The sequence below is a fragment of the Streptomyces sp. NPDC025721 genome, assembly GCF_055558595.1.
On the sequence record NZ_JBVHMF010000001.1, the window covers coordinates 172,257 to 213,018 of the forward strand.

30 protein-coding genes and 4 tRNA genes (1 of these 34 running past the window's edge) are annotated in these 40,762 nt (G+C 72.3%); 25 read left to right on the forward strand and 9 right to left on the reverse strand.

Annotation, left to right across the window (positions count from 1 at the left end):
- The 6 genes from ACZ4EF_RS00785 to ACZ4EF_RS00810 all read left to right on the forward strand — a co-directional run.
- Positions 1 to 304, forward strand: the 3' portion of a protein-coding gene (locus ACZ4EF_RS00785; protein ID WP_391130444.1) for a DinB family protein. 224 nt of this gene lie to the left of the window's left edge; 304 of the gene's 528 nt are visible here — the last part of the coding sequence; its start codon lies beyond the left edge, outside the window; its stop codon occupies positions 302 to 304.
- Between the two features lie 646 nt (positions 305 to 950).
- The gene (locus ACZ4EF_RS00790) at positions 951 to 1,412 is read left to right on the forward strand and encodes a hypothetical protein (protein WP_467502031.1); all 462 of its coding nucleotides are present in this window, start codon (positions 951 to 953) and stop codon (positions 1,410 to 1,412) included.
- A gap of 245 nt (positions 1,413 to 1,657) precedes the next feature.
- Complete coding sequence (locus tag ACZ4EF_RS00795) at positions 1,658 to 3,340, forward strand: DUF7779 domain-containing protein (protein WP_467502032.1); 1,683 nt, start codon at positions 1,658 to 1,660, stop codon at positions 3,338 to 3,340.
- A 131-nt stretch (positions 3,341 to 3,471) separates the two neighbouring features.
- Positions 3,472 to 5,928, forward strand: coding sequence for a serine/threonine-protein kinase (locus ACZ4EF_RS00800; RefSeq protein ID WP_467502033.1), 2,457 nt, complete (start codon positions 3,472 to 3,474; stop codon positions 5,926 to 5,928).
- Complete coding sequence (locus ACZ4EF_RS00805) at positions 5,915 to 7,354, forward strand: serine/threonine-protein kinase (protein WP_467502034.1); 1,440 nt, start codon at positions 5,915 to 5,917, stop codon at positions 7,352 to 7,354. The genes ACZ4EF_RS00800 and ACZ4EF_RS00805 overlap by 14 nt, the downstream gene beginning before the upstream one ends.
- A 36-nt stretch (positions 7,355 to 7,390) precedes the next feature.
- Positions 7,391 to 8,185: a hypothetical protein gene (locus ACZ4EF_RS00810; protein WP_467502035.1), complete on the forward strand. Its 795-nt coding sequence runs from the start codon at positions 7,391 to 7,393 to the stop codon at positions 8,183 to 8,185.
- A gap of 98 nt (positions 8,186 to 8,283) precedes the next feature.
- Here ACZ4EF_RS00810 and ACZ4EF_RS00815 read toward each other — a convergent pair whose 3' ends face one another.
- Positions 8,284 to 9,240 carry a TIGR03564 family F420-dependent LLM class oxidoreductase gene (locus tag ACZ4EF_RS00815; protein WP_401314307.1) on the reverse strand — a complete coding sequence of 319 codons (957 nt, stop codon included), beginning with the start codon at positions 9,238 to 9,240 and terminating at the stop codon, positions 8,284 to 8,286.
- Positions 9,241 to 9,493: 253 nt separating this feature from the next.
- Between ACZ4EF_RS00815 and ACZ4EF_RS00820 the strand changes: the two genes are divergently transcribed.
- From ACZ4EF_RS00820 to purM, 5 genes are all read left to right on the forward strand, one after another.
- Entirely contained in the window at positions 9,494 to 9,862 is a 369-nt protein-coding gene (locus tag ACZ4EF_RS00820; RefSeq protein ID WP_391159385.1) for an effector-associated constant component EACC1, read from the forward strand.
- 4 nt (positions 9,863 to 9,866) lie between these two features.
- Positions 9,867 to 12,539 (forward strand): caspase, EACC1-associated type, encoded by a 2,673-nt coding sequence (locus ACZ4EF_RS00825; RefSeq protein ID WP_467502037.1) that lies wholly within the window; start codon positions 9,867 to 9,869, stop codon positions 12,537 to 12,539.
- 36 nt (positions 12,540 to 12,575) lie between these two features.
- A complete protein-coding gene (locus tag ACZ4EF_RS00830) occupies positions 12,576 to 13,382 on the forward strand; it encodes a maleylpyruvate isomerase family mycothiol-dependent enzyme (RefSeq protein WP_402710515.1) in 807 nt (268 codons plus the stop codon).
- 160 nt (positions 13,383 to 13,542) lie between these two features.
- Positions 13,543 to 15,060, forward strand: coding sequence for an amidophosphoribosyltransferase (gene purF, locus ACZ4EF_RS00835; RefSeq protein ID WP_355336160.1), 1,518 nt, complete (start codon positions 13,543 to 13,545; stop codon positions 15,058 to 15,060).
- Positions 15,061 to 15,114: 54 nt separating this feature from the next.
- Positions 15,115 to 16,212 (forward strand): phosphoribosylformylglycinamidine cyclo-ligase, encoded by a 1,098-nt coding sequence (purM, locus tag ACZ4EF_RS00840; RefSeq protein ID WP_467502040.1) that lies wholly within the window; start codon positions 15,115 to 15,117, stop codon positions 16,210 to 16,212.
- 108 nt (positions 16,213 to 16,320) lie between these two features.
- Here purM and ACZ4EF_RS00845 read toward each other — a convergent pair whose 3' ends face one another.
- Both ACZ4EF_RS00845 and ACZ4EF_RS00850 read right to left on the reverse strand, forming a co-directional pair.
- A complete protein-coding gene (locus ACZ4EF_RS00845) occupies positions 16,321 to 16,572 on the reverse strand; it encodes a DUF3073 domain-containing protein (RefSeq protein ID WP_355336163.1) in 252 nt (83 codons plus the stop codon).
- Between the two features lie 244 nt (positions 16,573 to 16,816).
- A complete protein-coding gene (locus ACZ4EF_RS00850) occupies positions 16,817 to 17,986 on the reverse strand; it encodes a Leu/Phe/Val dehydrogenase (protein WP_355336165.1) in 1,170 nt (389 codons plus the stop codon).
- Between the two features lie 234 nt (positions 17,987 to 18,220).
- Between ACZ4EF_RS00850 and ACZ4EF_RS00855 the strand changes: the two genes are divergently transcribed.
- Both ACZ4EF_RS00855 and bldC read left to right on the forward strand, forming a co-directional pair.
- Positions 18,221 to 19,066, forward strand: a complete 846-nt coding sequence (locus tag ACZ4EF_RS00855) for a DUF8083 family protein (protein WP_355336167.1) — start codon at positions 18,221 to 18,223, stop codon at positions 19,064 to 19,066.
- Positions 19,067 to 19,643: 577 nt separating this feature from the next.
- On the forward strand, positions 19,644 to 19,850 hold the full coding sequence (gene bldC, locus ACZ4EF_RS00860; RefSeq protein WP_003949541.1) for a developmental transcriptional regulator BldC: 207 nt from the start codon (positions 19,644 to 19,646) through the stop codon (positions 19,848 to 19,850).
- Positions 19,851 to 20,535: 685 nt separating this feature from the next.
- On the opposite strand, the gene ACZ4EF_RS00865 is transcribed toward bldC, so the two are convergent.
- From ACZ4EF_RS00865 to ACZ4EF_RS00885, 5 genes are all read right to left on the reverse strand, one after another.
- Positions 20,536 to 20,610: transfer RNA gene (locus tag ACZ4EF_RS00865), tRNA-Asp, on the reverse strand.
- 103 nt (positions 20,611 to 20,713) lie between these two features.
- Complete coding sequence (gene hrpA, locus ACZ4EF_RS00870) at positions 20,714 to 24,667, reverse strand: ATP-dependent RNA helicase HrpA (RefSeq protein WP_467502043.1); 3,954 nt, start codon at positions 24,665 to 24,667, stop codon at positions 20,714 to 20,716.
- A 136-nt stretch (positions 24,668 to 24,803) separates the two neighbouring features.
- A tRNA-Phe gene (locus ACZ4EF_RS00875) sits at positions 24,804 to 24,877 on the reverse strand.
- A 4-nt stretch (positions 24,878 to 24,881) separates the two neighbouring features.
- A tRNA-Asp gene (locus ACZ4EF_RS00880) sits at positions 24,882 to 24,956 on the reverse strand.
- A gap of 200 nt (positions 24,957 to 25,156) precedes the next feature.
- Positions 25,157 to 25,789: an ATP-binding protein gene (locus ACZ4EF_RS00885; RefSeq protein WP_467502045.1), complete on the reverse strand. Its 633-nt coding sequence runs from the start codon at positions 25,787 to 25,789 to the stop codon at positions 25,157 to 25,159.
- A gap of 24 nt (positions 25,790 to 25,813) precedes the next feature.
- On the opposite strand from ACZ4EF_RS00885, the gene ACZ4EF_RS00890 reads away from it, so the two are divergent.
- The 9 genes from ACZ4EF_RS00890 to ACZ4EF_RS00930 all read left to right on the forward strand — a co-directional run bounded on the left by ACZ4EF_RS00890 (position 25,814) and on the right by ACZ4EF_RS00930 (position 36,702).
- Positions 25,814 to 26,686: a helix-turn-helix domain-containing protein gene (locus ACZ4EF_RS00890; RefSeq protein WP_355336173.1), complete on the forward strand. Its 873-nt coding sequence runs from the start codon at positions 25,814 to 25,816 to the stop codon at positions 26,684 to 26,686.
- Positions 26,687 to 26,690: 4 nt separating this feature from the next.
- Positions 26,691 to 26,921, forward strand: a complete 231-nt coding sequence (locus tag ACZ4EF_RS00895) for a DUF397 domain-containing protein (RefSeq protein WP_355336175.1) — start codon at positions 26,691 to 26,693, stop codon at positions 26,919 to 26,921.
- Between the two features lie 45 nt (positions 26,922 to 26,966).
- Positions 26,967 to 27,803: an SAM-dependent methyltransferase gene (locus ACZ4EF_RS00900; protein ID WP_355336177.1), complete on the forward strand. Its 837-nt coding sequence runs from the start codon at positions 26,967 to 26,969 to the stop codon at positions 27,801 to 27,803.
- A gap of 368 nt (positions 27,804 to 28,171) precedes the next feature.
- Complete coding sequence (locus ACZ4EF_RS00905) at positions 28,172 to 29,296, forward strand: LacI family DNA-binding transcriptional regulator (protein ID WP_391159396.1); 1,125 nt, start codon at positions 28,172 to 28,174, stop codon at positions 29,294 to 29,296.
- 288 nt (positions 29,297 to 29,584) lie between these two features.
- Entirely contained in the window at positions 29,585 to 31,195 is a 1,611-nt protein-coding gene (locus ACZ4EF_RS00910) for an FAD-dependent oxidoreductase (protein ID WP_355336180.1), read from the forward strand.
- 111 nt (positions 31,196 to 31,306) lie between these two features.
- The gene (locus ACZ4EF_RS00915) at positions 31,307 to 33,553 is read left to right on the forward strand and encodes a hydantoinase/oxoprolinase family protein (protein WP_467502049.1); all 2,247 of its coding nucleotides are present in this window, start codon (positions 31,307 to 31,309) and stop codon (positions 33,551 to 33,553) included.
- On the forward strand, positions 33,550 to 34,281 hold the full coding sequence (locus ACZ4EF_RS00920; RefSeq protein WP_467502051.1) for a hypothetical protein: 732 nt from the start codon (positions 33,550 to 33,552) through the stop codon (positions 34,279 to 34,281). The genes ACZ4EF_RS00915 and ACZ4EF_RS00920 overlap by 4 nt, the downstream gene beginning before the upstream one ends.
- 4 nt (positions 34,282 to 34,285) lie before the next feature.
- Complete coding sequence (locus tag ACZ4EF_RS00925; protein ID WP_467502053.1) at positions 34,286 to 35,578, forward strand: TRAP transporter large permease; 1,293 nt, start codon at positions 34,286 to 34,288, stop codon at positions 35,576 to 35,578.
- 107 nt (positions 35,579 to 35,685) lie between these two features.
- A complete protein-coding gene (locus ACZ4EF_RS00930) occupies positions 35,686 to 36,702 on the forward strand; it encodes a hypothetical protein (protein WP_467502056.1) in 1,017 nt (338 codons plus the stop codon).
- An 87-nt stretch (positions 36,703 to 36,789) separates the two neighbouring features.
- Here ACZ4EF_RS00930 and ACZ4EF_RS00935 read toward each other — a convergent pair.
- A tRNA-Glu gene (locus ACZ4EF_RS00935) sits at positions 36,790 to 36,865 on the reverse strand.
- Positions 36,866 to 36,978: 113 nt separating this feature from the next.
- Between ACZ4EF_RS00935 and ACZ4EF_RS00940 the strand changes: the two genes are divergently transcribed.
- The 3 genes from ACZ4EF_RS00940 (at position 36,979) to ACZ4EF_RS00950 (ending at position 40,630) form a co-directional block, all read left to right on the forward strand.
- On the forward strand, positions 36,979 to 37,329 hold the full coding sequence (locus ACZ4EF_RS00940) for a metallopeptidase family protein (RefSeq protein ID WP_355336196.1): 351 nt from the start codon (positions 36,979 to 36,981) through the stop codon (positions 37,327 to 37,329).
- Between the two features lie 209 nt (positions 37,330 to 37,538).
- The gene (locus tag ACZ4EF_RS00945) at positions 37,539 to 38,093 is read left to right on the forward strand and encodes a hypothetical protein (protein WP_355336197.1); all 555 of its coding nucleotides are present in this window, start codon (positions 37,539 to 37,541) and stop codon (positions 38,091 to 38,093) included.
- A 230-nt stretch (positions 38,094 to 38,323) separates the two neighbouring features.
- The gene (locus ACZ4EF_RS00950; RefSeq protein WP_467502058.1) at positions 38,324 to 40,630 is read left to right on the forward strand and encodes a DEAD/DEAH box helicase; all 2,307 of its coding nucleotides are present in this window, start codon (positions 38,324 to 38,326) and stop codon (positions 40,628 to 40,630) included.
- The last annotated feature ends 132 nt before the right edge of the window (positions 40,631 to 40,762 follow it).

Sequence of the window (40,762 nt, forward strand, 5' to 3'; positions counted from 1 at the left end):
CCGCCGGATCATCGACGGCGAGGACATCCCTCTCGTCTGGTCCGCCACCGGCGACTTCCAGGAGGCGTACGACGCCTCCGGCTCCACCCGCGACGAAGCCTTCTCCGCCTGGCACGCCGAGGTCGCCCACTCCCGCCGCATCGAGGGCGCCGCCCCCACCCTCGACCTCGTCGTCCACAACTCCCGCCACGACGAGGACGTTTCGCTCCGCCTGGTCATGCAGCACGTCATCCTCGAGTACGCCCGTCACAACGGCCACGCCGATCTGCTCCGCGAGGCCATCGACGGCACCGTCGGCGCCTGACGGCGCCGTTCCGCGTGGGCGCGCTCACCCGCGACGCTCCCGCAGGTCACCGCCCGCCCCGGGCGGCGCGGTTCGGTTGTTCCCGGACCACCGGCCGGTGGTGGCTTGTCGCGCAGTTCCTCGCGCCCCTGACGGGGCGGACTGTCTTTTGTCCGGGCGGTGAGCCGATCTTTTGAGGGGCGCGGGGCTGTGTTTGATGTGCGGCTGCCGCCGCGTGGGCGCGCTCAGCCATGACGCTCCCGCAGGTCACCGGCCGCCCCGGGCGGGGCGGTTCGGTTGTTCCCGGACCACCGGCCGGTGGGGGCTCGCCGCGCAGTTCCTCCCCCAGCCTTCGGCCGGGAGGTGCCCCCAGCGCCCGTGACGGGGCGGACTGTCTTTTGTCCGGGCGGTGAGCCGATCTTTTGAGGGGCGCGGGGAACTGCGCGACCAGCCACGGGGTTGGTGCGCCTTTGAGAACCGGCCTCCGTGGGGCAGATGCGGTTGTTTTCGGGCTGGCAGCCCGGCGGGGGTGGGTCGCGGCCCCTGGCGGGGCACGTCGTGGGTGAGGGCGGCGGAGTTCACGGGGCCGCCCGCCGCCCCCCCGGTGGTGCCGCCGCTTTCGGTGCGGCGGCACGGGAGTTGGGGCTACCGTCGAAGAGTGACCGGTGTGGAGATTGCGATCGGGTACGTGTGCGCGTGGCTGGTGGCCAAGGCGCGGCGGGTGGCGGGGCGGGCGGACGCGGAGGTGGACCGGGGTCTGGACGCCGGAATGGACCGGCTGCACACGCTGGTCTCCGGAGCGCTGGGGGAGGACCCGGCGCTGGAACGGGCGGCACGGGAGGCGGACGCCGGGGAGGTGTCCGCCAGGACGCGCCGTCGTCTGACCGACGCGCTGGACGAAGCGGTCGAGCAGGACGGGGAGTTGGCGGAGGCGCTGCGCCGCCTCGTTGACGAGGTACGGGCGTTGACGCCCGCCACGGCCTCGGCGGAAGGCGACGGCGTCGCCATCGGGGGGAACGTCGAGATCCGCGCGGACGGCGGCTCGGCCGCCGCCGTACGGATGGGTGACGTGACGATCGGAAACCCCCCGGCGCCGGACCCTCAGGTGCCGGGTCCGCCACAGGGCTGAGCGCACCCGGCGCTCCACCCGAAGAGCCCACGAGGACGCCAACGGCCGTCACGATAACGGCCGTTGACGGTTCCGTCGCGGCCCACACCGTCCACGGCGGACTCCACCAGCACCACCACCCGCCCCCGCGCCCGCCCGCCGCCTGGCCCGTACAGATCGGCGTCGTCCCGCGCGAGGCGGACTGCTTCCAGGACCGCGCGGCCGTCGGCGCCCTGGACGCGGCGCTCACCGACGCCGGTACGGCCGTGGTCGGCCAGGTCCTCACCGGCATGGGCGGCGTGGGCAAGACCCAACTCGCCGCGCGGCACGCCCGGGACGCGTGGCGGTCCGGCCGCCTCGACCTGCTGGTGTGGGTCACGGCGACCAGCCGCCAGGCGGTGGTGGACGGCCTCGCGGAGGCCGCGCAGACGCTGCTCGGGGCGGACCGCGAGGACCCCGAGCGCGCCGCCCGCGCCTTCCTGGCGTGGCTTGAGCCCAAACCCGCCCCGGAAGCGCCGCGTTGGCTCGTCGTCCTGGACGACGTCACCGACCCCGCCGACCTCACCGGCCTGTGGCCGCCCGACAGCCCCACCGGCCGTACGGTCGTCACCACCCGCAGCCGCGACGCCGCCCTCACCGGCCGGGGCCGTAGACAGGTCACCGTCGGCGTCTTCACCGAAGAGGAGAGCGAGGGCTATCTGACCACCGCCCTCGCCGCCCACGACCGCGAGCCGCTGCGCGAACTCATGGCGCTGGGCGGCGCATTGGGCTGGCTGCCGCTCGCCATGTCCCAGGCCACGGCGTACGTCGTGGACGCCGGAATCACCTGCGCGACCTACCGCGCCCGCCTCGCCGACCGCGCCCAGCGCCTCGCCGACCTGCGCCCCACCGCCCTGCCCGACGACCAGACCACCGGCGTCGCCGCCGCCTGGACCCTGTCGCTCGACCGCGCCGACCACCACGCCCCGGTCGGCCTCGCCCGCCCCATGCTCCAACTCGCCTCGATGCTCGACCCCAACGGCATCCCCGAGGCCGTCCTCACCGGCGCCCCGGCGCTCAACTGGCTCGCCCAAGAAGCCCCTTCCCAGGACACGGTCTCCTCCGACGACGCCGTCCGCACCCTCCGCGTCCTCCACCGCCTCAGCCTCCTCGACCACAGCCCCCGTATCCCGCACCGCGCCGTCCGCGTCCACCGCCTCGTCCAGCGCGCGGTGCGCGACACCTTGACCGAGGCGGAACAGGACGCGCTGGCGCGAGTGGCCGCCGACGGGTTGGTGGAAGCCTGGCCCGAGGTCGAGCGGGACACCGAACTGGCGCAGTCGCTGCGGGCGAACACGGCCGCCGTGATCGGGGTCGCGGAGAAGGCGCTGTACGAGCCCGCGTCGCACGTCGTGCTGCACCGCTACGGCAGGTCCCTGGGAATGGCGGGTCAAGTCTCCGATGCCATCTCCTACTACGCGAACGTCGTACGCGTGTCGCACACGCTTTTGGGCCCCGCCCACCGGCACACCTTGTTCAACCGTGCCGTCCTCGCCAACTGGTACGGGCGGGCGGGGGACGGTACGGCCGCCGCCGCGCTCGGGGAGTGGCTGGAGAGCCCGCATCTGAAGGTGAGCCCCGACGATCCACTCACGTTCGCCGTCCGCAGCGAGCTCGCTCACCAGGAAGGCGGCACAGGCGATCCGTCCTCAGCCGTCGCGACGTACGTCGAACTCCTGGCGGACGCCACGCAGGTGCTCGGCCCCGAGCATCCGCACACCTTCCTCCTCCGTGCCAGGCTTGCCAACTGGCTCGGCGTGGACAGCAGCGCCGCCGCCGCTGTCACCGCTCTCACGTCGGTGCTGGACGACATGGTCAAGGTGCTCGACCCCGAGCATCGCGACCTCCTTCTCGTACGCGAGCGGCTGGCCCACTGGCGAGCGAAGTCCGCCACTGACCGGACGCGTTGAAGCACCCGCTCCCGCCCCCTCTAGAACGTGCTGTGAAGTCCTTGTGAGGACCCCGCGATCCCCGCCCCGCACAAGGCGACAATTGGTGCTCCTGTGACTCCCGCCCCGGCGGCCGAGAAGGAATGAGCGCCGTGGAGCCGCTACAACCGGAGGACCCGGAGCAGATCGGGGGCCATCGGCTGCTGGCGCGACTGGGCGCGGGCGGAATGGGCGTGGTGTACCTGGGGCGTTCGCCGGGCGGGCGCGCGGTGGCGGTCAAGGTCGTCAAGGCCGGGTTCGCGCGGGACGCGCGCTATCGGGCGCGCTTTCGCAGGGAGGTGGCGGCGGCCCGTACGGTGACGGGGGCGTTCACCGCGCCGCTGCTGGACGCCGACGCGGACGCCGCCGTGCCGTGGCTGGTGACCGAGTACCTGCCGGGCCTGTCGCTGCGGGAGGCGGTCGGCGCGTACGGCGGTCTGCCGCCCGCCGCCGTGCGCCTGTTGGCGGCAGCCCTCGCCGAGGCGCTGGTGGACATCCACCGCGCGGGCCTCGCGCACCGGGACCTCAAGCCGGAGAACATCATGCTCACGGCGGGCGGCCCCCGCGTGATCGACTTCGGGATCGCCCGCCCCGACGGCGCCACGTCGATCACCGCCCCCGGCGCGCTGCTCGGCACGCCGGGCTTCATGTCGCCCGAACAGGCGTCCGGCGGGCTCGCGGGCTCCGACAGCGACATCTTCGCGCTCGGCGCGGTGCTGGTGTTCGCGGCGACCGGGCGGGAGCCCTTCGGCGACGGCGACCGGGCGGCCACGCTGGAACGGGTACGGCGCGCGCGGACGGATCTCACCGGGGTGACGGATCGGGGGCTGCGGGCCCTCGTCGCGTCCTGCCTGCGCCGCGAGCCCGGCGAACGCCCCAGCGCCGCCGCCCTGTTGGAACGGCTCGGCGAGCCGGAGGCGTCCGTGCAGGGCACGCGGTGGCTGCCGCCGCCGATGGCCGAGGCGGTGGACCGGCGGATGACGGGAGCGGAGCCGCCGCCGTACGCCCCGACGCCGGGGCAGGTGCGGCCCGAAGGAGCGCCGGGACCGCAGGCCGTGGCGCCGGGCCAGACGACGGCCGACCCGACGGCCGACCCGCCCGCCGGTCCGCCGCCGCTGCCGCCCGGGCCCCCGAAGCCACCCGGCACCCTCCGCGACCCGAGCCGCCGCACACTGCTGCTGACGGTGGCCGCCGTCGCCGCCGTACCCATCACGGCAGGGGTCGTACTGGCCGTACGGGGCACGGGATCGGACAAGGGCCCCGGGCCGACCGGCAAGGGCCGGGCGTCCGGCGGGCCGAAGCCGTCGAGCGGCCCGGCCTCGCCGCCGTCCCCCGCCGCGCCCCCGGAAGCCACCTCGCGGTGGAAGACCAAGGTGCCCGCCAACGGGCAGGGCTACCCCGACATCTACGCCACCGGCGACGTCCTCCTCACGGCGAACGACACGGGCGCTGCCGTGGCCCGCGCCCTCGACGCGCGCACCGGAAGGCAACTCTGGTCGCGACCCATCGACGTCGCCACCCAGGCATCCAAGATCACCGTCGGCGACGGCGCCGTGTTCGTGATCGACGAGCGCAAGAACGACACCTCCACGCTGCGCGCCCTCGACCCGGCGTCGGGAGCCACCCTGTGGACCTACCGGGTGCCGCTCATGAACTTCGTATGGGGCGCGGCGGCCACCGGCTCGATGGTCTGCGTCACGGGCGGCGACGCGGTGACGGCGTTCGACGCCAAGAGCGGCAAGGTCATCTGGCGGACGACCGTGGAAGGGCAGTACGCCACGGCGGGCGCCGGGCTCGTCCTGGTCGAGAGCACCGCGCGGGGCACCAACGCGATCACCGCCCTGTCCGCGACCACAGGCCGCGTCCGCTGGACGCACAAGCTGGCGGACCAGCCGATGGACACCGTCGTCGGCGGCGACGGCTTCGTGTTCACCCACGACGCGTACGGCAACCTGTTCGCTCTCCACTCCGCCACCGGCAAGGCCGCGTGGAACAAGACGGTGGACACGCGGAGTTCGTACCGCCGCACCGGCGGCGGCCTGCTCTTCGCCGACGGCGTCGACGGCCACATCCGCGCGCTGCGGGCCAGTACGGGCGCGGAGGTCTGGTCGCGCCGCATGGGCCAGGACACGGCGAGTCCGTACGGCGAGTCGACGGCGATCGGCCTGTCGGGCGGCACGCTGTGGGTCGGCACGACCGACTCCGTCGTCTACGCCCTCGACGCCGCAGACGGCAGCGTCCTGTGGACCTACGGCGCCGACGCGATGAACGAACCCGGCGCCTCCGCCGATCCGGCGTGGGGCGCGCTGGCAGTCGGCGGGCTCGTCGTCCTGGGCACACGGGACGGCTACCTCGACGCGGTCAGCCCGCCGGACGGAATCCGGAGCGGAACGCAGGACGGAAGCCGGAACGGAACGCCAGGCGGAAGCTGGAACGGAACGCCGGGCGCGACGTCAGGCGGCGTGGCACCGAGCGTCACACCGGGCGGAGCGCCGACCGTCACACCGGGCGGAGCGCCGAGCGTCACACCGGGCGGATCACCGAACGGAGCCCCGAATGCTGCGGCTTGAACCCGGCGACCCCGGTACGGTCGGCCCGTACCGGACCCTGGCGCGCATCGGCACGGGCGGCATGGCCACCGTCTACCTGGCCCGTTCCCGGGGCGGCCGGTCCGTCGCCGTCAAGGTCATGCACGCCGACCTCGCCCGCGAACTCCCGTACCGCGAACGGTTCCGACGTGAGATCGCCGCCAACTCCGCCGTGGGCGGCGTCCACAGCCCCTCCGTCCTCGGCGCGGACCCCGACGCCGCCACGCCCTGGATGGCCACCGAATTCCTGCCGTCGCTCTCCCTGCGCGACACCGTCGAGCGCTTCGGCCCGCTCCCGGCCGCCTCTGTCCGCCGCCTCGCCGCCGGTCTCGCCGAAGCCCTCGCCGACCTCCACCGCAACGGGGTCGCCCACCTCGACGTCAAGCCGGCGAACGTCCTGCTGACGGCCGACGGCCCCCGGCTGATCGACTTCGGCATCGCGACGACGGCCCCGCCCGCGCCGCCCGGGACGCCGCCCGGACCCGGCCACGTATCGGTCAACGCGTCCGGCCACGCGGGCTCTTGGGGCTTCATGTCCCCGGAGCAGGTCGCGGGCGCGGCCGGTCCGCCGAGCGACGTCTACTCGTTGGGCGCGACGCTGGCGTACGCGTACGGGAGCGCCGACGGCGGGGTCGAGGACGGCGGCGGTACGGACGCGCTGCGTGCCCTCGTCGCCGACTGCCGACGGCCCGACGCCGCCGCGCGCCCGACCGCCGCCGCGCTGGTCCAACGGCTCGCCCCGGCGCCGGACGAGAGCGCGGTCCCCGCCGTCCACTGGCTCCCGCCGCAGGTCGTCACGGCCATCGACGCGAACGCGAGCGCCGCCGACAACCCGCCCGGCCTCTCGCCGCCGTCAACCGGGCCGGGGCGGCGCCGCGTCCTGCTGGGCGGCGTGGCGGCGGCCGTCGTGGCCGTGGCCGGGGCCACGGCGGCGGTGCTGGCCACGCACTCGGACGGCTCGTCGTCCGGTGAGGGACCGGGCGGTGACGGGAAGTCGCGTACGACGCCCACGCGTTCGCGCGCGAGCGCCACCCCCACGGCCACGGCGGCCCCCACGGCCCCCACGCCCTCGGCGAAGCCGGTCTCCCTGGTCTTCGAGGTCACGGGGACCGGCACCCTGACGACGGTCTCGTACGCCGTCAACGGCAAGGTGACCAGGAGCAGGAAGCCGCAGAAGCTGCCCTGGCGCAGGACGGTCGAGGTGCCGGGGGTCGCGGGCTCCGTCGGCTGGGAGATCAGGCTCACCCTCGGCTCGGGCACGGCGCACTGCCGCATCCTGCTGGACGGCAGCGCGGTGTTCGACCAACGCGCTCCCACCAAAACGCCGTTCGGTCCGACGTATCCCACCGACATCGCGGGGGGCGGGTCCAGTTCCCTGCCGGGACCCCTCCCGGGGCTCGACGGTTAGCGTGTGCGCCCCCGGCCGAGGAGAAAGGCATTCACCATGGTGAGCAAAGTCAGCTTCCTGCCCAAGGACATCGGCAGCCTCAGCCGGGGAATTCCCGCCGCCGTGCCCGGCACGCTCTTCGTGCTCGGCCCGAGCGGCGGCATGAGCGTCGCCCCGGACGCGGACTTCGCCGTGATGTTCGGCCGCAACGAGCTGGACGTCCACGTCTGCGTCGGCACGGGCGACGCGTGCGTCAGCCGCCGCCAGGGGATCATCACCTACGCGCACTCCCGCTGGACCCTCGGCAACACGGGCAAGCTGCCGATCCGCCTTCCCGGTTCACGTCTCGTACTCGGCGGTGACCAGGCCGAGTTGAGCACCGGCTACACCCCGCTCTTCATCGTCGCCCCGCGCCAGGAGCACCTGCTGGAGGTCCGGATCGCCTCCGCCGGCCCGCATCCCGGCGCCGCCGTCCGGAGCTCGGCCTCCGTCGCCCACGAGCGCGAGACCAGCGACCGCGAGACCCGCGACCTCACCGACGAGGAGAAGCTGGTCCTCACCTGCCTCGCCCAGCGCTACCTCCGCAACGACCCCCAGCCCCAGCCCCTCACCTGGTCCCAGGTCGCCTACGAACTCACCGACCTCCACCCCGCCGACCCCTGGAGCGCCAAACGCGCGGCCCACGTCGTCGCCAAGCTCCGCCGCCGTCTCCACCGCGAGACCGACATCCGCGGCCTCCTCGAACACGAGGTGCCCCCGCCGGTCGGCAACGCGCTCAACCACAACCTCATCACCGACCTTCTGCTCACCACCACGATCACCAAGGCCGACCTGGACCTCCTGGGCGACTGACGACGGCGATTGAGAATGACGGCGATTGAGGATGACGGCGATATAGGACGGGCGACAGACGACGGCGATAACCACGCCCGCCCGGTGAAGTGGCTTGGTCAGCCCGCCAGTTCGCCGAGGAGCCTCCAGGTGCGCAGGCGGTCCGCCTCGCCCGCGATGTCGGTGCCCGAGAACACCACCTCGGTCGCGCCGGCGTCCCGGTAGCGCCGTACCTCGGCCGCGACCGTCTCCTCGTCGCCGATGACCGCGACGTCGGAGGCGCGCCGGCCGCCGGAGAGTTCGATGGCGCGCGCGTAGGAGGGGATCTGCTCGTAGAAGGCCAGTTGCTCGGTGGCCTTCGCCCGGACCGCGTCGACGTCGTCCGTCACCACGCCGGACACCAGGGCCACGATCCGGGGCGCGGGGCGGCCCGCCGCCCGCGCCGCCGCGGTGACGGCCGGGACGATGTGCTCGCTCAGGGCGCGCGGCCCGGCCAGGTAGGGCAGGATGCCGTCGGCGAGTTCCCCGCTGACGCGCAGGGCCTGGGGCCCCATCGCGGCGACCAGCAGCGGAACACCGCCCTCGGCGCCCGGCACGCGCGCGGGGACCGGGGTGGCGGCGGTGAGCAGTTCGCCGTGGAAGTCGGCGGCGCCGGTCTGCGTCAACTGCCGCAGGGCGGTGAGGAATTCGCGCAGGCGGGCCACGGGCCGCTCGAAGGGGATGCCGAATCCGGCCTCGGTCAGCAGCTTGGTGCCGAGCGCGAGCCCGAGGTGGTAGCGGCCGTGCGTGGCCGCCTGGGCGGTCTGGGCCTGGCTGGAGACCAGCAGCGGGTGCCGCCCGAAGACCGGGATCGCGGAGGTGCCGACGTGGAGGCCGGGCACCTCACGTCCGACGATCGCGGCGAGCTGCGGCGAGTCGGCGCCGAAGGTCTGCCCGAACCAGGCCGAGCGCAGGCCGTGGGCCGCGGCCTCACGGGCGAGTTCTACGGTGGCGTCGACCTGGTTCGCCGCCTCGGACGCGTGGAGTGTCACTCCTACAGTCATGGTGGTGAGAACCCCGCGCTCCTGACCAGGTATTCCGCCGAGTGTGACGGCGTCGTGTCAGGTGTGTGAACCGGGGGCGGAAGGACACCGGGCCGGGTCGCGGTCGGCCGGCGTCCGGCCCCGCCGGCCCGCCCGCGGCGCGCGTCCGCACCGGCCGACCGGCTCACTTGTGGCGAACCGGTGCCGGGCGCGCGCCCGGCTGTGACACGATCCGGTGAGACCGTGTTCTGGTGGGCGCGGGAACGGACGCCGGGGGGTGGCGGTAGTGCGGTTGAGTATTGCGGCGGTGGACGAGGACGGGGCCGCTGAGCTGCGGGAGCTGTCCGAGTGGCTGCGCACCGACGAGGACGGTCCCGACGAGGTCCGGCTGGCGACGCGGACCGGCGGTACGGCCGGGGAGATGGGCCCCGTCGAGGTCATCGACCTCGTGCTCACGCACGCCGTGGCCCTCGCCAACCTCGCCGTGGTGTACGCCGGTTGGTGGAAGTCGCGGGCTCCGCGCCCGCCGGGATCGGGCTTCACCTTCACCCGTGAATCCGACGGGCTGACCGTGACCGTGTCGGGGCAGGACGGTTCAGAAGAGGCCGTACGCCGCCTGCTGGCCGTCCTCGCGGAGCCGCAGCAGCCGCCCGCGGGGCCGCCCGAGGTGGAGTAGGGCCGTGGAACTCGCCGACCCGCTCCGCTCGTACGCCGTCCTCATCGGCTCATCGACCTTCGCCGACCCGGGCCTCGACGACCTGCCGGCCGTCGCGAACAACCTCGCCCGCTTAGGGGAGTTGCTCGAAGACCCCACCGTCTGGGGCCTGCCGCCCGACCGCTGCGTACGGGTCCCGGAACCCGCGTCGCCGGGCGAGGTGCTGGACGCGGTCCACGACGCGGCCCGCAGGACCGAGGACACGCTGCTCGTGTACTACGCGGGCCACGGCCTCAGCGACGCCGACGGCCTGCTGCTGACGCTGCCGTCCACCGACCCCCAACGCCCGTACACCTCGGTCGGTTTCGACTCCGTGCGCCGCGAAGTCCTCACCGCCCGACGGGACGCGAACCGCATCGTGATCCTCGACTGCTGCTACAGCGGCGGCGCGCTCGTCGGCGGCATGAGCGGCGGCGGCGCGGCGAACGCGCCGGTCGAGATGGCCGAGCAGACCCGTATCGCCGGGTCGTACCTCCTCACCGCGAGCGCCGCCACCCGCAAGGCGCTCGCCCCGCCCGGCGAGACCTACACCGCCTTCACCGGCGAGCTGATCCGCCTCCTCGACCAGGGCCTGCCCGGCGGCGACTCCCTGATCGAGGTCACCAGCGTCTACGAGCGGCTGCGCGGCGAACTCCTCGCCAAGGGACGGCCGTTGCCGCAGCAGCGGCTGAGCAACACCGGCCGCACGCTGGCCATCGCCCGCAACCGGTACGGGGCGGCGCACGCGGCGCCGCCGCCGTCCGAGACGCTGCCGGGCCCGAAGCCCGCCCCGCCCGCCCTCACGATCCCGGACGACCTGAAGGAGGCGCTGCGAGGAAAGCCCCGCGCCCTCGCGAGGGAGTACGTGCGGTGGGGGCAGACCGAAGGCGGACGCGCGCACGCCCGGGAACTGCTGCGCCTCGCGGGCGCGTTGCGGCCCCCGCAGGAGGTCGCGGCGCTCGTCGCCCTTCTGAACGGGGACAGTTGGGGCATCCCCTTCCAGGAAGTCGCCGCGCGCGGCCCGCAGGCGGTCGTGGAGTGCCTGGAGGCGCTGTACGCGGTGGACGGCGCGGAAGAGGCCCCGCACGGGCTGATCGAGGTGGTGACCACCCAGATCCCCGAAATCGTCGTGGGCACGGTGCGGGCGCTGCGCGCCGCCGGATACCCGGCCGAGGCGGACCGGCTGCTGTCCAGGACGGTCGCGGAGAACGCGTACACCGAGTACGTCCTCGGCCTGCTCGGCGCCCTGTGGTCCGCGGAGCTGGACGCCGACGCCGACCGCGTCCTGGCCGAGGCCACCACCGAGTCGGACGAGGAGGCCGTACGGTTCGCGGACGCGCTGCTGACGATGGGCCGTCGGCAGAAGGCGTTCGAGCTGTACGTGCGGGCCGCGGCGGTCGTCGTCCGAAGGTCGCCGGGCGACCTCATCCGCGTCCTGAAGGCGTTGGACGAGGAGCGGGAGGAGGAGCGGGAGGAGGAGCGAACCGGGGGCCGGCTGCCCGAGACGGCGGACGCGCGGATCGTCCTGCTCCAGGGATTCGCGACCACCCTGCTCGACACCGCCGTCGCGGAGGCCGAAACACCCGCCGGGCTGGCCGAGTTGTGCGAGGCGCTGTGGAGCGCGGGCATGGAGGGCCGCGCGCTGATCGCGCTCGCGGCAGCCGCCGAGTCGTACGACGCCCCTGCCGTCGTGGAGCTGGCCGACGCCCTCCGTGAGAGCGGCCACGCGGACGGCGTACGCCACCTGATGCGCGCCGCCGCTTTCACGCATCCCGTCGAGACGACCCCCTACTTCGTGGAGGCGCTGCGCGACATGGGCTGGCCGGTGGACGCCAACCGGCTGCTCGCCACCGCCCTGACCCGCTCGCCCGAGGAGATCGCGGCGCTGCTCGCGTCGTTCGGGCCGGGCCGGGAGCGGGACCGCGCCCAACTGGTCACTGCCGTCAACAGCCGCCCGGTCGCCGACCGGCTCCGGCTCCTCAGCGGTCTGCTGGCAGCGCCGGGCGACTACGAGGACTTCCTCGCCTCGGTCGCGCTCCTGCCGGACGAGGACTTCCTGGAGGTCCTGGAGGCGCTGCGCGCCGCCGACGACCCGACCGCCCTGGTCACGCTGTTCCGCTTCCAGATCCGCGCCGACCCGATGGGAGCCGCGAGGCGGCTGCTCTTCCTCATCGACAACGCGGAGGCGTTCGGCGTCGAGAGGGCCGTGCTGGCCGCGCTCGCCGCCAAGGAGCGGGACGGCGACAGCGAGCTGTCGGTCGCCGAGGTGAGCCGTCTGGTCGGTCCGACCGCCGCCCTCGAAGCGCGCGTCTACGCCACCGCCGCGCTGTGGGCCGCCGGATACGGCGAGCAGGTCCGCACCGCCCTGTCCCGCCAGCACTACGTGGCGACAGGCACCTACCTGGTGAGGTGGCTCGTCGCCCTGCACGACCACTCCCTGCCGGAGTGCGTCAACGCGGTCATCGCCAGCCGCTCCCTCACCGAGAGCAGCCCGCCCATCCTGGCCGACCTCGTCGCCGGTCTCGCCGAGGCGGACATGAAGGACGCCGCCACCTTCGCCCTCAAGCGGTACGCCTTCGCTCTCGGCCCCCAACAGGTCAGCGCCCTCGCCCGCCGTCTCGCCCTCATGCCCGCCCTCCCGGCCCCGTCCCGCCGATGACCGTCGCTGTCAGTGGGCCCGTATAACCTCGGGCGCATGCCCGTTGAACGGCGCCGACGCGCGCGGACGTATGAGCCCGACCGGACGTGGGGGGCGCTCACCGCGCAGGCGGGGCATCTCCGGTCGGCCGTGAGCGCCCTGACGGGGGAGCGGCTCCAGCGGGAGAGCGGGCTGCCCGGCTGGGACGTACGGACGCTCGTCGCGCATGTCGTACGGCAGACCGTGGTGCTGCCGCGTTACGTGGCCGAAGCCGTGCCCGCCGGGAAAGGGCAGCTGACCGACCTGGACACCTGGGCCGTCTCGACGGCCGGGATCGCCGACCGGCTGGACGCCACGACCAAGGAGGCCGCCGCGGCCATGGGGGACCCGGCCGAGGCGATGGCGGCGGCGGCCGAGGAACTGGCCGGGTGCAGGGAGCGGGCGCTGCGGACGGATCTGGTGGTGCCGGACGTGTTCGGCGGGATGCGGGCGCTGGACTTCACCGTGACGCGGCTCGTGGAGCTGGTGGTGCACAGCGACGACCTGGCGCGGGCGACCGGCGTGGACGTGCCGCTGGACCGGCACGCCGTCGCGGCCGTCGTCCGGCTGCTCGCGGACGCGCTCGCCGCCAAGGCGCCGGGCAATTCCGTGGAGGTCCGCGTCCCGCCGTACGCGGCGGTGCAGTGCGTCGAGGGCCCGCGGCACACCCGGGGCACGCCGCCGAATGTCGTGGAGACCGATCCGCTGACCTGGCTCCGGCTGGCGACCGGCCGTACGACCTGGGCGCGGGAAGTGGACGCCGCGACCGTGAGCGCCAGCGGCGAGCGTGCCGACCTGGACGCGTACCTCCCCGTCCTGGGCTGACCTCCCCACCGGACGACGACCCGGCCCCCGGACCGGTGGCACCCGAACGGCGGGGCCCACGTCACATGCCCTTGCCCCGCAAGGCACTACGCGCATAGAACCTGGAGATGCAAGGGTCGCCCGTTCGGACGATGGGCAATCCTGCCCTAGACTCGTGAACGTGCCTCGTGGTGATGGACGACTCAGCCACGACCTGCTCCCCGGTGAGAAGGGCCCCCAGGACGCCTGCGGCGTTTTCGGTGTCTGGGCCCCCGGTGAAGAGGTCGCCAAACTCACCTATTTCGGGCTGTATGCCCTGCAGCACCGCGGTCAGGAGTCCGCGGGCATCGCAGTGAGCAACGGCTCCCAGATTCTGGTCTTCAAGGACATGGGCCTGGTCTCCCAGGTCTTCGACGAGACCTCCCTCGGCTCGCTGACCGGCCACATCGCCGTCGGCCACGCCCGCTACTCGACCACCGGCGCCTCCGTGTGGGAGAACGCGCAGCCCACCTTCCGCGCCACCGCCCAGGGCTCCATCGCCCTCGGGCACAACGGCAATCTGGTCAACACGGCCGAGCTGGCCGAACTGGTCGCCTCCCTCCCGCAGGGCCCGGGGCGGGCCACCAAGGTCGCCGCCACCAACGACACCGACCTGGTCACCGCGCTGCTCGCGGGCCAGGTCGACGACGAGGGCAACCCGCTCTCCGTCGAGCAGGCCGCCACGAAGGTGCTGCCGCAGGTCAAGGGCGCCTTCAGCCTCGTCTTCATGGACGAGCACACCCTGTACGCGGCCCGCGACCTCCAGGGCATCCGCCCGCTGGTCCTCGGCCGCCTGGAGCGCGGCTGGGTCGTCGCCTCCGAGACCGCCGCCCTCGACATCTGCGGCGCCAGCTTCGTCCGGGAGATCGAGCCCGGCGAGCTGATCGCCATCGACGAGAACGGCCTGCGCACCTCCCGCTTCGCCGAGGCCGCCCCCAAGGGCTGCGTCTTCGAGTACGTCTACCTCGCCCGCCCCGACACCGACATCGCCGGGCGCAACGTCTACCTCTCCCGCGTCGAGATGGGCCGCCGTCTCGCCAAGGAGGCCCCGGTCGACGCCGACCTGGTGATACCGACTCCGGAGTCCGGCACCCCGGCCGCCGTCGGGTACGCCGAGGCCAGCGGTATCCCGTACGGCTCCGGGCTGGTCAAGAACAGCTACGTCGGCCGTACGTTCATCCAGCCGTCGCAGACCATCAGGCAGCTCGGCATCCGGCTCAAGCTCAATCCGCTCAAGGAAGTCATCCGCGGCAAGCGCCTGGTGGTCGTGGACGACTCGATTGTCCGCGGCAACACCCAGCGCGCCCTGGTCCGGATGCTCCGCGAGGCGGGCGCCGCCGAGGTGCACGTACGGATCTCGTCGCCGCCCGTGAAGTGGCCCTGCTTCTTCGGCATCGACTTCGCCACCCGCGCGGAACTGATCGCCAACGGCATGACCGTGGACGAGATCGGCACCTCGCTGGGCGCGGACTCGCTCGCGTACATCTCCATCGACGCCATGGTCGAGGCGACCACCATCCCCAAGGACAACCTCTGCCGCGCCTGCTTCGACGGCGTGTACCCGATGGACCTGCCCGACCCGGAACTGCTGGGCAAGCAGTTGCTGGAGACCGAACTGGCCGGTGGCGCGGACGCCGCGGACGCGCTCCGCCGCCCGTAGGCTCCGCGGCAGCCACGCAGCCCTCCGCACGAACGACACGAAGGTTCCCCAGCTATGTCTGAGTCAACCGGCGCCGCCTCCACCGGCGCTGACTTCTCCGGTGCCAGCTACGCCTCCGCGGGCGTCGACATCAAGGCCGGCGACCGTGCCGTCCACCTGATGAAGGAGTGGGTCCGCAAGGCCACCCGCCCCGAGGTGGTCGGCGGGCTCGGCGGCTTCGCCGGACTCTTCGACGCCTCCGCGCTCAAGCGGTACGAGCGCCCGCTGCTCGCCTCCGCGACCGACGGCGTCGGCACCAAGGTGGACATCGCCCGCCGTATGGGCGTCTACGACACGATCGGCCACGACCTGGTCGGCATGGTCGTGGACGACCTCGTGGTGTGCGGCGCGGAACCGCTGTTCATGACCGACTACATCTGCGTCGGCAAGGTCTACCCCGAGCGGGTCGCGGCCATCGTCAAGGGCATCGCCGAGGGCTGTGTGCTCGCGGGCTGCGCGCTGGTCGGCGGCGAGACCGCCGAGCACCCGGGGCTGCTGGCCGCGGACGACTTCGACGTGGCGGGCGCGGGCACCGGAGTGGTCGAGGCCGACCAGGTGCTGGGCGCGGACCTGATCCGGCCCGGTGACGCGGTCGTCGCCATCGAGTCGTCGGGGCTGCACTCCAACGGCTACAGCCTGGTCCGGCACGTGCTGTTCGACCGGGCGGGCTGGTCGCTGGACCGGCAGGTGCCGGAGTTCGGCCGCACGCTCGGCGAGGAGCTGCTGGAGCCGACGAAGATCTACTCGCTGGACTGCCTGGCGCTGACCCGTACCACCGAGGTGCACGCCTTCTCGCACATCACCGGCGGCGGGCTCGCCAACAACCTGGCGCGGGTCGTCCCCGACCACCTGCGGGCCACCGTCGACCGCTCCACCTGGGAACCCGCGCCGGTCTTCGGACTGGTCGGGGAGCTGGGCGGGGTCGAGCGCCTGGAGCTGGAGAAGACGCTGAACATGGGTGTCGGCATGATCGCCGTCCTGCCGCAGGAGTCCGTGGACGTCGCGCTCGCGACCCTCGCCGACCGGGGTGTCGGGGCCTGGGTGAGCGGCGAGATCACGGCACGCGAAAGCGGCACGGCGGCCGTCGAACTGACCGGCGACTACGCGCGGTAGAGCGGTGGGGTCCTCAGCGCCGACGAGCCGACGACGAAACCCGGTCCGGGGCGGGACCCCGGACCGGGCCGACGTGACATGCGGTGATGTGCGTCTACGTGACAGGTGTCAAGCGTGACGGCGCTGGGGGGATGACTCGGACTCGTCGTCCTCGTCCCCGTCGTTGTTGTAGCGATCCGCGTACTGTGCGTACGGGTCGTCATCCTCGTCGTCATCGTCCTCGACAGGCTCCGGATTGACCGGAAGCGGTGACGATGCGCCCAGCTCGTCGGCCAGACGTGAGAGATCCGTGCCGCCGCTGTTGTACTTCAGCTGGCGGGCGACCTTCGTCTGCTTGGCCTTGGCCCGGCCGCGCCCCATGGCTCGACCCCCTTAACGGCGGGGCTCAGCGGCCCCGAGTCTTGACACGCGTTCATGATTCGGAGCGGCCTCCCCGGAGAGAGACCGGTCCGTAGGCCCACAACGGTACCTGCTTCCGACGCCGCACGGTACGTCGCCCGCACGACACGCGTCGGAACAGGGGTCGTTCACGGCCCTGTTCTGCCTGGTCAGGGCCGATTTTACCTTCTTCTAGCGCGAACTTGCTATCGGGCCGTGCTGTCGGTCACGCGGACCCCTCCGGACGCAGCCATTCCGAAGCCGGTGTACGGTCCGCGATCCGCTGTTCCGCGAGCCTGTCCGCGGCCACGGCCGGGGGGACGCCGTCGGTCCTGGCCCGGTCGAAAATGGCCAGAGTCGTGTCGTAGATCTTCGTGGCCTTGGTCTTCGCGCGGTCAAAATCAAAACCGTGCAGCTCGTCCGCGACCTGGATCACGCCACCGGCGTTCACCACGTAGTCCGGCGCGTAGAGGATGCCGCGGTCGGCGAGGTCCTTCTCGACTCCGGGGTGGGCGAGCTGGTTGTTGGCCGCGCCGCAGACCACCGTGGCGGTCAGCGCGGCGACCGTCGCGTCGTCCAGGGCGCCGCCGAGCGCGCAGGGCGCGTACACGTCGAGCGGGGTGCGCACCAGCACCTGCGCGTCGCTCACCGAGGTGACCCGCGGGTGACGGGCGACGATCCGGTCGACGGCGTCCGCGCGGACGTCGGTGATCACGACCTCGGCGCCGTCCTCCAGCAGGTGCTCCACCAGGTGGTGGCCGACCTTGCCGACGCCGGCCACGCCGACCCGGCGGCCGCGCAGGGTCGGCTCGCCCCACTGGGTCTTCGCGGCGGCGCGCATGCCCTGGAAGACACCGAAGGCGGTGAGCACGGAGGAGTCGCCGGCGCCGCCGTTCTCCGGCGAGCGGCCGGTCGTCCAGCGGTTCTCGCGGGCCACGACGTCCATGTCCGCGACATAGGTGCCGACGTCGCACGCGGTGACGTACCGGCCGCCGAGCGAGGCCACGAACCGGCCGTAGGCGAGCAGCAGTTCCTCGGTCTTGAGCGTGTCGGGGTCGCCGATGACGACGGCCTTGCCGCCGCCGTGGTCGAGCCCGGCGAGCGCGTTCTTGTACGACATGCCGCGGGAGAGGTTGAGCGCGTCCTCGACGGCCTCCTCGTCGGAGGCGTAGGCGTGGAAGCGGGTGCCGCCGAGGGCCGGGCCCAGGGCGGTCGAGTGGAGCGCGATGACGGCCTTGAGGCCGGTTGCGCGGTCCTGGCACAGGACGACCTGCTCGTGCCCGCCCTGTTCCGATCGGAACAGTTTGGCGAGGACGGTCGACGCGGTGGAGCCGGTCGACTCGACTGACGAGGAGCGGTCGGTCTGTCGTACGTCGGTCACGGTGGTGACTCCCATAGTCCAGTTTTTCCGGGCGAACCCGGTTGGCCTTGCTGGCCTCCGGCTCCCCGTGCGGGTGGCGGGAGGCCGGATATGCAGAAGGGTAGGCCCTGGGCGGGCGATCATGGGACCGCGTACATGTGTGGGTTTCCGGTGATCCCGCGACGGTTTTTCACAGTGGCCGGGATCACCTCCGGGGCGGGGGGTCGCGTGGGACGATCGGAGCATCAAGGCCGTGACGAGGGAGCGGGTGTGGGCGGTTCACCGGTACTGGTCCCGTACGCGGCCTATTTGCGGGTCTACGAGCCCCTGGCGGCCTTTCCAGAGCCCGAACGCACCCACTGGTACCGGTATGCGTCGGCCGGGCTGACGCGTACCGCTCAGGACGAGCTACGGCAGTCCCTGGCCGACCTTTTGCCGGTGCCCCCGGTGGCCGTCCCGGTGCACGAGAGCGGCGACGCCTTCGTGGCCGTGGTCTCCGGTGTCACCCACATCTGCCCCTGGCGCACCCGGCTGCGCGGCTGGCTCGCCCTGGAGAACGTGGGGGAGCTGCTGCCCGAGCCGGTGCTGGACGCGATGCTGCCGCCGGTCGTACGCCGGCAGGCCGCCGCCGACCACGAGAGCTGGCGGGAGCGGAATCCGGACGCCCGGCCCTGGATCCGCTCGGCCACCTGGCACGTGCCGGTGCGCTGGTTCGCCCTCGTCGGGGACGACGAGCGGGAGTACGAGCCGTCGGGCGCGGGGGAGTCGAAGGAGCCGCTGCTGCGGTACCGCACGCCCATGGTCCAGGCCAGGCGGCGGGTCGCGCGGGCGCTGCGGGTGCTCAAGGACGCCCTGGACGAGGGCCCGTTGATCGACGGGCTGATCGATGTGGGGCGCTGGCTCGAGGAGTTCCACCCGCGCTCGCTGGTCGAGCTGGACTACGGCGGCCTGGTGCACGTGATGGGCCAGGACACGCTCGCGGAGGACCGCTCGGCGGCCGATGTGGCCGAGGGGCTCGCCGCGCTGCGGGCCGGGGACTCGGCGGCGGCCGGGGTGGCGTACGAGCGGCTGACCGACCGGTGGCGGGCGGTCAGGGAGCTTCAGTTCTCCAGTTGAGGGCAGGCAGGACGTGACGCGGGTCACGGTCGGGGCTCCGGCGGAATGTGCGCCGAAGCTCTGGCCCTGGCATCGACTCCGCGTTCGACGCATGGGCCGATGTGACCTTCGGCGCAGGGTTCGCGGGTCCTCTGTTGTCTCGTTGTGTCTCTTCCGCCTCTCAGCTTGCCTTTTGGCATCGAGAGCGGCGGTAATGGCCCAAGCGTGACGGAGAGCACGTAAGCGGACTCTTGCCTGCATCACCATGTCTCGTGTCAAAATGGGACATCGGGTCCTCCTCGGACTCGTTTCGAAGGTGGGGATGGGGCAGATGATCAGGTTGTGACTGATCGTCACGTTGGTGTGACTGTCCGCTATGGCATGGTCCATCGGCTTCCGCCGAGCTTGAACACCTGAGAGGGCAATTCCATCGGTTTGGCCGACGAGGCTGGACGGATGGTGTAGTTGTAGTGCCGAGGACAAGCCGTTCGTCCTATTACCGACTCGGCCCGCGTCTGCCATTTCGGGCAACGTGGGTCAAGGTGCAGAATTTAGAGGAAAGAACCGCGTTGGTTCGGTTCTCTCGAGGAGGCCGCTCATGACCGCTCGCACCCCTGATGCCGAGCCGTTGCTAACCCCTGCTGAGGTCGCCACCATGTTCCGCGTCGACCCGAAGACGGTCACGCGCTGGGCAAAGGCCGGCAAGCTCACATCCATCCGCACGCTCGGCGGGCACCGCCGCTACCGCGAGGCGGAGGTCCGCGCGCTGTTGGCGGGCATTCCGCAGCAGCGCAGCGAGGCCTGACAGCCCTTTTGGGCGGCTAACGGGGCCCCCACCCCATACGTCGCCCGGCCCGAAGGCCACCTGCCCCCATCAGGGACGCCGGAGGGAGCTACGAGCTCTACCAGCTCCACCCAGCTTCACCAAGACCGCATCGGACTCCGCCGGGTCCGATGCGGTCTTTTTCGTGCCCGCGGCGGCCCGGGGCGGCCCGCGGCGGCCCGCGGCGGCGCCGGGGCGGCGCGGGGTCATGTGGGGCCGCGCGGGCGGTTTGTGGGCGTTCCGTGCGCGCCGGGGGCGTGGTCTGTGGGGTCCTGGGGGCGGTTGCGTGCTAGCGCCGGAGTCGTCCCCAGGGAGGTGCAATTGCACATATTAAATCGAGAGCCTTCCGGAGGGCGTCGAGTTCCCCACTCCCGAAACGGGTTTCCGTGACTCCCGTCACACGCCGGGCTCTTGTGGATCTTGATCCCCGTGCGCTAATGAACTCCCCCCGGCGCGGAGGGAGTAGGCCGAGAGCGCTCTCCGCGCCGACGCCGGTGCCCCGCCCGCGGCGGTACGAGGAGGCCATAGCGGGCGCGGCTTCGGGGAACAGCGAAAGGGCCCGCACCTTGAGGAGGCACGGGCCTTGCGACGTACTGTTGTGCGGTCTGCGGGGACAGCGAAAAGACCCGCACCTGAGGAGGTGCGGGTCTACTGGCAGACGGTACGGCGGTCCTGACGGGATTTGAACCCGCGGCCTCCACCTTGACAGGGTGGCGAGCACTCCAAACTGCTCCACAGGACCTGGTGTCACAGCCTGTTGGGCTCGGCTGCGAGACAGACTGTACAGCAGGTCAGGGGGTGGGGTCGAACTCGTTGCCGGGGGGCGGCCGGGCGGTGCGGGGCGGTCAGGCCCAGGCGTCGTCGAGGGCCTTGAAGACGCGTTTGTCGGAGACCGGGAACGCCGTGCCCAGCGCGTGCGCGAAGTAGCTGACGCGCAGCTCCTCGATCATCCAGCGGATGTCCCGCACCGCGGCCGGCACCGGCCGCCCGGCCGGCTGGGCGGCCAGCAGCTCGCCGTACTCGGCCTGGATCTCCCGGACCTTCTCCATCCGCGTGGTGTCCCGCTGGACCCCCGTCGGCATCTGCTGGAGGCGGCGGTCGACGCCGACCAGATACCGCATCAGGTCGGGCAGCCGCTTGAGCCCCGCCTCGGTCACGAAACCGGCGTGCACCAGGCCCGCGAGCTGCTCCCGTACGTCCTGGAGGTTGGCGACCAGCGCGAGGCTCGTGGTGTCCTTCAGACGCCGCTCGCAGGACTGCCAGGCGGCCAGCACCTGCTGGACCCGCTGGACGCTGCGCGAGGTCAGCTCGACCAGATCGGCGCGGACCGCGTCGTACAGCTTGCGGAAGGACTCCTCGTCCCACGCGGGCCCGCCGTGGTCGGCGATCAGCCGGTCGGCGGCGGCGGTCGCGCAGTCCTCGAAGAGCGCCTGCACGCTGCCGTGCGGATTGCGCGAGAGCGCCAGCTTCTGCTGGTTGGACAGCTTGTCCGCGGCGAACTTCGCCGGATTCACCGGCACGTTGAGCAGGATCAGCCGCCGTGTGCCCCGCCACATCGCCGCTGCCTGCTCCGGCTCGGTGTCGAAGAGCCGTACGGCCACGGTGGCGCCCTCGTCGACGAGCGCCGGGAACGCCTTGACGGGCTGGCCCGCGCGCCGCGCCTCGAAGGTGCGCGGCAGCGCGCCGATCGTCCAGTCGGTGAGCCCGGTGCGCTGCTGGACCGAGGCCAGCGCGGGGTCGGAGGCCGACTCGAAGGCCCTGGTGATCGCCTCCCGCGTCTTCGGCTTCAGCCGCAGCCGCAGCGCGTCCAGGTCCTTGTCCTCGGCGAGCTTGCGGCGCCGCTCGTCCACCACCCGGAAGGTGATCTTCAGATGCTCGGGCACCTTGCCGAGGTCGAAGTCCTCCCCGGTGACCGGCACCCCGACCATCTTCTGCAACTCCCGCGCCAGCACGGACGGCAGGGGGTCGGGCCCGGCGACCGCGCGCTCCAGGAACTTCTTGGCGTAGTTCGGCGCGGGGACGTAATGCCGGCGGATCGCCTTGGGCAGCGAGCGGATCAGCTCGGTGACGACCTCCTCGCGCAGGCCCGGGATCTGCCAGTCGAAGCCGTCGGCCGAGACCTGGTTGAGGACCTGGAGCGGAATGTGGACGGTGACGCCGTCGGCGTCGGCGCCCGGTTCGAACTGGTACGTGACGCGGAATTTGAGCGCGCCCTGCCGCCAGGAGTCCGGGTAGTCGTCCTTGGTGACGGCCTCCGCGTTCTCGTTGATCAGCATGGAGTGCTCGAAGTTCAGCAACTCCGGCTCTTCGCGCCGCTTCTGCTTCCACCAGGAGTCGAAGTGGGCGCCGGAGACGACGTCGTCTGGCAGCCGCGCGTCGTAGAAGTCGAAGAGCGTTTCGTCGTCCACGAGGATGTCGCGGCGCCGGGCGCGGTGCTCCAACTCCTCGACCTCGCCGAGGAGTTTGCGGTTGTCGTGGAAGAACTGGTGGTGGGTGCGCCAGTCGCCCTCGACCAGCGCGTTGCGGATGAACAGCTCGCGGGAGACCTCGGGGTCGATCCGGCCGTAGGTGACCTTGCGCTGGGCGACCAGCGGGACGCCGTAGAGGGTGACGCGCTCGTACGCCATCACGGCCGCCTGGTCCTTCTCCCAGTGCGGCTCGCTGTAGGTGCGCTTGACCAGGTGCTGGGCCAGCGGCTCCACCCACTCCGGCTCGATCCGCGCGTTGACCCGCGCCCACAGCCGGGAGGTCTCCACCAACTCGGCCGACATGATCCAGCGCGGCGGCTTCTTGAACAGCGCCGAGCCGGGGAAGACGGCGAATTTCGCGCTGCGGGCGCCCAAGTACTCGTTCTTGTCGGTGTCCTTGAGCCCCAGGTGCGACAACAGCCCCGCCAGCAACGACTGGTGGACCCGTACCGGATCGGCCGCGTCGTCCTCGGACCTGGGCTCGGTGACCGTGATGCCCAGGGACTTGGCGACCGTACGGAGCTGGCTGTAGATGTCCTGCCACTCGCGGATGCGCAGGTAGTTCAGGAACTCCGAGCGGCACATGCGGCGGAAGGCCGACGAGGACAGGTCCTTCTGCCGGTCGCGGACATAGCCCCACAGGCTGAGGAAGGACAGGAAGTCGCTGGTCTCGTCGCGGAAGCGGGCGTGCTGCTGGTCGGCCTGCGTCTGCTTGTCCGCGGGGCGTTCGCGCGGGTCCTGGATGGACAGCGCCGCCGCGATCACCATGACCTCGCGCGCGCACCCGTTGCGGTCGGCCTCCAGCACCATACGGGCGAGCCGCGGGTCCACCGGGAGCTGCGAGAGCTTGCGGCCCAGCGGGGTCAGCCGCTTGCGCGGGTCCTTCTCCTTGGGGTCCAACGCGCCCAGCTCTTCGAGGAGTTGGACACCGTCCTTGATGTTCCGGCTGTCCGGCGGGTCAATGAAGGGGAAGCGCGCGATGTCGCCGAGCCCGGCCGCCGTCATCTGGAGGATGACCGAGGCCAGGTTGGTGCGCAGGATCTCGGCGTCGGTGAACTCCGGCCGGGACAGGAAGTCGTCCTCGTCGTACAGCCGGATGCAGACGCCGTCCGACGTACGGCCGCAGCGGCCCTTGCGCTGGTTGGCGCTGGCCTGGCTGATCCGCTCGATCGGCAGCCGCTGCACCTTGGTGCGGTGGCTGTAGCGGGAGATCCGGGCCGTGCCGGGGTCGATCACGTACCGGATGCCGGGGACGGTCAGCGACGTCTCGGCGACGTTCGTGGCCAGCACGACGCGGCGCCCGCTGTGCTGCTGGAACACGCGGTGCTGCTCGGCCGACGACAGCCGCGCGTACAGCGGCAGCACCTCGGTCGAGCGCAGGTTCTTCTTGGTCAGCGCGTCCGCGGTGTCGCGGATCTCGCGCTCGCCGGAGAGGAAGACCAGGATGTCGCCCGGCCCCTCGGCCTGGAGTTCGTCGACCGCGTCGCAGATCGCGGTGATCTGGTCGCGGTCGTCGGCCCCCTCGTCACCGTCCGCGCCCTCGTCGGCCAGCGGCCGGTAGCGGACCTCCACCGGATACGTCCGGCCGCTGACCTCGACCACCGGCGCGTCCCCGAAGTGCCGGGAGAAGCGCTGCGGGTCGATCGTCGCCGAGGTGATGATCACCTTCAGGTCCGGGCGGCGCGGCAGGAGTTGGGCCAGGTAGCCGAGGATGAAGTCGATGTTGAGGCTGCGCTCGTGCGCCTCGTCGATGATGATCGTGTCGTACGCGCGCAGCTCGCGGTCGGTCTGGATCTCGGCGAGCATGATGCCGTCGGTCATCAGCTTGACCAGCGTGGAGTCGCCGACCTGGTCGGTGAAGCGGACCTTCCAGCCGACCGCCTCCCCGAGCGGTGTCGCCAGCTCCTCCGCCACGCGCTCGGCGACGGTACGGGCCGCGATCCGGCGCGGCTGGGTGTGGCCGATCAGGCCGCGCACCCCGCGGCCCAGCTCCAGGCAGATCTTCGGGATCTGCGTCGTCTTGCCCGAGCCGGTCTCGCCCGCGACGATCACCACCTGGTGGTCGCGGATCGCCGCCAGGATGTCGTCCTTCTTCTGGCTGACCGGCAGCGCCTCGGGATAGCTGATCCTCGGCACGGCGGCGCGGCGGGCCGCCAGCCTCGCCTCGCCCTTGTCCATCTCGGCGGCGATCTCGGCCAGCACCGCGGCCCGCGCCTCCGGCTTGCGGATACGGCGGGCGCCGTCGAGTCGGCGGCCGAGCCGCTGCTCGTCGCGCAAAGTCAGCGACGGCAGCCGTTCGGCGAGATCAGCGGAGGTGGGTTGGGTAGACATACGCGGTCCAGGATCGCATCTGCGGCGGGCGCGCGGCGAACGCATTTCCCGGTGGCGGTACGCACGGTGACGGTGGGGCGCATGGAGCACGGGAACGACGTAGGCCCCGTCCGGAGACGGGGCCTACGTCGTGCGGTGGCTGGGGCCGGGGTCGAACCGGCGACCTACCGCTTTTCAGGCGGTCGCTCGTACCAACTGAGCTACCCAGCCGCAGCGGTCCTGACGGGATTTGAACCCGCGGCCTCCACCTTGACAGGGTGGCGAGCACTCCAAACTGCTCCACAGGACCAAGCTTGTGCGGGATAATTCTCGCACAGGATCTCGGGTGCTCCGTACCGCTTGTCCGCCGCTGATCCGGGACCAGAAAGTGACCGCAGGATCACGCTGGGACAGGGGCACGTCGCTGAATCAGCGTAGCAGACCCCCGAGGTGGTCCTTTTCGGTGAGCGGGCGGAGCGGGCTGCCGGTGAGCAGGCGAGGGCGAGGCCGTCAGACCGTCTCGTCGCGGAACACCGCGCGCACGATCCGGCCGATGCCGTCGCGGCCCGGGGCCACTTCCCACTCGTCGCACACCGCGTCCACCAGCAGCAGCCCGCGGCCGTTGACCTCATGGGTGCCGCTCTCGCGCATCACCGGGCCCTCGCCGACGTTTCCGTGGTCCTCGACCTCGATACGGACTCGTACGCCGTCCCGCCGGACGGAACAGATGACGGTCGGGCTCGTCGTATGACGCACGGCATTGGTGACGAGTTCACTCACCAACAGAGCGGCCGTATCGCAGGCGTCCAGCCCGCATCCGCGCGCGGTCAGATATGCGCGCGCACGGCGCCGGGCCTCGGAAACCGACGCGCCGCATGCCAGCAGTTCGAATGTGCAGCCGTCGGCACGGGGGCGGGGCGTACGGGAAGCGGAGCCAATGCCGGGAGTAGTCAGACGGGAACTCACGGTATCGGTGGTAGGTGAACCCACAGCGGAGATTCCTCTCCATCGCGTGTGCGTGAACGTGGTCACCTGGCCACTATGCGCCCCGACGCGCTCAGTGGGCAAGGTTAATCTTGATAATTTCACCGAGAAGGCAATCGAGGTGTGGATATCACTGAGGGGGTGGCACACTTCTCCCATGGACTCGGTGAGAGGAGCCGGGGCGTGACCGCTGCGCAGTCGTCGGGCGGCTCGACCGTTCGGCTGATGGTGCTCGGCAGACGATTGCGCGACCTGCGGGTCGCCGCCGGGAAGTCGTTCGAGGACGCCGCCGTCGTCCTCGACGTGGCTCCTCTGACGATCCGACGCATGGAGCTGGCCAAGGGCAAGTGGAAGCTCCCCTACGTCAAGACGCTGCTGGAGGAGTACGGCGTCCCGGGCGACGAGGCCAGGACCTTCCTCGCCCTCGTCCGCGAGGCCAACCAGCCCGGCTGGTGGCACCGTTACCGGGACGCCCTGCCCACCTGGTTCAGCGGTTACGTCAGCCTGGAGGAAGAGGCCAGCCTCATCCGGGCCTACGAACCCCACTACATCCCCGGCCTGCTCCAGACCGAGGAATACGCGCTGACCGTGCTGCGGGCCGGCCTCCACGACGCGGAGGAGAAGGCCGCCCAGGAGGTCGAGCGCCGGGTCGCCGTCCGCAAACAGCGGCAGCAACTGCTCACCTCCGCGAATCCGCCCGAATTGTGGGTGGTCATGGACGAGACCGTGTTCCGCCGTCCCATGGTGCCCGCCGAGATCATGCGGGCCCAGATCGACCGCCTCATCGAAGCGGCCGAACAGCCGAACATCAAGCTTCAGGTGATGCCTTTCGGCATCTGCGCGCACGAGGGCATGTACGGGTCGTTCCACATCTTCCGATTCCCGCACGAGGAGATCTCCGACATCGTCTATGTCGAGAATCTCGTCGGCGCCGTCTATCTCGACGAGTACGACGATGTCACGACGTTCCAGGAAGCCCTGGACCGTATGTGCGCCCACGCCCTGCCAGTACAACGCACCGGAGAATTCCTCGGTGCCATTCGCAAGGAGCTCTAGGCCAGTGAATCGCATACACAACGCTGTTCTCACGCTGGGAGCGGAAGGCTGGCACAAGCCGTGGAGCGGGAGCAACGGCGGCAGTTGCGTGGAGGTCCGCAGGCTTCCCGACGGCCGTTACGCGGTCCGCCAGTCCACTGATCCGGAAGGTCCCGCGCTGATCTTCACGCAGATCGAACTCGACGTCTTCTCCCAGGGCTGGGAGGCTGGACAGGCCAGCCTCCCGGTTTCCTGACGCTCATCACTTACTTAACGCAGGCGTACTCAGGAGGAACAGCGGATGCCCGACGACATGGCCTGGACGCGGCGGCCTGCGAACTACGAGCCGCCCGAGATCGACACGAGCGTCGCGCACTCGGCACGCGTGTACGACTACATTCTCGGCGGCAAGGACAACTACCCGCTGGACCGCGAGGCCGCCGAGCAGATGCTGAGCGGCTGGCCCAGTCTGCGGATATCGATGCGTGAGAACCGTAAATTCATGCACCGGGCCGTCCGCTTCATGGCCGAGCAGGGCATCGACCAGTTCCTTGACATCGGCACCGGCATTCCGACCTCGCCGAATCTCCACGAGGTCGCGCAGGGCGTCACCCCGAGCGCGCGCGTGGTCTACATGGACAACGACCCGATCGTGCTGGCCCACGCGGGCGCCCGGCTGACCAGCACGCCCGAGGGCCGTACCGCCTACATCCACGCGGACATGAAGGACCCGGCGGCGATCCTGGGCTCGGCCGAGCTGGCCGAGACCCTGGACCTGTCCCGGCCGGTCGCCCTGTCGATCATCGCCGTGCTCCAGTTCGTCACGGACGACCAGAAGGCGTACGACCTGGTCAAGCAGTACGTGGACATCCTGCCGTCCGGCAGCTACCTGGCGATCTCCACGGTCACCACCGACTCCAGCCCGAAGCCGATCGGGGGTGTCGTCGCCGAGTACACCAAGCGCGGCATGCCCGCCCGCAACCGGACCCACGCCGAGGTGCTGCCCTTCTTCGCGGGCCTCGACCTGGTCGAGCCCGGTGTCACCCTCGTCCACAACTGGCGCCCGGACCCGGCCGCCGAGGGCACGGTCGACGACTCGCAGGTCGCGATGTACGGGGGAGTGGCGTACAAGCCGTAACGGCTCGTACGTCCTCGACTCGTACGTCCTCGACTCGTACGTCCTTGGCTCGTACGTCCTCGGCCGGTGCAGGTTCCCGCGCCGATACCCTCCCGCGCCGATACGTTCCGCGCGGATGTGTCCCGCCCGGCCGCTCCCTGAGCGGCCGGGGGGACGGTGACGCCGACGGCCGCCGATGAGGCGCCGCGGCCCAAGCGGGACAAGGTTTCCCGCCACCCAAGACGGCGCTTCCGACGATAACCACAGGTCGGCGGGGCGCGCGGGCGTGGCCGGAAAATGCGGTCCATCCTCTTGACGTGACGCGTGGCAAGGTCCACAGTGCTCGTTAATGCGCATTACTAATGCGCATTAACGAAGGAGGAGCACAGGTGGACGAACCCAGGAAGCGATCCCGGCCGGGCCGGGCGCCCTCGCCGACCGGGCGCACGTCACGGCCGCGCCAGGCGGAGGTCGCGCGGCTCGCGGGCGTCTCGCAGGCCACGGTCTCGCTGGTGCTCGGCGGCAAGCGGGAGGGTGTCGCGATCTCGGAGGAGACCCGGCGCAAGGTGCTCGACGCCGCGCGCAGCCTCGGATACGTCCCCGACCCGGCCGCCCGCAGGCTGGCCGCCGCCCGCAACGACCTGCTGGGCGTCTTCAGCTTCACCGCGACCTTCCCCACCGACGTGCAGCACTCGTACTACCCGTTCCTGGTGGGCGTCGAGCAGGAGGCCGCCGCGCGCGGCTACGACCTGGTGCTCTTCACCGGCTCCAGTTCCGGCGGCGCGGGGGCCGCCGGACCCGAGGCGCTGAGCCGGGTCCGGCTGGCGGACGGCTGTCTCTTCCTCGGCCGTCACGCGCCCGCGCAGGAGCTGAGCCGCCTGGTCGGCGACGGCTTCCCCGTGGTCCACATCGGCCGCAGGGACGAGCTGGAGGGCCTGCCCTGGGTCGGCGCGGACTACGTCAACGCCACCCGTGAGGTCGTGGCCCGGCTCGCGGAGCTCGGCCACCGCCGGATCGTGCTCGTACGCGAGGACGACGAGGCGCCCGCGTCGACCGACCGTGAACACGGCTTCCTCAAGGGCCTGGAGGCGGCCGGGCTGCCCGGCGGCCCCGCGGCCGTCTTCCGCTCGGCGGCGCCCGAGCGCGAGCTGACGCCCGAGCGGCTGCGCGGCTGGCTCGCCGAGGGCGTCACCGCGTTCGTCGCCGAGGAGACCGACACCGGCAGCGCGTGGCGGGCCCTGCGCGGCGCCGCCCGCGCCGCCGGGATCGAGGCCCCGCGCGACGCCTCGCTCGCCCTGCTCGGCAGCCCGCCGCCCGACCTCGCGGGCGAGCCGGTGCCCACCGGATTCGACATCCCCCGGCCGGAGTTGGGCGCCGCGGCCGTCCGCATGCTGGCCGCCCTCGTGGCGGGCGAGGACATCGCGGCGGCCACCGAGCCGCTGGTGGCCTGCCCCTTCCGGCCGGGCGCCAGCGCGGGACCGCCTCCGGCGCGTCCCCGGGACCCACGCCCATGACCCCCCACCGGCCCTGCCCGCCGCCCGCGAGCCCACGCGCCGGGGAGCCGGTGCTCGGCGGCCTGCTCGCCGTGGGCCCACGCCCCGGAGGGCCGGGGCCTTTGGGGGCGGAGCCCTTAACGGGCGGGGGCCCCGCGGCCGGTCGGCGTCAGGGCACGTGGCCGTAGGGCGTCCTCGGCGAACCGGACGCCGGAGGGACCGGGGTACCGGGCAGAGCCGTCATCCGACGCACCGCGCAATCTTTCGACAGCACCGCCGCAGGCGGTACGCACCACCTCAAGGAGACTCGTGAAACCCGGACCGGACATTCTCATCGTCGGCGGCGGCCTCGGCGGCGTGGCGGCGGCACTCGCCGCGTGCCGCGCCGGGCGCGGCGTCGTACTGACCGAGGAGACCGACTGGATCGGCGGCCAGCTCACCTCGCAGGCCGTCCCGCCGGACGAGCACCCGTGGGTGGAACAGTTCGGCACCACCGCCTCGTACCGCCACCTGCGGGAATCCATCAGGTCGTACTACCGCCAGTGGTACCCGATGCGCTCGGAGGCGCTGGCCCTCACCGAGCTGAACCCCGGCGCCGGACGGGTCAGCAAGCTCTGCCACGAGCCGCGCGTCGGCCTCGCCGTGCTGGAGTCGATGCTCGCGCCGCACCTCGCGTCCGGCCGCCTCACGCTGCTGACCGAGCACCGCCCGGTCGCGGCGGCGGCCGAGGACGACACCGTACGGTCCGTCACGGTGGAGAGCCTGCGCGACGGCAGCCGCCGCACCATCGCGGCGCGGTACGTGATCGACGCGACCGAGACCGGCGAACTGCTGGAGCTGGCCGGTGTCGAACACGCCGTCGGCGCCGAGTCGCGCGACGAATTCGGCGAGCCGCACGCCCCGGAGACCGCCGACCCGCTCAACCAGCAGGGCATCACGGTGTGCTTCGCGCTCTCGCACCACGAGGGCGAGGACCACACCATCGACAAGCCCGCCGACTACGAGTTCTGGCGGGACTACCGCCCCGACTTCTGGCCGGGCCCGCTGCTCGGCTTCCTCGCCCCCGACCCGCGCACGCTCGAAGCGGTGCCGCGCACCTTCGTCCCCAACCCCGACCTCGACCCGCTCGACGTCAACGCCGACCAGTCGGAGGACGCGGGCGACAAGGAGCTGTGGGGCTTCCGCCGCATTCTGGCCCGCCGGTTGCACCGGCCCGGCGCCTTCGACTCCGACATCACGCTCGTCAACTGGCCGCTCAACGACTACTGGCTCAAGCCGCTGATCGGCGCGGGCCCCGAGACCTCGGCCCAGGCCGTGGCCGAGGCGCGGCAGCTGTCGCTGTCCGTCCTGTACTGGCTCCAGACCGAGGCGCCGCGCGCCGACGGCGGCAAGGGCTTCCCCGGCCTCAGGCTCCGCCCCGACATCACCGGCACCGCGGACGGCCTGGCCAAGGCGCCGTACGTCCGCGAGTCCCGCCGGATCAAGGCCGTCACCACCATCACCGAGCAGGACCTCGCGATCGACCTCGTCGGCCCGCACGGCGGCACCACGTACCGCGACTCGGTCGGCGTCGGCGGCTACCGCATCGACCTGCACCCGTCCACCGGAGGTGACAACTACATCGACATCGGCTCCGTGCCGTTCGAGATCCCGCTCGGCGCGCTCATCCCGCGCAGGGTCCGCAATCTGCTGCCCGCGGGCAAGAACATCGGCACCACCCACATCACCAACGGCTGCTACCGGCTGCACCCGGTGGAGTGGAACATCGGCGAGGTCGCCGGTGCCCTCGCCGCCCACTGCCTCGCCGAAGGCGTGGAACCGCACCGGGTCCAGGCCGAGGACAAGCGGTTCGACGCGTTCGCCGCCGTGCTCGACCGCGCCGGGATCCAGCGCCACTGGCCCGACGTGCGCGGCTACTGAGCGGGACCTGCCGCCCCCAAGGGAGAACGGCCGGACGGAAGCAGCTCCACCTGCCCCGCCCGGCCCACCGCCCGCGTATTCGCCAACACTGCACAAGGAGGTGCCCAGACCATGACCACCCACCGTATCCGCGTCGGCATCGACGTGGGCGGGACCTTCACCGACGCCGTGGCCGTAGACGCCGCGACCCTCGAACTCCGGGGGCAGGTGAAAGTGCCCACCAGCCACCACCACGAGGACGGCGTAGCCCACGGCATCGTCGAAGCGCTCGACCGCCTGCTGGAGCAGACCGGGAACGCCCCTGAGGACGTCGCCTTCCTGGCCCACGGTACGACCCAGGCTACCAACGCCCTCCTGGAGGGTGACGTCGCCACCGTCGGCCTGATCGGCATCGGTACGGGTCCGGGGGCCGCGTTCACCCGTCGGCTCGCGTCCTTCCGCAACCTCGAACTCACCCCCGGCAAGCGGCTCCCGCTGCACTACGTCCATGTCGCCGACCCCGACGACGCGGCCGATGTGCGCAGGGCCGTCGACGAGGTCGTACGGGAAGGCGCCGAAGTCCTCGTCGCCAGCCAGCCGTTCAGCGTCGACCGCCCCGAGGGCGAGGAGGCCGTGCTCGAAGCGGCCCGCGGCAAGGGCCTGCCGATGACGGCGGCCCACGGGATCACCTCGCTGTACGGGCTCCAGAAGCGGACCCGTACCGCCGTGGTCAACGCCGCGATCCTGCCGCGCATGCTCGCCACCGCCGACCTGGTCGACGCGGCCATCACCAAGGCGGGCGTCACGGCCCCGCTCATGGTGATGCGCTGCGACGGCGGCGTGATGTCGCTGGACGAGATGCGGCGCAGGCCGCTGCTGACCGTCCTGTCGGGACCCGCGGCCGGCGTCGCGGGCGCCCTGATGCAGGAGCGGATCAGCGAGGGCCTGTTCCTGGAGACCGGCGGCACCTCGACCGACATCAGCGTCGTACGGCGCGGCAAGGTCGCCGTCCGGCACGCCACGATCCTCGGCAAGACGTCCTATCTGTCCGCGCTCGACGTGCGGACGGTCGGCGTCGGCGGCGGGTCCATGGTCAGGATCAGCGGCGGCACGGGCGGCACGGGCGGCACGGGCGGCACGGGCGGCACGGGCGGCACGGGCGGGACGGGCGGGACGGGCGGTACGGGCAGGACCGGCGGCTCTGGCGGCTCCGGCGGCTCCGGCCGGAAGGTCACCGCGGTCGGACCGCGCAGCGCCCACATCGCGGGCCTGCCGTACGCCTGCTTCGCCGACCCCGACGACCTGCGCGACGCCGCGCTCGCCACGGTCAGCCCGCTCGCCGACGACCCCGCCGACTACGCGGTCCTCGACGCCGCGGGCGGCCGGTTCGCGATCACCATGACCTGCGCGGCCAACGCGCTCGGCCGGGTCCCCGAGGGCGACTTCGCCCGCTCGGACCAGGAGACGGCCAAGGCCGCGCTGGCGCCGCTGGCCGCCGCGCTCGGCGTGGACGTCGCCACCGCCGCGACCCAGGTGCTCGACGCCGGTACGGCCCAGGTGAAGGCCGTGGTCGACACCCTGATCTCCGAGTACCGCCTGGACAAGGACAACGCCGTCCTGGTCGGCGGGGGCGGCGGCGCCGCGTCCGTGACACCGCACCTGGCCGTCGTCTGCGAGCGCGAGGGCAGGATCGCCGCCCACAGCGAGGTCATCAGCCCCATCGGGGTCGCCCTCGCGCTGGTCCGCGAGCAGATCGAGCGGATCATCCCGGGCGCCGGACAGGAACAGATCCTGGCCGTACGGGCCGAGGCGGAACGCGCGGTCGTCGCCCAGGGCGCCGCCGCCGACGGCGTCGAGGTCGAGGTCACCGTCGACCCGCAGACCAGCACCGTACGCGCGGTCGCCACCGGCGCCACCGAACTGCGTACCCAGGACCGGGCCCACCGCGCCGACGACGGGGAACGGCTGCGCGCCGCCGCCGCCAGCCTCAAGGCCGACCCCGCCGAGGTGCGGGTGCTCGCGGGCACGCCCTCGCACACCGTGTACGGCACGGAGCTGCGCCGCCGGTACCGCGCCACCCGCCACCCCGTGCGGGTCGTGGACGCCGACGGAGTCGTCCGGCTGCACTCGCCCGACGCCCGCGTCGAGACCACCACGGCGGGCGCCGCGCCCCAAGTCCTCGCCACGCTCGTGGACGAGGTCACCTCGTACGGCGACGGCGGGGTCCGCGCGCCCGCGCTGCGGCTGCTCATCGGGTCCCGGATCTCCGACCTGTCGGGCGTCGTGGAACCGCAGTCGCTGCTCGCGCTCGCCCGCAGCGAACTGAGCAGCCGCGCCGCCGACGAGCCGGTGGTGGCCGTTGTGGAGGCACGGACATGACGGCATCCGTCCTGACCCGTACGCCCGACCTGGCCGCGCTGCGCCGCCTCGCCGACCTGGACGACGTCGAGTTCGGCGTGCGGCTGCTCGCGGGCACCCCGACCCACGAGGGCCGCGACCCCGCGCTGCTGCGTCAATGGGCCCGCGCGGCGGCCGAGTTCGGTGCCGCGCTCGCACCCGTCGCGTGCGCGGCGGACGTCGTGGAGAGCGACGGCGGCCTGGAAATGGGCCTGTTGGCGCGCTACACCTCGCGGCCCGACGCCATCGAGCTGTTCACCGACACGATCGCGGCGGCCGACGGCCTCGCGGAGCGGCTCGGCTGGCGCGACTGGTACCCGGCCGGTTCCGTCCGCGCCGCGGCCGTCGCCCACGAGGCCGCGCACGCGCGGCTCCACCACGGCCCGGCCAAGGCCGAGTTGAGGCGCGCGCTCGGCCATGTCGTGCTGCGGCTCGGCAGCCGCCGCTGGTACGGGCACGTCGCCGGCGCCGACGAGATCGCGGCGCACGCGTACGCCCGTACGGTCTGCGGTCTCGGCCGCAGTCCGCTGCTCCTGACGGCGGCGCTCGCCGAGTGGGTGACCGCGTCGCCGCAGACACGCGCCCCTGTGGCGACCACCCCGCAATCACGTACCCCGCAAACACGTACCCCGCAAACACGGACCCCGCGGAGACGTACCCCGCAAACACGGACCCCGCGGAGACGCACACCGCACGGAAGAGAGAAGTGACGCCATGGGTGTCGTCATTCTGCTGATCATGGCGGCGGGTGTCGCCGCGATGCTCACCCGCAAGCTCCCCACGGCCTTCGCACTCATCCTGCTGGCCGTCGCCATCGCCCTGGTCTCCGGGGCGCCGCTGACCGGCAAGAACAGCGTGCTGGACACGGTGCTCCAGGAGGGCGCCCCGGCGCTGGCCGCCACCATGATCGCGATCCTGCTCGGGTCGTGGCTCGGCAAGCTGCTGGACGAGACGGGCATCGCGGGCACCCTCGTCCGCAAGATCGTCGAATTCGGCGGCGACCGGCCCGTGGTGGTCGCGCTCGGCGTGCTGGCCGTCTCCACGCTGGTCGGCACGGTCACCGGCTCGGCGCCCGCCGCGATGCTCGCGGGCATCATCGGCATCCCCGCGATGATCGCCGTCGGCATCCCCAAGGCCACCGCCGCGGGCACGATCCTGATGGGCATCGCCGCCGGCATGCCGTTCGAACTGCCCGTCTGGCAGTTCTTCTCCACAGCGCTCGAACTGCCCGTGCACACCGTGCGCGGCTTCATGATCAAGCTGTTCCCGTTCGCGCTGGTCGCGGCGGTCCTCTTCGTCCTGATCGAGAACCGCCGCAAGGGCGTCGAGCACTCCTGGTCCCTCAAGTCGGTGGCCGAGCGGCCCGGGCCGAACTCCGGCACGCGCCGCAAGCAGCTCGGCGACGCGCCCTGGTACGCGCTGTTCACCCCCGCCGTGCCGCTGATCCTCGCGCTCGGCTTCGACATCGCGATCATCCCGTCGCTGCTGGCGGGCGTGCTCTACGCCCTGGCCACCACCACCCGGCCGCGCGAGATGAACAAGCGGCTGCTGCGTACGCTCTACGCCGGATTCGAGGTCGCGGCGCCGCCGATCACGCTCTTCATCTCCATCGGCATCCTGCTGGCGGCGGTGAAACTGCCCGGCGCGGTCGACGCGCTCGAACCGCTCGTGAAGGCCGTCAGCCCGCAGAACGCCGTGCTGTTCGTCCTGGTCTTCACCGTGCTCGTGCCGCTGTGCCTCTACCGCGGGCCGCTGAACGTGTTCGGTCTCGGCGCGGGCATCGCCGGGGTCCTGATCGCCGCGGGCGTGTATCCGGCGATCGCCGTCCTCGGCCTGACCACCTCGTACAACCAGGTCTTCGGCGTCGCCGACCCGACCAGTACGCAGACGGTCTGGGCCGCTCAGTACGCGGGCGTCACCCCGCAGACGGTGATGGTCCGCACGCTGCCGTACGTCTGGTGCGTCGCGCTCGGCGGCTTCTGCGTCACGGCCGTGCAGTACCTCTGAGCGGCTCGTCCGCGTTCCTTCGTACGTCCCGTACTTCCCGCTTCCCGCACTGCCCCTACTTCCCGCACTTCTGCCCTTTCCGACATCCCTCCGGGACGGAGTTCCCCATGTCAGAGCAGCAGAACCCGCAGAGTCCGAGCCGTCGCGTCATCCTGCGCGGGGCCGTCGCCACCTCCGCCGCCCTCGCCGTGGGCACGACGGCGGGCACGGCGACGGCCTCGGCCGCCACCCCCGGCGGATTCCCCGACTACCGTTACGTCAAGACCCTTCTGACGCCGTCTCAGCTCGCGTACAACCCGACCGGCGAGATCATCTTCCCGTGCATACGCGGCACGGTCGGCCGCCTCACCGCGCCGCTCGGCCGCTACTACCTCTACTACGCGCCGCACGACGCCCCCGGCGGCGTCTGCCTCGCCTATGGCGACCACATCGAGGGCCCGTTCACGGAGTACGCGGGCAACCCGGTCGTCTCCCGCACGTGGTCGCCCCACTACTCGGTCAGCCATGTCTCGTCGCCGCACGTCATATGGGTCGAGGGCGCCAAGGAGATGTGGCTCTACTTCCACGGCGAGAACACCACGACCCGGCTCGCCCGGTCCAAGGACGGCATCCACTTCACGTACGACAAGGTGGTCCTGTCGACCTCGATGCTGCCGTCCGGCACCACCGAGACCTCCTACGCCCGGGTCTTCGCCCACGAACTCCCCGCGAAGAACGCCCACTTCGTCATGCTGTTCATGCTGAACAACACCACCAACCACCGTGACATCGGCTGGGGCTGGTCGGCGGACGCCCGCAACTGGACCTTCTCCCAGACGCCCCTCATCCGCCACACCGACGTCGGCGCGGGCGACGTCGGCGGCCCCCACCTGCTCACCCGCGACGGCAGCGCGTACGTCACCTACAACAAGGACAAGGCGCACGGCGGCGACCTGATGATCACCGAGGTCGGCAACGACTTCAGCCTCCGCAAGCACCTCGGCGTCTTCTTCAACTCCTCCGACGGAGCCCCCGACAACGGCCGCAGCGCCGCCCCCAGCTTCGGCACCGAGAACGGCGTCCCCTACATGGTCTACGAGTCCGGCGAACGCCTGGCCGGCAAAATCGCCGTAGCCCGCGGCTGACCCCCGCCCCTCACCCGCCCCCACCCCGAACCGAGCCCGGCCCCGACGCACATCGCGCCGGGGCCGGACTCGTCGGACCGAGATCTGTGGTGCCCCCAACGGGATTCGAACCCGTGCTACCGCCTTGAAAGGGCGGCGTCCTGGGCCACTAGACGATGAGGGCTGGATGGCCGACCGTGGGCGCCGAGGCGCACGTCGGGGACGGGTGCAGCATATGGGATGGGCCGGGGGTTCGCCAAAACGCTTTTCGCGGCGGGGTGGCGGACAATGGGCAGCGTGCTGGAGATGACGCGTGAGGAGTTCGAAGAGCTGGTCGGGGAGGCGCTCGACCGGATTCCCGGCGAGCTGACCCGGCTGATGGACAACGTGGCGGTCTTCGTGGAGGACGAGCCCGCGCCGGGGGAGCCGGACCTGCTCGGGCTGTACGAGGGGACGCCGCTGACCGAGCGCGGCGAGTGGTACGCCGGGGTGCTGCCGGACCGGATCACCGTCTACCGGGGCCCGACGCTGCGGATGTGCGCCACGCGCGAGGAGGTCGTCGCCGAGACGGAGGTGACCGTCGTGCACGAGATCGCCCACCACTTCGGCATCGACGACGAGCGGCTGCACGCCCTGGGGTACGGATGACGGTTTCGGGGGCCCTTTCGCGCTGACGGCCGCGGGCGGCGGCCCGGCTGCGCGCCACGGGTGACGCCAGGGACGCGGGGCGTGTCCTGGCGGGAGGCGCGGCGTTGGACACGGCGATCCGACCGCCGACCGGTGCGTACGGACGTGCGGCGGTACGACGACCGTACGACCGTACGCGTCCGCCTGTACCGAGCCCGAGGTGCGTACACGTGCTCCCTGCCCCAGACCGCCCCCGCGACCCCCGCCGCGACCGGGCCCGAGCCGTCCGTACGGGGCTGCGGTCCGCCGTCCTCGTCACGCTGGTGGCCGCCGGGGTCGCGGCGTGCGTGAGCGCGGGGAGCGAGTCCGACCCCAAGGCGCCGAAGCACGCGCCCGGCGTGAGCGCGGGGACCGTCGCGGACGGTTCGCGGGTCCCGCAGGGCGCGGGCGACCCGCACCGCGGCGGCGGCCCGATGTCCCCGTCCCCGTCCGTCACCGGTACGGCCTCGCCCGGCGACACGCGGGCCCCCGCGACGGCCCGGGCGGGCGGCGCGGGCGGCGGCCCGGCAGGACCCGGCGGCGTACCGACCGCCTCCGACGGCACCTCGGCGCCGCAGCCGACCGCCCAGCCCTCGCCGACGGCCTCCCAGCCGACCGGCCAGCCGACGACGGACGCGCCGACCGCGCCGCCGACCACCGACCCGCCGACCGCCAGCCCCAGCTCCGACCCCAGCGGGTCGCCCGACCCGAGCGCCGAACGGCGCGGGGACCGCCGCGACCGCTGACCGCATCGTGGCGGTATCGCCGCTGGTCAGCGCCCCGTCCGAAAGGCGATTGGCAAAGGCGCCGGCAGATGCGTATGCTGGTAGATCGTTTGATCCCACTGCCTGGCGCCTGATCCGATGTGCGCCGCGTGGCGCGTTCCTTTTCTCCTGTGGCTGACCGCATCGAGGCGGTTGTAAGCAACCTACGGAGCTGGCGCGTGCCGTAAGTCTCCGAGAGGTTTAGCTTCAGCATGTCCATTGACAGTGCCGACCGTTCCGTCATGCCCGAGAACGACGAGATCCTCGCCGTAGCGGACGTGGTGGACATCACCACCGCCGACACCGCAGAGAACACCGACATCACCGACATCACCGGCGCCGACGACGCGACCGACGTCCTCGACACCGGCATCACCACCGGCATCACCGACGTCATCGACGCGGACACCGAGGCCGACGCCGAGGACGACACCGACGCCGAGCCCACCGTGACCTTCGCCGACCTCGGCCTCGCCGACGGCATCGTCCGCAAGCTCGCGCAGAACGGCGTCACCACCCCCTTCCCGATCCAGGCCGCGACCATCCCGGACGCGCTGGCGGGCCGGGACATCCTGGGCCGCGGCCGTACCGGCTCCGGCAAGACGCTCTCCTTCGGCCTGCCGCTGCTGACCCTGCTGTCCGGCGGCCACACCGAGCGCAAGCGCCCGCGCGGCGTCATCCTCACCCCGACCCGCGAGCTGGCCATGCAGGTGGCCGACGCGCTCCAGCCGTACGGCGATGTCCTCGGCCTGAAGATGAAGGTCGTCTGCGGCGGCACGTCCATGCAGAACCAGATCTACGCGCTGGACCGCGGCGTCGACGTCCTCGTCGCCACCCCCGGCCGGCTGCGCGACCTGATCAACCGCGGCTCCGCCGTGCTCGACCAGGTGCAGATCGCGGTCCTCGACGAGGCCGACCAGATGGCCGACATGGGCTTCCTGCCCGAGGTCACCGAGATCCTCGACCTCATCCCGGCGGGCGGCCAGCGCCTGCTGTTCTCCGCGACGCTGGAGAACGAGATCGACAGCCTCGTCCGGCGCTACCTGGTCGACCCGGTCACCCACGAGGTGGACGCCGCCCAGGGCGCCGTCACCACCATGAGCCACCACGTGCTCGTCGTGAAGCCGAAGGACAAGGCGCCGGTCACCGCCGCCATCGCCGCCCGCAAGGGCCGCACGATCATCTTCGTCCGCACCCAGATGGGCGCCGACCGCGTCGCCGAGCAGCTCATCGAGGCCGGTGTCCGGGCCGACGCGCTGCACGGCGGCATGACCCAGGGCGCCCGTACCCGCACCCTTGAGGACTTCAAGGCCGGTCAGGTCAACGTCCTGGTCGCCACCGACGTCGCCGCCCGCGGCATCCACGTCGACGGCATCGGCCTGGTGCTCAACGTCGACCCGGCCGCCGACCACAAGGACTACCTGCACCGCTCGGGCCGTACCGCCCGCGCGGGCGAGTCCGGCACGGTCGTCTCGCTCGCCCTGCCGCACCAGCGCAAGCAGATCTTCCGGCTGATGGAGGACGCGGGCGTCGACGCCTCGCGCCACATCATCGGCGGCGCGGGCGTCTTCGACGAGGACGTCGCCAAGATCACCGGCGCGCGCTCGCTGACCGACGTCCAGGCCGACGCCGTACAGAACGCCGCTCTCCAGGCGGAGCGCGAAGTCGCCGACGTCACGCGTCAGTTGGAGCGGCTCCAGCGCCGCGCGACCGAACTGCGCGAGGAGGCCGACCGCCTCACCGCCCGTTCGGCCCGCGAGCGCGGCGAGGACCCGGAGGAGGCGGTGGCCGCCAAGGCCGCCGAACTCGCCGCCGAGGCCGCCGCGTTGGCCGCCGCCGCCCCGGCCCCCGTGCCGGAGCAGCGCGAGGACCGCCGCGACGACCGCGGCAACTTCGACCGCCGCAACGACCGTTCGTCCTACGGCAACCGCGACTCCCGTCCCTCGTACGGCAACCGTGACGACCGTCGCGACAGCCGCCCGTCGTACGGCAACCGTGACGACCGCCCCTCGTACGGCAACCGCGACGAGCGCCGTGACAGCCGCCCGTCGTACGGCAACCGCGACGGCAACCGCGACTCCCGCCCGTCGTACGGCAACCGCGACGGCAACCGCGACGACCGCCGTGACAGCCGTCCGTCCTACGGCAACCGTGACGACCGCCGCGGCGACGACCGCCGTGACTCCCGCCCCTCGTACGGCGAGCGCAGCGGCCGTCCGTCCACCCCGTACACCAGTCGCGACAGCCGCGACTCGCGTCCCTCGTACGGCAACCGTGACGACCGCCGTCCCGCGTACAACAGCCGCGACGACCGCGACCGCCCCTTCAACCGCGACCGCCGCGACAGCAGCCGTCCGTCCACGTCGTCCTCGTACGACCGCCGCGACAGCCGCCCCTCCTACGGCGACCGCGACTCGCGTCCCTCGTACGGCAACCGTGACGACCGCCGCGCCCCCGGCGCCGCCCCGGCCGCCGGCTCCTCCTACGACCGCAAGCCCCGCTGGAAGCGCAACGGCTGACCGCTGACCGCTCAGCCGCAGAACGGGCCCGGGGGGGGGGGGGGGGTGGGGGGGGGGGGGGGGGGTGGCGGGGGGGGGGGGGGGGGGGGGGGGGGTTTTCGTTGAGGGGCGGGGTTAGGGGGGCGGGGGGGG

Excerpts from the sequence above, each read along its gene's own strand:
- ACZ4EF_RS00805 (WP_467502034.1), top strand. The coding sequence starts at position 5,915 with ATGCTGCGGCTTGAACCCGGCGACCCCGGTACGGTCGGCCCGTACCGG.
- ACZ4EF_RS00810 (WP_467502035.1), top strand. The coding sequence starts at position 7,391 with ATGGTGAGCAAAGTCAGCTTCCTGCCCAAGGACATCGGCAGCCTCAGC.
- ACZ4EF_RS00830 (WP_402710515.1), top strand. The coding sequence starts at position 12,576 with ATGCCCGTTGAACGGCGCCGACGCGCGCGGACGTATGAGCCCGACCGG.
- purM (WP_467502040.1), top strand. The coding sequence starts at position 15,115 with ATGTCTGAGTCAACCGGCGCCGCCTCCACCGGCGCTGACTTCTCCGGT.
- ACZ4EF_RS00845 (WP_355336163.1), bottom strand. The coding sequence starts at position 16,572 with ATGGGGCGCGGCCGGGCCAAGGCCAAGCAGACGAAGGTCGCCCGCCAG.
- ACZ4EF_RS00850 (WP_355336165.1), bottom strand. The coding sequence starts at position 17,986 with ATGGGAGTCACCACCGTGACCGACGTACGACAGACCGACCGCTCCTCG.
- bldC (WP_003949541.1), top strand. The coding sequence starts at position 19,644 with ATGACCGCTCGCACCCCTGATGCCGAGCCGTTGCTAACCCCTGCTGAG.
- hrpA (WP_467502043.1), bottom strand. The coding sequence starts at position 24,667 with ATGTCTACCCAACCCACCTCCGCTGATCTCGCCGAACGGCTGCCGTCG.
- ACZ4EF_RS00885 (WP_467502045.1), bottom strand. The coding sequence starts at position 25,789 with ATGGGAGAAGTGTGCCACCCCCTCAGTGATATCCACACCTCGATTGCC.
- ACZ4EF_RS00900 (WP_355336177.1), top strand. The coding sequence starts at position 26,967 with ATGCCCGACGACATGGCCTGGACGCGGCGGCCTGCGAACTACGAGCCG.
- ACZ4EF_RS00915 (WP_467502049.1), top strand. The coding sequence starts at position 31,307 with ATGACCACCCACCGTATCCGCGTCGGCATCGACGTGGGCGGGACCTTC.
- ACZ4EF_RS00920 (WP_467502051.1), top strand. The coding sequence starts at position 33,550 with ATGACGGCATCCGTCCTGACCCGTACGCCCGACCTGGCCGCGCTGCGC.
- ACZ4EF_RS00925 (WP_467502053.1), top strand. The coding sequence starts at position 34,286 with ATGGGTGTCGTCATTCTGCTGATCATGGCGGCGGGTGTCGCCGCGATG.
- ACZ4EF_RS00930 (WP_467502056.1), top strand. The coding sequence starts at position 35,686 with ATGTCAGAGCAGCAGAACCCGCAGAGTCCGAGCCGTCGCGTCATCCTG.
- ACZ4EF_RS00950 (WP_467502058.1), top strand. The coding sequence starts at position 38,324 with ATGTCCATTGACAGTGCCGACCGTTCCGTCATGCCCGAGAACGACGAG.